Source organism: Nocardioides sp., assembly GCF_044226305.1.
Classification (GTDB): Bacteria; Actinomycetota; Actinomycetes; order Propionibacteriales; family Nocardioidaceae; genus Nocardioides.
Window position 1 is genome coordinate 1 of the sequence record NZ_JBGAHF010000017.1, and the last position, 55,852, is coordinate 55,852.

Genomic DNA, 55,852 nt, shown 5'->3' on the forward strand with positions numbered 1-55,852 from the left:
CGGTGGGTACCGCGGGGGCGGGTGGGTCGGCAGCTCCGACATCAGTCGGCCAGCAACCGCTCGACCCGCTCGACCTTCGCGGTGAGCTGGCCGTCGTACCCCGGCCGGATGTCGGCCTTGAGCACCAGCCCGACCCGCGGCGACACCGCGGCGACGACCTCGACCGCGCGCTTGACCACGGCCATCACCTCGTCCCAGTCGCCCTCGACGTTGGTGAACATCGAGTTCAGCTCGTAGGGCAGTCCCGACTCCTTCACGACCCCGACGGCGGCCGCGACCGCCTCGGAGACGCTGCCGGTGTCGTCGGCCGCGGTCGGGGAGATGCTGAAGGCAACGATCATGCCCTGACGGTATCCAGCGGCTCGACCCGCAGCCGGGCCAGGGCGTCGCGCGCCTGCGACTTCACGGTGCCGACCGAGATCCCGAGGACGCGCGCCGTCTCGACCTCGGTGAGGTCCTCGTAGTAGCGCAGCACGATCACGGCCCGCTGCCGCGGCGCGAGGCGGGCCAGCGCGTCGCGCAGCGCCAGCCGGTCGGCGCCCGGGTCGTCGACCGGCGTCTCGGGGACGGCGTCGGTGTGCACCTCCCGCCACCGCCGGCGCCGCCAGCGGCTGACGCTCTCGTGGACCAGCACCTTCCGGACGTAGGGCTCCGGGTCGTCGGCGATCCGGGTCCACCGCGGGACCACCTTCACCAGCGCGACCTGCACCAGGTCCTCGGCGTCCTCGTGGTGGCCGGTCAGCAGGAAGGCCGTCCGCAGCAGCGCGCCCGCCGCGCGGCGACGTACTCCTCGAAGGAGTCGCGGTCGCCCTCACGGCCGGACACGACGCCTCCAGAGGACGAGTGCGACGCCGCCCAGCACCACGGCTGCCGCACCGGTCCCGACCAGGGTCGCCCTGGTCCTCGGGCTCATCGGGTCCGGAGGCGCGGGTGCGGCGAACTGGGGCGCCTGCCAGACGTCCTGCGGCACGAGCACCCCCGGCGACCAGTTCTCGGGCGGCAGGTCCAGCAGCTGCTCGGAGTCGCCCGTCCGGACGTCGACGGACAGGTAGGCGCCGTCGGCCTGGCGGTAGCGCTGGACGACGACGTGGTCCCGGTCGCGCCACCCCAGGACGACGTCGACGCGCCCGCCCGGGACGCGGACCGTCGAGAGACCGTCGGCGCCGGGCGTCGCGACCGCCAACGGCTCCGCCTGGTTGCTCGCCACCCCCGGGTCGTCGGTGTCCTCGAGGACGGCGACGCGACCTCCGTCCGGGCTGACGAACGCGCGGGACTCGACCCGCGTGTCGAACCGGGCACCCGGTGACCGCGGCTCCGCGATCGTGGACGTCGTCAGGCGTCGGTCGTCGACGGTCACCAGCGCGCCGCCCGAGCTGGTGCCGTCGTACACCTGGGGCATGCTGCGCGGGGTGAAGGCGCGTCTCGTCCCGTCCGCCAGGTCCCACGCGAGACCGTTCTCGTCGTCGAGCGGTGCCTCGGCGTGGCCGCTGCTTCCCGCGTTCGCGAAGGGCAGCCAGTCCGACCACAGCGTGGTGCCGCCCCACACGAGCTCGCCGGGCATCAGGCCGTGCGCCGACGGCACCTCGTGGCGCAGGACGTCGCCGGTGACGGAGTCGTAGACCGCCACCCCCACCACCGGAGCGGCCCCGGTGGAGGTGTTCGGACCGTCCGAGACCTCGCCCGTGGACCAGTACGCCACCCACCGGCCGTCCGGCGACACGGCGACCTCGCCCTCGGCCTCGGCCTCGTCGGCGCGATCGGGCAGGTCCAGGAACGTGTAGGCACCGGAGCGGGAGACCCCGGCGATCCCGGTGCCGTCCGAGCCGCGCGGCCCGGGGACCAGGGCGACGACCGGGCCGATCGGGCCGGTCTCGTCCGTCCCGGGCAACCAGGGGCTGGGGAGGTAGAGCCGGTCCGGCAGCCCCGCCCGGGCGTTGGCGTCGGGCCGGGCGGGTGCGACGTCGTGCGGCGTCCGCAGCCAGCCCGCCCCGGCCACCCCCGCCAGCAGCAGCACCACGACCCCGACGACGACCACCGTGCCGACCCTCCGCCGTCGGGCGTAGCGCCGGCCGCGGTCCCAGAGGTCCGGCACCGGTGTGCCCGGCGGGGCGTCGGCGGCCAGGTCGGCCAGCCGGTCGTGCAGCGTGGTCATGGGGTCCTCCCGAGGATGCTCACACCACTACCCACGCCGCCAGCGCGCGAAAAGGAGGGGTGGCGGCCGACTCCGGGGGCAATCCCGGGACTTCGGGGGCAATGCATTGCCCCCGGAGTCCAGGTTTCCCCGGTTCACCGGGGAAACCGGCAATCCCGAAACAGCCGAGTCGTGCCGCCGTTGCGGTAGTAGTTCGCCTCGCCCGGGGTGTCGATGCGGACGACCGCGTCGAACTCCACGTCGCCCGCCGTGACCTTGACGGTCTTGGGCGTGCGGCCCTCGTTGAGCTCGGTGATGCCGGTGATGGAGAACTCCTCCTCGCCGGTCAGGCCGAGGGACTCGGCGCTCTCACCCTCGGGGAACTGCAGCGGGATGACGCCCATGCCGATCAGGTTCGACCGGTGGATCCGCTCGTAGGACTCGGCGATCGCGGCCTTCACGCCCAGCAGCGAGGTGCCCTTGGCCGCCCAGTCGCGCGACGAGCCGGAGCCGTACTCCTTGCCCGCCAGGACGACCAGCGGGGTGCCGGCGGCCAGGTAGTTCTCGGACGCCTCGAACACCGTCGTGACCTCACCGCCGTTGGTGAAGTCGCGGGTGAAGCCGCCCTCGGTGCCCGGTGCCAGCTGGTTGCGCAGCCGGATGTTCGCGAACGTGCCGCGGATCATCACCTCGTGGTTGCCGCGGCGCGAGCCGTAGGAGTTGAAGTCCCGCTGCTCGACGCCGTGCTCGGCGAGGTACTTGCCCGCGGGCGAGTCCTTCTTGATCGCACCGGCCGGGCTGATGTGGTCGGTGGTCACCGAGTCGCCCAGCTTGAGCAGCACGCGCGCGCCCTCGATGTCGGTCACCGGCTCCGGCTCGTCGGGCATGCCGTCGAAGTAGGGAGGCTTCCGGACGTAGGTCGAGTCCTCGTCCCACGCGAAGGTCTTGCCCTCCGGCGTCGGCAGCGACTGCCACTGCGCGTCGCCGGCGAAGACGTCCTGGTAGCTCTCGTCGAACATGTCGGAGTTGATCGCGGCGGCGATCACCTCCTCGATCTCCGAGGGCGTCGGCCAGATGTCCTTCATGAACACGTCGTTGCCGTCGGTGTCCTTGCCGAGCGGGTCGTTGAAGAGGTCCACGTCCATCGAGCCGGCGAGCGCGTAGGCGACGACCAGCGGCGGCGAGGCGAGGTAGTTCATCTTGATGTCCGGGTTGATCCGGCCCTCGAAGTTGCGGTTGCCCGACAGCACCGACACGACCGCGAGGTCGTTGTCGTTGACGGCCTGGCTGACCTCGGGGATCAGCGGGCCGGAGTTGCCGATGCAGGTCGTGCAGCCGTAGCCGACGAGGTTGAACCCGAGCTTGTCGAGGTACGGCGTGAGGCCGGACTTGTCGTAGTAGTCCGAGACCACCTTCGAGCCCGGTGCCAGCGTCGTCTTGACCCAGGGCTTGCGCTGCAGGCCCTTCTCGACCGCCTTCTTGGCGAGCAGGGCCGCCCCGATCATCACCGACGGGTTCGACGTGTTGGTGCACGACGTGATCGCGGCGATGGTGACCGCGCCGTGGTCGATGGTGAAGGTGGTGCCGTCGGCCAGGGTCACCTCGGCCGGGTTGCTCGGACGGCCGGACGGACCGGCGCCGGCGGCGACGTGCGCGGCCGGCGGGGCCTCGCCGTGCCCGTTGCTCGGGGCGTCCGAGGCGGGGAAGGACTCGGCGACGGCCTCGTCGTACCCGTTCTCGTTGCCCTCGTCGTCGACGTAGTCGGCCAGGGCCGTGCGGAAGGACTCCTTGGCCTCGGACAGCGAGACCCGGTCCTGCGGGCGCTTCGGGCCGGCCAGCGACGGGACGACGGTCGCCAGGTCGAGCTCGAGCTTCTCGGAGAACCGCGGCTCGGCGTCGGGGTCGTGCCAGAGGCCCTGCTCCTTGGCGTAGGCCTCGACCAGGGCGAGCTGCTCGGCCGGGCGGCCGGTGAGCTCGAGGTACTTCACGGTCTCCGCGTCGATCGGGAAGACGGCGATCGTGGAGCCGAACTCCGGGCTCATGTTGCCGATCGTGGCCCGGTTGGCAAGCGGCAGCACCGAGACGCCGGGGCCGTAGAACTCGACGAACTTGCCGACCACGCCGTGCTGGCGCAGCATCTCGGTGATCGTCAGCACCAGGTCCGTCGCGGTCGCGCCCTCGGGCAGGTCGCCGGAGAGCTTGAAGCCGACCACGCGCGGGATCAGCATCGACACCGGCTGGCCGAGCATCGCGGCCTCGGCCTCGATGCCGCCGACGCCCCAGCCGACCACGCCGATGCCGTTGACCATCGTGGTGTGGGAGTCGGTGCCGACGCAGGTGTCCGGGTAGGCCTGCACCACCCCGTCGACCTCGCGGGTGAAGACGGTGCGGGCGAGGTGCTCGATGTTGACCTGGTGGACGATGCCGGTGCCCGGCGGGACGACCTTGAAGTCGTCGAAGGCGCCCTGGCCCCAGCGCAGGAACTGGTAGCGCTCACGGTTGCGCTCGTACTCGATCTCGACGTTGCGCTCGAACGCCTCCGGGGTGCCGAAGACGTCGGCGATCACCGAGTGGTCGATGACCATCTCGGCAGGCGCGAGCGGGTTGATCCGCGCCGGGTCGCCGCCGAGGTCGGCCATCGCCTCGCGCATCGTGGCGAGGTCGACGACGCACGGGACCCCGGTGAAGTCCTGCATGATCACGCGCGCCGGCGTGAACTGGATCTCCTTGCTGGGGTCGGCGTCCGCGTCCCAGCCGGCGATCGCCTTGATGTCGTCGGCGGTGATGTCGGCGCCGTCCTCGGTGCGGAGCAGGTTCTCCAGCAGCACCTTGAGGCTGTACGGCAGCGAGGCGACGTCGAGCCCCTCGCCCTGCACCGCGTCGAGGCGGAAGATCTCGTAGGACGTCCCGTCCACGTCCAAGGTGCTCTTCGCACCGAAGCTGTCCTGACTGGCCACAGCAGTCATCTCCTGACTCGTCGTCCCGGTCTTGATCGCGTCCCCATCCTGCCGTCGCGCCGGAGCCCGGGGAAAGGAAGGCTCACCTAAGCGCGTACCCGGTGCGGACCCGCGATATCTCTTGACGTCAAGATACATGACGCCGAGAAGGATCCGGAAGTCGGCCGCGCAACCCGATTGTGGTGGCGCCGGGAGACGCGTAGGTTCTCGTCCTCGTGCGCACCTACCTCCGGCTCTTCGTCGCGGGGTTCCGGCGTCAGTCGACCTACCGGCTGGCCGCGCTCGGCGGGCTGGTCGCCAACGCGACCTTCGGACTGCTCAAGGTCGCCCTCCTCTTCGCCGCGGTGCGCACCTCCGGCGGCGAGCTGGCGGGGTACGACGTCGCGACGATGAGCTCCTACATCTGGATCTCCCAGGGGCTGCTGGGCTCGGTCAACCTGATGGGCCGGACCGAGATGGCCGAGCGGATCAGGTCCGGGGACGTGGCGGTCGACTTCCTGCGGCCGGTGGACGTCCACCTGGCCAGCGTGACGACCGAGGTCGGGCGCGCGACCTTCGCGCTCATCCCGCGCGGCATCCCCTCGGTCGCCATCGGCGCGCTGGTGGTCGGCATGGCCGTGCCGGACCGCCCCTCGGCGTACGTCGTCGGCGCCGTCAGCCTCGCGCTCGGCATCGTGGTGTCCGCGACCACCGTCTACCTGGTGGCGGCGACCGGCTTCTGGCTGGTCGAGACCCGCGGCGTGGCGATCCTCTACATGGTCGTGTCGGGCTTCCTCGCCGGGCTGTTCGTGCCGATCGCGATGTTCCCCACCTGGCTGCACGCCGTGGCGACGGCGACGCCGTTCCCGTCGATGATGATGTACCCCGTCGACGTGCTCTCGGGCCGCGTCGAGGGCCTCGCCGCGCTCGGACTGGTCGGCCTCCAGCTGCTGTGGCTGGCGCTCACCCTGACCGCCGGCCAGGTCGCGACCCGCGCCGGCCGGCGCCGGCTGGAGGTGCAGGGTGGTTGACCTGGCGACCAGGACGGCACCGTACCGGGCGGTGCTCTCCTCCCGGATGCGCTCGCAGCGCAGCTACCGGGCGAACTTCGCGCTCGACCTGGCCAGCTCGCTGCTGGTCGGGCTCGTCGAGCTCGCCGAGGTCTGGGTGGTGTTCCACTCCGTCGGCACCCTCGGGGGCCTCGACCTCGCCGCGGTCGTGCTGGTCTTCGGCCTGGCGGACATCTCCTTCTCGCTCGCCGACCTCGCCTTCGGCCACTGCGACACGCTCCCCACCTACCTGCGCGCCGGCACGCTCGACGTCTTCTACCTCCGGCCGCAGCCGCTGCTCCTCCAGCTGGTCACCAGCGACATCTCGCTGCGCCGGCTGGCGCGCGCCGCGGTCGGCGTCGCGGCCCTGGTCGTCGGCCTGGTGGCGAACGACGTCCCGTGGGGTGCAGGTGCCGCCGTCCTGCTGACCCTCGCGCTGGTGAGCGGGGTCGCGACGTTCGCCGCCATGTTCGTCTGGGCGGCCGGCGCGCAGTTCTACCTCGTCGACGGCGCCGAGGCGACCAACGCGTTCGTGTACGGCGGCCGGTACGCCGCCACGCAGCCGGCGTCGGTCTGGAGCCGCCCGCTCGTCCTCGTCTTCGGCTTCTTCTTCCCGATGGCGTTCACCGCCTACCTGCCGGTGGTCACCCTGCTGGGCCTGCCCGGACCGGAGTGGATGCCGGAGTGGCTCGGCTGGTGCGCCCCGCTGGCCGCCCTCTGGGCCTGGGCGCTCGCCCTGACGACCTGGCGCGCCGGCGTGCGCCACTACCAAGGAGGCGGCGGATGACCACCCCGGCGACAGACGGACCGATCGTCGAGACCCAGGGGCTCGGACGCGACTTCAAGGTGCGCGACGGGGTGCGGCGCCGCACCGTCGTCGCCGTCAGCGACCTGAGCCTGCGCATCGAGCCCGGCGAGGCGGTCGGCTACATCGGCGCGAACGGCGCCGGGAAGTCGACCACGATCAAGATGCTCACCGGGATCCTGGTGCCGACCCGCGGGTCGGTCACGACGTGCGGGCTGCGACCGGTACCGGACCGACGTCGGCTCGCCCGCGAGGTCGGGGTCGTCTTCGGTCAGCGCACCCAGCTGTGGTGGGACCTGCCGGTGTCCGAGTCCCTGCGCATCCTCGCCGCGATCCACTCCCTCGACCGGGCCGCCGAGCAGGAGCGCACCGAGGAGCTGGTCGAGCGCCTCGAGCTGACCGAGTTCCTCGGCACACCGGTGCGCCAGCTCTCGCTCGGGCAGCGGATGCGCGCCGAGGTGGCGGCCGCCCTGCTGCACTCGCCCCGGCTGGTGATCCTCGACGAGCCGACGATCGGCCTCGACGTGCTGTCCAAGCAGCGGCTGCGCGAGTTCCTGGTCGCGGAGCGGCGCCTGCACGGCACCACGCTGCTGCTCACCACCCACGACATGGGCGACGTGGAACGGCTCTGCGACCGGATCCTCCTCGTCGACCGCGGCTCCCTGGTGTTCGACGGGACGCTCGCCGGGCTGACCCGCACCGTCGGCGCCGAGCGGGTGCTCGTGGTCGACCTCGCCGAGCCGACGGCCGACCTGGCCGACGTGCCCGACACCCGGCACCTCGGCAGCGAGGGCTCCGGGATGCGGCAGCGGCTGGCCTTCGACCCCGACGTCACCACCGCGGCCCGGGTCCTCGGTGCCCTGGCCGGACGGGCGGAGGTCGTCGACCTCGCCGTCGAGGAGCCGGACGTCGAGGAGGTCGTCCGCCGGGTCTACGCCTCGCGACGGTGACCGCCCCCGAGGGCGGTACGCACCCGTGAGGCGAGGTTCGGTGGATCAGGTCGTGCGCTGCAGCGTGGTCAGGTGACCGCCCTGGTCCATCGAGAGTGATCCGTCGGGGTCGAGCCGCACCCGCAGGTCGAGGGTCTCGGTGGAGAGCGTGGTCGCGTCGTCGAGCCGCAGCGGGACCGCGGCCTGACCGGAGACCGTCAGCGCGATCTCGCCGTCGTCCTCGGCCAGCTCGACCCGGAGGCCGCCTTCGGTGGCGTAGGTGCCGGCGCGCGACCCGATGCCCGCCGGTCGGTCCCGCGCTGCGCGACCGTCGAGGGGCGAGTCGGTCCACCGGCGGGTCCGTGCGATCGACTGCAGCAGCGTCTTGGCGGCGGGCGCGCCGTCGTCACTGTTCAGCATCACCACCGCGCCGTGGTCGCCCGAGGTGCTCGCCACGGAGGCACAGACGAAGCCGACGTTCGAGCCCGTGTGCCCGAACCAGGCGGGCGCGCCCTCGTGGGCGGCGACGAAGAACCCCAGGCCGATGTGGCTCATGCCCGTCATGTCCCGCCCCGAGGGCAGCTCGGCCACCGGCGACAGCAGGGCCCGAGCCGACGACGACGTGACGACCCTGTCGGGTTCGCCGGCATGGGCACGCTGGACGCCGACCATGAAGCGCAGGTAGTCCGCCGGCGTGGTCCACAGCCCGGCGGCACACACCTCGGGCTGCACCCGCCAGCCGCCCGGCACCGTCCGGCCACCCGACAGGTGCCCCTGAGCGCGCTCGGGATCGTCGACCTCCTGGACGAAGCTGCTCGCCCGCATGCCGAGCGGCTCGAGGACGAGCTCGGTCACGGCGTCGGCTGCGGTCATGCCGGTCAGCTCCTCCAGGAGGAGCTGGATGAGGGTCGTGCCTGCGCCCGAGTAGCGGAACTGGACACCCGGCACCAGGTCGACGCGAGCACCCGGGGCGTTCGCGGGATGGGTGCCCGACAGCACCTCGACCAGCGAGGGCACGGCCTCTCCCCGCCGGTAGCCCGGGTAGCCGGCATGAGCCGTCAGTCCCGCGGTGTGGCTCGCCAGCTGCCGGAGCGTGATCCGGGGCCGCCAGTCCCCGTTGGCGGGCAGCGTCCACCGGGTCAGGTGGTCCGAGACGTCGGCATCGAGGTCGAGCAGACCCTGCTCGGCCAGGCGCAGTGCCGCGACGACCGCCACCGGCTTGCTCATCGAGCACGCCGCCATCCGCGTGCTGCGGGTCACGCGTGCACCCGAGACGACGCGACCGACGCCGAATCCTCGGTGGAACACGATCTCGCCGGCTTCGAGGACCGCCAACGAACACCCGGGCACACCCGTCCGCGCGAGCATCTCCTCGACGTCGACGTCGAGGAAGTCCGCGCTCGGCAGGTCGACGGGCAGGTCCATGTCTCTCCTCACCGGTCCGCGGTCACAGCACCGCGGCCGTCGTCGTGTCTGCGGGAACGAAGGTCTCGAGGTGAAGACCGTCGACGGTGAGATCGGTGGCCATCTCCAACCGCGCCGAGACGCTGAAGAACCGCAGCGGGCGTCCGTCCAGCTCGATCTCCATGGTGACGACGGGTCCGCGGGCTTCGACGCCGGAACGGGGCGGGAGGTGTTCCTCGACCTCGGCGAGGAGCGACCCCAGGCGCGGGTCGCGCGTCATCTCGGCACGGTGCCGGAGCTGGCCCACCAGATGGCCTCCCCACTCCGCGAGGTTGCGGATGCGCGGCGCGAGACCCTGCGGGTGGACGGTCACCCGGATCGCGTTCACCGGCGGCTCCAGCAGGTCGGGAGCGCAGCCGTCGAGCAGCGCGTCCACGGCGGCGTTGCTGTCGACGATGTCCCAGCGGTCGTCGAGGAGCAGCGCCGGCCACGGCAGGTGGGCGTCCAGGAGCCGGCGCAGGCCGTCCATCACCGGTGCCAGGTCCTCGTCAGCCAGCGACCTCCGGTCGTAGGGAGGGGCGTAGCCGGCGGCCAGGAACACCTCGTTCCGCGCGCCCAGCGGGACGTCGAGGTGGTCGACCAGCGTCGCGACCATGGCGCGCGTCGGCGTGGATCGTCCGTTCTCCAGGTAGCTCAGGTGCCGCGTGCTCACCGAGGCGCGGTTCGACAGCTCCTGCTGGCTCATCCGCCGCCGGCCCCGCCAGTCCCGCAGCAGCGATCCGACGGTCTGCTCCCGTGGCCCCGAGTCGCGCATGCCCGCACGATAACCGCGCCCGTGCCCGCGGCCATGACCTCACAGGTCATGGCCGACCCCACCTCGGTCGAGCACATTGGTGGTCCAGCACCCGATCCCAGAGGAGAGACATGACCACCGAGACGACCACCACGACCACGGCGATCGCGCAGGACGCCGCGCGGGCCTACCTCGAGACCTGGAACGCGACCGACGAGGCGCACCGGGACCAGCTGCTCGCGTCGTACTGGTCTCCCGACGTCGCGTACGTCGACCCGCTCGTCGCCGTCCGGGGACGTGACGGCGTCGGTGCCGTCGTCGCCGGCGTGCACGGCCAGTTCCCCGGCGCGGTGTTCTCGTTGATCGGCGAGGTCGACTGGCACCACGACCAGCTGCGCTTCCGGTGGGGCCTCGGTCCCGCCGGTGCCGACCCCGTCGTCATCGGCTTCGACGTCGTGGTCCTCGACCGGCAGGGCCGGATCGAGGACGTGCGAGGGTTCCTCGACCTCGTCCCCCAGTGAGCCACCGAGGGCGGTAACAGCGTCACCGCAGGTCGGAGCCCGTCCTCGTGATCAGCGCGACGCACTCCACGTGGTGCGTCATCGGGAACATGTCGAAAGCGCGCAGCGACCGGAGCCGGTAGCCGAACTTCTGGAACGTGGCGACGTCGCGCGCGAGGGCCGCCGGGTCGCAGGCGACGTAGGCGACCGCGCGCGGGCTGCGCTCGACGACCTGCTCGACGACCAGCTCGCGCGCGCCCTCGCGCGGCGGGTCGAGGACGACGAGGTCGGCGTGCTCGAACGCCGCCGGGAGCTGCGAGGCGAGGACCCGGTCGACCGCACCGCACTGGACCACCACGCCGGGCAGCCCGGCGAGGTTGGTCTGCGCGTGCTTGGACGCGGTCCGGTCGGCCTCGACCGACAGCACGTGGCCGGAGGGGCCCACCGCGTCGGCGAGGAACCGCGCGAACAGCCCCACCCCGGAGTAGAGGTCGAGGACGACCTCCCCACGGCGGGGCTCCAGCAGGTCCATGACCGCCTCGACCAGGGCCCGTGGGGCACCGGGGTGGACCTGCCAGAACCCGTCGGCCTCGACCGCGAACAGGTGTTCGCCGTACCGGGCCGTCTCCACCCGCTCCCCCACGACGGTGGACAGCGCGGAGTGGTGCCGGTCGAGGGTGGTGCCGGCCCGGGTCACCGACCGGGCGTCGGTGCGGGTGATCAGGCAGTCGTCGACGGGGACGACCTCGCGCGAGCGGTGCTTGCGCAGCCCGCGCCGGCCCCGGGAGCCGACCGCCCACTGGATCCGGGTCCGCCAGCGCAGCCCGCCCTCGTCACCGGGCACCGGCTGGACCTCGACGTGGAGGTCGGTGCTGGCGAGCCGCGCCAGCTGCTCGCGCACCACCGCGGCCTTGAGCTCGCGCTGCCGCGGCAGCGCGACGTGCTGCCAGTCGCAGCCGCCGCAGCGGCCGGGGCCGGCGTACGGGCAGGGCGGCTCGACGCGGTCCCGGGACGCCTCGAGCACCTCGACCGCGTCGCCGCGCCAGAACCGGTCCCCCTCGGTGCCCTCGGTGATCTCGACGACCACCCGCTCCCCCGGGATCGCGTGCCGCACGAAGACCACCCGCGGCCGCTCCGCCGGGCCGACGGCGGTGCCCTCGAGGCGCACGATGCAGTGGCCGCCGTGGGCGACCGGACCGACCTCGGCCTCGAACCGCTCGCCGACCCGCGACCCGCCCCGCGCCTTGCGCTGCCGCGGCCGACGGTTCATCGGGGCGTCTGCCGGTCGGTGCCGTCCCGCTCCGGCACGTTGCCCAGCCGGTACTCCGTGGGGCGGGTCCACGACCCGAGCCGCTCCTCGCGCTCGCGGACGAGCTGGGAGGACCGCAGCTGGTAGGGCACCGACGTCACCATCACGCCCGGCGCGAACAGCAGCCGGCCCTTGAGCCGCAGCGCCGTCTGGTTGTGGAGCAGCTGCTCCCACCAGCGGCCGACGACGTACTCGGGGATGTAGACCGCGACGACGCCACGCGGGTTGGCCTTCTTGATCTCCATCGCGTAGTCGACGATCGGCCGGACCAGCTCGCGGTACGGCGAGTGCAGCACCTTGAGCGGGACGCCGAGGTTGCGGTCGTCCCACTCCTGCATCAGGCGCTGGGTGGCCTCGGGGTCGGTCGAGACGTAGACGCCCTCGAGCACGTTCGGCCGCGTGGCCTTGGCGAACGCCAGGGCGCGCAGCGTGGGCTTGTGCAGCCGGGAGACGAGCACCACGGCGTGCACCCGGGTCGGGAGGACCTTGTCCTCCTCGTCGGCGGCCAGCTCGAGGTTGACGTTGTCGTAGTGGCGGTGGATGCCGCGCATGATGATGAAGAACACGATCATCGCGAGGATGGTGATCCAGGCGCCGGCCATGAACTTGGTCAGCAGCACGATCACCAGCACCACCGCGGTGAAGGTCAGGCCGATCGTGTTGATGATCCGCGACCGGAACATCCGGCGGCGCTCGGCCGGGTCGGTCTCGGTGCGCAGGTGTCTCGTCCAGTGCCGGATCATGCCGAGCTGGCTGAGGTTGAAGGAGACGAAGACGCCCACGATGTAGAGCTGGATCAGCCGGGTCGTCTCGGCGTTGAACGCCTGGATCAGGATGATCGCCATGACGGCGAGGAACACGATGCCGTTGCTGTACGCGAGGCGGTCGCCGCGGGAACCGAGCGCCCGCGGCGCGTAGCCGTCGCGGGCCAGGATCGAGCCGAGCACCGGGAAGCCGTTGAAGGCCGTGTTCGCCGCCAGGACCAGGATGATGCCGGTGACGGTCACCACGAAGTAGAAGCCGACCGGGAAGTCGTGGAAGATCGCCCGCGCCATCTGGGCGATGACGGCGTGCTGGTCGTAGTCGGCCGGCACCGGCTTCCCGTCGATCGTCAGCCGGTCGAGGTCGTTGGGGTCGACGTACTTCAGCCCCATCTGGTCGGCGAGGTTGATGATGCTCAGCATCATCGTGATCGCGATCGCACCGAGCAGCAGCAGCGTCGTCGCCGCGTTGGTGCTCTTGGGCTTGCGGAACGCCGGCACGCCGTTCGAGATGGCCTCGACGCCGGTGAGGGCCGCACAGCCGGAGGAGAAGGCGCGCGCGAGCAGGAACATCAGCGCGACCGTGGTCATCGCGTCGCCGTAGCCCGGCGCCGCCTCGATGTCGTAGGCGGCGCTCTCGACCTGGGGCAGCGTGCCGGCGGCGAGCTCGGAGAGCCCGATCGCGCACATGCCGAGGATCGCCACCATGAAGGCGTAGGTCGGGATCGCGAAGAGCGTGCCGGACTCCCGGATGCCACGCAGGTTGATGGCCATCAGCAGGAGCACCATCAGGGTCGCGAAGTTCGCCTCGTGGCCGCTCAGCGGCGCGATCGCCGACGCGGCGTACTGGGCACCCGAGGAGATCGACACGGCGACCGTGAGGACGTAGTCGACGAGCAGGGCGCTGGCGACCGTCTGGCCGGCGGTCGCACCGAGGTTGACGGTCGCCACCTCGTAGTCGCCGCCGCCGCTCGGGTAGGCGTGCACGGTCTGCCGGTAGGACGCCACCACCGCGGCCATGACCAGCGCGACGGCGATGCCGATCTTCCAGGACCACACGTACGCCGACGCGCCCGCGAGCGAGAGCATGATGAAGACCTCGTCCGGGGCGTAGGCCACCGAGGAGAGGGCGTCGCTGGCGAAGACCGGCAGCGCGATCCGCTTGGGCAGCAAGGTCTCGCCCAGCTGGGAGCTCCGCAGCTTGCGTCCCAGCAGGATCCGCTTCGATACGTCGCCGACGCCCACGACGGGCAAGGCTATCCCTCGGCCAGCCAGGGCGGAGCATCCGTGCCTGAAGCCGGTCCGCGCTGCTGTAGCGTTCGAGCGTGCACGTCGTGATCATGGGCTGCGGTCGAGTCGGCTCGACCCTCGCGCGGAGCCTCGAGGACCGCAACCACACGGTGTCGATCATCGACGCCGACCCCGACGCGTTCCGCCGTCTGGGCCCGGGATTCAACGGCGACAAGGTGACCGGCCAGGGCTTCGACCAGGAGGTCCTGGAGAAGGCCGGGATCCGCCGCGCCGACGCGTTCGCCGCCGTGTCCAGCGGCGACAACTCCAACATCATCGCGGCCCGGGTCGCGCGGGAGACCTTCGGCATCCAGCAGGTCGTGGCCCGCATCTACGACCCCGGCCGCGCCGAGGTCTACCAGCGCCTGGGGATCACGACGGTCGCCACGGTCAAGTGGACGGCCGACCAGGTGCTGCGGCGGCTGCTGCCGGCCGGCGCCGAGCCGGACTTCCGCGACCCGTCCGGGACCATCCGGGTCGACCACCTCGCCGCCCCGACCGCCTGGATCGGCCACCGCACCATCAGCTTCCAGGAGCAGGCGAGCTGCCGGATCGCGTGGATCGACCGGCTCGGCGAGGGCACCCTGCCCACCCGCGAGAGCGTGATCCAGGAGGGCGACGTGCTGCACGTCGTGATGCGCGAGGAGAACGCAGCGCACGCCTACGAGGTCATCGACAGCGGACCGGACGAGAGCTGAGGCTGCCATGCGAGTCGCGATCGCCGGTGCCGGCGCAGTGGGCCGCTCCATCGCCCGGGAGCTGATCCAGAACGGGCACGACGTGCTCCTCATCGACCGGGCACCCACCGCCATCAAGCCCGAGCGGGTGCCGGACGCGGAGTGGCTGCTGGCCGACTCCTGCGAGCTCTCCTCCCTCGAGGAGGCCCGGCTCGACCACTGCGACGTCGTCATCGCCGCCACCGGTGACGACAAGGTCAACCTGGTCACCTCGCTGCTGGCGAAGACCGAGTTCGGCGTCCCCCGCACCGTCGGTCGGGTCAACCACCCCAACAACGAGTGGCTGTTCACCGAGGCGTGGGGGGTGGACGTCAACGTGTCGACCCCGCGGATCATGTCCGCCCTGGTCGAGGAGGCGGTCGCCGTCGGCGACCTGGTGCGGCTGTTCACGTTCCGCCAGGGCCACGCCAACCTCGTGGAGATGACCCTGCCCGGGGACTCGCCGTACGTCGGCACCCCCACCGGCCTGATCCCGTTCCCGGAGAACTGCGCCCTGGTGACGATCCTGCGCGACGGCCAGGTCTACGTGCCCGACCCGGAGCAGCCGGTCGAGGCGGGCGACGAGCTGCTGTTCGTCGTGCCTGCCGACGTCGAGGAGGACCTCGAGCGCCTGCTCGCCCCGTCGTCGCACGGGGGCTAGCGGAGACGCGTCAGCGGATCCGCTGACGTTGGTCGGGCACTCCTCGCGTGGCGGGAGAGGTGCGCGATCCCGTGCAATTGCTCGGTCCGGCCCTGTCTACCCGCAGGTAACCGGGTCCTGTCCGAGCAATTGAACGATCCGGCGCCGTGACCCGCCGACACGTCCCGGACCGTGGCCGATCCGAGCGCGACACGATCCACATCGACCACACTTCGCCTCATCCACGCGCAAGGCGGGAAGCGACGTCGACAGAAGACTGCCGGGCCCGCCTCGCGGCCTGTCGGTCGCAAGCCGGGACGACGGCGACCCGGCGGCACCGGCCGCCGCTGCAGGCGAGGCGACCGTCAGGCGGGCCGGACGGGGGTCCGGTTGCGGGTCAGCACCCAGGCCATCGCGGCGAGCGCGGCGAGCTGGAGCGGCCAGCCCATCGCGATCTTGAGGATGCCGAGGAGCGCCACGGCGCGGTCGGCGTCCATCGCCCCGCTGTGGCCGGCGATCCAGATCGGCGCCTGGGCGAGCACCCGCAGCAGGCAGGGGACGGCGAGCAGCCAGGTGAGCAGCGAGCAGAGCCGCACGATCTGGCGGTCGCGGTGCCAGGCGGTCGGGTCGCCGGTGACGCTGCCGACCATGAACCCCACCAGCGGCCAGCCGACCAGGCAGGTCAGCGCGAGGACCACGGTGTAGCCGGCGTTGTAGAGGATCCCGGGCAGGAAGTAGGCCAGCGCCTGGTCGTCGGCACTGCCGCCCTGGCGCGCGGAGATCGTGACGAAGAGCCAGCCGATGCCGATGCCGAACAGCGCGTTCAGGCAGAACTGCACGGTGGACCGCTGCACCAGGCGGGCCACCAGCAGGACCACCGCGACCGAGACGCTCGCCCCGAGCGCGTAGCGCAGCTCCTTGGTGGTCAGCCACACGATGGTGAAGATCAGCGTCGGCACGGCCGCCTCGACCATGCCGCGCCGCCCGCCGAGCGCGCGCGAGATCTGCGCCCGCACGACCTCCTCGACGGTGTCGACGGTGGGCGTGGCGTGCTCCTCGGTCACGGTCTCGTCCCCTGCGTCCGTCACGGCGCCATCACGGCATCAGCTCGTAGCGGGGGTTGTAGAGGATCCGCTGGCCCTCGTGCCGCCCGATCCGGCCCTGGACCTCGATGGAGCGGCCCGGGGTGACCCCGCCGATGGTGCGGCGGCCGAGCCAGATCAGCGTCAGCGAGCCGGTGCCGTCGTACAGCTCGGCCTCGAGGGCCGGGACGCCGCCGCGCGGGCGCAGCGTGACCGTGCGCAGGGTGCCGCGCAGCCGCACCTGCTGGCGGTCGGGCGCCTCCCCGATCCGATCGTGCGCCTCGTCGGGCGCGTAGGCGCGCTGCATGTCGAGGGCGTGCTGGTCGTGGGTGCTCGCCCACCGGCTGATGCTGCGCCGCAGCCGGCTCTTCTCGCCCATGACCCGAGCCTAGGTCGTCGGGCGTTCGATGAGCTGTCCCTCGCGCGGGACCGTCACCGGCAGCTCGGCCCCGGGGGGCATCGGGTTGCTGCCGCGGCGCACCACGACCTTCTCCACGAGGTCCTCCCAGCCCTCCGCGTCGTCGACCTCGACCGCGGGCCGGCCCAGCAGCGTCGCGCGCAGCATCCAGCGCGGCCCGTTGACCCCGATGATCCGCGACGGCTGGGTGCCGGTGCGGCCGTCGGGCATCCGCACGGTGAGCTGGCAGACGAGCTCGGTGCCGAAGCGGCCCTCGCGCTCGTCCGCCGTGCCGCCGCGCTGGGCGAAGTCGGCGGCGATCTTGGGCCGGACCTCGCCCCAGAGGTCGCTGCCGCGGGCCGCGGCGAAGGCCCGGAGCTCGAGGGCGCCGTCCTCGCCGGCGATGAGGACCGACTGGACCTGCTCGGTCTGCTCGTCGACCTGCAGCCGCACCTCGGTGCCGGCGGCCGGCGCGATGAGGAGCGAGCCCAGGTCCATCCGCTGCGTCGGGTCGTCCTCGTCGACGTCGTCGACGTCGTAGGGCCCGCCCACGCGGGGCTGGACCTCCGGGGTCTCCTCGACGCTCTCCTCGGCCTCGGGACCCTCGGTCTCGGGGGCCGGGTCGACCTCGGCGGACTTGCGGCGGAACTTCACGACTGCTGCTCCTCGATCGGGACGGACGGGCGGCCGAAGCCCCCGGTAGAACCGTAGCCCCCGGCCCCGCGGACCGAACCAGGCAGTTCCCCGACCTCGGTGAAACGGGCCCGCTCGACGCGCTGGACCACCAGCTGGGCGATCCGGTCGCCGCGGCGCAGCTCGATCGCCTCGCGCGGGTCGTGGTTGATGAGCATCACCTTGATCTCGCCCCGGTAGCCGGCGTCCACGGTGCCCGGGGTGTTGACGATCGACAGCCCGTGCCGGGCGGCCAGGCCCGAGCGCGGGTGGACCAGCGCGACGAAGCCCTCGGGCAGCGCGACCGCGATGCCGGTCGGCACCAGGGCCCGCTCACCGGGCGCCAGGGTGACGTCGACCGTCGTCAGCAGGTCCGCGCCGGCGTCGCCGGGATGGGCGTACGCCGGCAGCGGCAGGTCGCGGTCGAGGCGGGTGACGAGCACCTCAAGGTCGGCCCCCGGGTCGGGCGTGGGGTCGCCGCCGGGCTCGGCGGGGGCGGGCGTGGCGTCGGGCACGTGGCCGGACCCTACCGGCAGGCCCGGCACCGGCCAACGCGACGACGAGTGACAAGATTCCGCGCGTGACCCTCACCCCGTCCTACACCGAGCGGCTCGGCGTGCCGCTGCGCTGGTGGGTGCAGTGCGTGATGCTGGTCGCCGTGCTCTGGTTGGCGGTCGCGGTCGCCCTGCCGGCGGTCGCCGCCTGGGTGGTGACCCTGGTCGCGCTGGCCCTCACGACGTTCCTGCTCGTCCTGATCGGCTCGCCGCGGGTCGTCGTCGCCGACGGCGGTTTCCGGGCCGGCCGGGCGCACATCGGGGCCGAGCACCTCGGACCGGCGGTCGCGCTGGACGCCGAGCAGACCCGCCGGACCGCGGGGGTCGACGCCGACGCCCGGGCGTACCTGCTGCTCCGGCCCTACCTCAAGCGGGCGGTGAAGGTCGAGATCACCGACCCGGCCGACCCGGCGCCGTACTGGCTGGTCTCCACCCGCCGACCCGAGGAGCTGGCCCGCGCGCTGACGGCGCTCACCCATGCCCGCTGAGCGGCTGGGTACTGTTCGGCCATGGCCAAGGACTCCTCGAAGATCTGGACGGTCTTCTCGCTCGTCTCCGCACTCGGAGCAGCCGCGCTGGCGAAGCAGGCGCTCGACCGGATGTGGACCGTCGCGACCGGCAAGCAGCCCCCCGAGAACCCCGCCGACCCCGACGTCGAGATCTGGGAGGCCGTCACCTGGGCCGTCGCCAGCGGCGTGGCGGTCGGCATCGCGCGGATGCTCGCCCAGCGCAAGGCGGCGTCCTACTACACCCGCTCGACCGGCCACCTGCCGCCGGACCTGCAGCGGGACGACCAGAAGGCCTGACCAGGCGCCCAGGACAGCAGAAGGCCGCAGCCCCGGGGCTGCGGCCTTCTCGCGCGTCCTGCTGCCGGTCAGGCAGCACAGTCCTTGCAGATCATCTTCTTCGCGTCCGCCAGCTGGCTGCGGTGGTGGACCAGGAAACAGCTCATGCAGGTGAACTCGTCCTCCTGCGTGGGCTTCACCTCGACCGCGAGCTCCTCGTGCGACAGGTCTGCGCCCGGCAGCTCGAACGACTCGGCGGCTTCCGCCTCGTCCTCGTCGACCTTGCCGGAGTTCTTGTCGTGGCGGCGCGCCTTGAGCTCCTCGATGCTCTCCTCGGACTGCTCGTCCTCGTTCTTGCGCGGTGCGTCGTAGTCAGTCGCCATCCGTCACTCCACTCCCGTACGTCCTCGTGCGCCTGCGTCGGCGCCAGATTGTGCACCACGTGCACCGGATTCGCACACCCGTTCCGCGTGGCGGATCGGGAACATCCGGCGCGTGGGTCCTATTCCCCTCGCGGTGACACGTAACCCGCCCGCCTGAGCAGGTCGGTCAGGTCGTCGAACCCGTGTGTCGGAGCACACACCACCAGGTCGGTGCCGCCCACTCCGTCGAGCATCTCCATCCGGGCCCCGGCGACCCGGGCCACCAGGCCGCCGGCCGCATGGTCCCACAGGTTGACGCCTTCCTCGAAGTAGCCGTCGACGGAGCCCTCCGCGACGTGGCACAGGTCCAGTGCGCACGAGCCAAGGCGACGGACGTCGCGGACCTCGGTGATCAGGTCGCCGAGGGCGCGGGCCTGCAGCGCCCGGATGCCCGCGTCGTAGTTGAAGCCGGTGGACAGCAGCCGCAGGTGCAGCGGGGTCGGCCCGCGGACGGCCACCGGCTCGCCGTCGCGGGTGGCGACCGCCGGGGCGTCGTCGTCGGCGAGGTGGGCGACGTACTCGGTGCCCCGCGCGACGTTGAGGACGACCCCGGCGACGACGACCCCGTCCCGCTCCGCGGCGATCGAGACGGCGTACTGCGGCAGCCCGTAGAGGAAGTTGACGGTGCCGTCGATCGGGTCGACGACCCAGCGGACCCCGGAGCGGCTGGGGACGTCGTCGCCCTCCTCGCCGAGCACGCCGTCGTCGGGCCGCTCGGCCAGGAGCCGGTCCCGGATCAGCTCCTCGCTGGCCCGGTCGGCCTCGGTGACGATGTCGACCTCGCTGGACTTCGTGTCCGCGACGGTGACGTCGCGGGTGCGACGGTCGCGGACCAGCGCCGCCGCCTCGCGTGCGACCCGGAGCGCCAGGTCCGCGAGCGCGCCGTTGGTCGGCGTCACGAGTCGGAGCCCGCGAGCGCCGGCCGGTCGGCGCGCGGGTTGGGGCAGCAGCCGGCCGGGCAGACGTCCCAGCAGGCCGGGAACGAGCCCACCGACGCGCGGACGACCTCCTCGCCACGCTCGACGGCCGCGCGCTCGAGCAGCAGGTCGCGCACGGCGGCCACGAACCGCGGGTCGACCCCGGCGGTGGCGGCGCGGGCGGCGGGCAGGCCGAGCTTCTCGGCGGTCGCCAGGGCCTCGGTGTCGAGGTCGTAGACGACCTCCATGTGGTCGGAGACGAAGCCGATCGGCACCATCACGACGGCCGGCGCCCCGTCGGACTGCACCTGCTCGAGGTGGTCGTTGATGTCGGGCTCGAGCCAGGGGATGTGCGGGGCGCCCGAGCGCGAGCAGTAGACCAGGGCGTGGGAGTGGCGTCGGCCGGTCTCCTGGCGCACCCGCTCGACGACCTCGGTGGCGACGCTGCGGTGCTGCTCGACGTACGCGCCGCCGTCCGGCCCGCTGCCGTCGTTCATGCTCAGGGGGATCGAGTGGGTGACGAACGCCAGGTGCGCCGCCTCCCGGACCTCCTCGGGCAGGTCGGCGAGGGCGGCGAGGGTCGCGTCCACGACCGGCTCGACGAACCCGGGGTGGTTGAAGTAGTGGCGCAGCTTGTCCAGCCGGGGCGCGGCCTGGCCCGGCGGCACGGCCTCGACGGCGTCGAAGAGGTTCTCCCGGTACTGCCGGCAGCTGGAGTACGACGAGTAGGCGCTGGTCACGAAGCAGGCGGCCCGGGCGATCCCGTCGGCCGCCATCTGCTGGAGCGTGTCGGTCAGGTAGGGGTCCCAGTTGCGGTTGCCCCAGTAGACCGGCAGGTCGATGCCCGCGCCGGCGAGGTCCTCGCGCAGCGCGGCCAGGAACTCGCGGTTGAGGTCGTTGATCGGCGAGCGACCGCCGAAGAGGTGGTAGTGCTCGCCGACCTGCTCGAGCCGCTCGCGGGGGATGCCCCGCCCCCGGGTGACGTTCTCGAGGAACGGCACCACGTCCTCGGGCTTCTCCGGGCCGCCGAACGACACCAGGAGGACGGCGTCGTACGGGGAGGGGTCGGGGCTCATGCAGCCATCGTAGGGAGCGGGCGATATCGATTCGTCGCCGGTCAGCCGGCACCCCTACGCTCGGCCCGATGCTCACGTCCTACCGGCGGGTGCTCGCCCGGCCGGGCGCGCTCCGCTTCTCCCTGACCGGCCTCGTCGCCCGGCTGCCGATCTCCATGGTCGGCCTGGGGATCGTGCTGCTCGTCTCCGGGGCCACCGGACGGTACGGCGTGGCCGGGGCGGTCTCCGCGGCGTTCATGATCGCGAACGCCGGCCTGGCGATCCTCCAGGGCCGGCTGCTCGACCGCTTCGGGCAGGGCCGGGTCCTCGCCGTCGCCAGCCTCGGGTTCGGGACCGCCGTCTCGCTGCTGGTGGTCTCCGTGCAGGCGGACTGGCCGATCGGGTCGACGTACGTCCTGGCGGCCTGCGCCGGTGCCTGCCTCCCCCAGGTCGGCTCGGCGGTGCGGGCCCGGTGGTCGCACGTGCTCGACCGGCCGGCGGAGGTGCAGACGGCGTACGCGCTCGAGGCGGTGCTCGACGAGGCGGTCTTCATCCTCGGCCCGATCCTGGTCACGGTGCTCGCGACCGCGGTGCACCCGGTGGCCGGCATCGCGGTCGCCGTGGTCGCCTGTGTGGGGGGCACCCTCGCCTTCTGCGCGCAGCGCGCGACCGAGCCGCCCGCGCACCCGCGGACCGGGTCCACGGGCCCCCGCCCGGTGATGCCGTGGCCGACGGTCGTGCCGCTCGCGGTCGTCTGCGCCGCGCTGGGGCTGCTCTTCGGGGCCGCCGAGGTCACGACCGTCGCCTTCGCCGACGAGCAGGGCCACAAGGCGCTCTCCGGTGCGCTGCTCGCGCTCTGGGCGCTCGGCAGCCTGACCGCCGGCGTGGTCACGGGGGCGATCCGCTGGCGCCGCGGGCCGTCGATCCGGGTCCGGTGGGGCGCCCTGGCCATGGCGTGCGCGATGTCCCCCCTCTACTTCGTCGGCTCCCTGCCGCTGATGGGCGTGACCCTGTTCGTGGCCGGGTTCGCCATCGCCCCTACGATGATCGCGACCATGTCGCTGGTCGAGCAGGTCGTGCCGTCCGGACGGCTCACCGAGGGGATGGCGATCATGCAGACCGGCCTGGTCGCCGGGGTCGCCCCGGGCGCCACGCTCAGCGGCCTGGTCGTCGACCACTCCGGCGCCTCGGCTGCCTACCTGGTGTCCTTCGCGGCCGGGGTGGTCGCCGCCGTCGCCGGCCTCGCCCTGCCCCGGCAACGCGCCCCGGAGGACGCCAGTACGCTCCTCACGTGACGGAGACGTGGCGCAACTGGTCGGGCCTCGAGACGGCCAGCCCGGCGCGGGTGGAGAGCCCCGCGGACACGGCGGCGGTCGTGGCGGCGGTCGAGCGCGCGCGGCAGGAGGGGTCGACCGTGAAGATGGTCGGCACCGGCCACAGCTTCACCGCGATCTCCGCTCCCGAGGGCACCATGCTCCGGCCGACGAACCTGGGCGGGATCCTCGCGGTCGACCGGGACGCGATGACCGTGACCGCGCTGGCCGGCACCCAGCTCAAGGTGCTCAACGCCCAGCTCGAGGCGCTCGGGCTGAGCCTGCACAACATGGGGGACATCGCCGAGCAGACGCTCGCGGGCGCGACGTCGACCGGCACCCACGGCACCGGTGGGGTCGTCGCCTCGCTCTCCGCCCAGATCTGCGGGCTGGAGATCGTCACCGGCACCGGTGAGGTGGTGACCGCGACCGAGACGGAGAACCCCGAGCTGCTCGAGCACGGCCGCGTCGGCCTCGGCGCGCTCGGCGTCCTCACCCGGCTGACCTTCCGGGTCGAGCCGCTGTTCGCCCTCGAGGCGAACGAGACGCCGATGTCCTGGGACGAGGCCCTCGGCGGGTTCGACGAGCGCGCCGCGGCGCACCACCACGTCGACACCTACTGGTTCCCGCACACCGACCGGCTGATGGTGAAGACCAACGACCGGCTCGACGACCTCGACGTGGAGCCGCTGTCGCGGTGGCGGGCCTGGTGGGACGACGAGTTCCTCTCGAACGCGGCCTTCGGCGCCCTCAACCACCTCACCAACGCCGCCCCGTCGATCATCCCGCGGTTCAACCAGCTCTCCAGCCGGCTGCTGTCGGCGCGCTCCTACAGCGACGTCGCGCACCGGGTGTTCACCTCGCCGCGGGACGTCGTCTTCCGCGAGATGGAGTACGCCGTCCCCCGCGAGGCCGGCCTCGCCGCGCTCCGCGAGGCGCGGGCCGCGATCGACGCCTCCGACCTGAAGGTCACCTTCCCGGTGGAGATCCGCACCACCCCCGCCGACGACATCCCGATGTCGACCTCGGGCGGCCGGGACTCCTTCTACCTGGCCTTCCACACCCACCGCGACGCCGACCACCGGGAGTACTTCGCGCTCCTGGAGCCGATCATGCGCGCCCACGACGGCCGGCCGCACTGGGGCAAGGTGCACACCCGCACCGCGGCCGACCTGGCGCCGGCGTACCCGCGCTTCGACGAGTTCCTCGCGCTCCGCGACAAGCTCGACCCGGACCGGGTCTTCGCCAACGACTACCTGCGCCGGGTCCTCGGCGACTGACCCGTCCCCCGCACCCGCGGGTCGGCGTCAGACGCTGGCCGGGCCGGTGGGGATCGGCGCCTGCCAGTGCCGCCAGATCGCCAGCAGCCGCCACACCGTGCACAGCCCGCCGCCGACGAGCGCGACGACCAGGGTCGGCAGGTCGGTCTGCGCACCGGCGACGACGACCACCGCGCCGGCCAGCGCCGGGGTGCCGTAGAGCTCGCCCCGGAAGACCGCCGGCACCCGGGAGGCGAGCACGTCGCGCAGCATGCCGCCGCCGATGCCGGTGACCATCCCCATCAGCGCCGCCGCGAGCAGGCCGAGGTCGTAGTCGAGCGCCTTGAGCGCCCCGGTCACGCAGAAGAGGCCGAGCCCGAAGGCGTCGAGGACGGTCACCGAGCGCTCCATCCGGCCCAGGGCCGGGTGGTAGCGGAAGGCCAGCAGGCCGGCCACGACCGGGGCGACCAGGTAGCGCCAGTCGGTCAGGGCGGCGGGCGGCGAGGCGCCGATGAGGACGTCGCGCAGCACGCCGCCCCCCAGGCCGGTGGCGCCGGCGAGCACGACGACGCCGAAGACGTCGAGGCCCTTGCGGATCGCGACCAGCGCACCGGAGATCGCGAAGACGAAGACGCCGACGAGGTCGAAGACGACCAGGACGGTGGCGGGTTCGGAGGTCGACACGAAGGGAGGCTAGACGCTCCGCGTGGCGCGCGGCGACGCTCCCCGTCCCGGCGCGCGCGCTGGCGTAGGCTCGGCGCACCGAGGACGACGATGGGACAGGAGCACGACCCACGATGGCGCACCTGACGCTCGCCGGAGTGAGCGAGGACGGGAAGCGCCTGCTCCTGGTCGAGAAGGACGGAACCGAGCACAGCGTCGAGATCGACGCCCGCCTGCGGTCCGCCCTGCGCGGTGAGCCCGCCCGCCGATTGGAGAAGACGATGGACAGCGCCCTCCGCCCCCGCGACATCCAGGCCCGGATCCGCGCCGGCGAGACACCCGAGGCAGTGGCGCAGGCGGCCCAGACGTCGGTCGACAAGATCATGGCGTTCGCCGCCCCGGTCCTCGCCGAGCGCCAGCACGTCGCGGAGCGCGCCCAGCGCTCGTCGGTACGCCGGGGCGAGGGTGCCCCGGCCACGCACGGCGCCCGCACGCTCGGCGACGCGGTCGCCGGGCACCTCCGCTCCCTCAACATCGACCCCGAGACGGTCGAGTGGGACGCCTGGCGGCGCGAGGACGGGCGCTGGTCGCTGACCGGCAGCTTCGCCCTGACCGAGCGCTCCGGCACCGCCGAGCTCACCTTCGACGCCCCCGGCAACTACGTCGTCCTCGACAACGAGGACGCCCGCTGGCTGGTCGGCGAGGCCGTGGCCGCCCCGCCCGCCTCCCGCGACGACCTGCGGCAGGTCCGGCAGCGCCGGCTGAACGCGGTCCAGGACGACGAGCTCCCGCTCGGGGACGACGCCATCGAGCTGGTCTCGGACCAGCCGGTCGAGGCGTTCCTCGACGACGAGCCGCCGACCGAGCCCGAGGTCGAGGAGCAGGCGGCCTCGCTGCGCGAGGAGGCTGCCGACGCCGCCGCGGACGACACCGGGTCCGAGGACTCCGGGTCCGAGGACACCGGGGAGACCGGCGCCGACGACCCGTCCGGCGCCGAGCCCGCGGCCCACGAGCACGAGCCGCCCGCGCGGCGCCCGGTGAAGAAGACGCGCGGTCGCGCGTCGGTGCCGAGCTGGGACGAGATCATGTTCGGCCCCGGGGACGGCCCCACGGGCTCGAACCGCGCCTGAGGGGCGGCGCCGCGCCCGACCGCGATGAGATCCGGTCGGTCGAGCCTGTCTAGCCACCCCCCGTCGCGGGTAGCGTGCGGCCATGTCGTACTTCGTCACCGGCGCGACCGGGTTCATCGGGCGCCACCTGGTCCGCGAGCTGCTCGACCACCGCGAGGGCGAGGTGTTCGTGCTCGTCCGCGCGTCGTCGATGCGGCGCATGGAGACGCTGATCGCCCAGTGGGACACCGACCGGGTCGTCCCGGTCGTCGGTGACCTGGGCGTCGAGGCGCTCGGCATCGACCCGGAGTGGGTCGAGGAGCACCGGGGCGAGGTCGACCACTTCTTCCACCTCGCCGCGATCTACGACATGACCGCCGACGACGAGACCAACGAGGTCATGAACGTCGGCGGCACCCGGCACGCGCTCGAGCTCGCCGAGGCGCTCCAGGTCGGCTGCTTCCACCAGGTCTCGTCGGTCGCGGCCGCCGGCGAGCACCCCGGCCGGTTCGACGAGACCATGTTCGACGAGGGGCAGCACCTGCCCTCGCCGTACCACCGCACCAAGTTCGAGTCCGAGCGGATCGTCCGCACCGAGGCCACGGTCCCGTGGCGGGTCTACCGGCCGGCGATCGTCGTCGGCGCCTCGGACACCGGCGAGATGGACAAGGTCGACGGGCCCTACTACTTCTTCGGCGTCATCAAGGCGCTCCGCGACATGCTCCCGTCCTGGCTGCCGCTGGTCGGCGTCGACCTCGGCGACACCAACGTCGTCCCGGTCGACTACGTCGCCGCGGCCATGGACCACATCGCGCACCTGCCCGACCGCGACGGCGAGGCGTTCCACCTGGTCAACCCCGAGCCGCAGCCGGTGGTCGACATGCTCAACGCGTTCTGCGCGGCCGCCGGTGCGCCGCGCTTCGTGACGCCGGTCGACCGGCGTCGCCTGCGGTTCGTCCCCCGGCCGCTCACCCCGGCAGGCGCGCTGCACCTGGTCACCAGCCAGCCGGCCGTGCAGGCGGTCCTCGACACCGTCACCAGCCGGGTCGGGATCCCGGCCGAGGTGCTGGCGCACGCCTCGTTCCCCTCCGTGTTCGACTCCCGCCGCACCGAGCAGGCGCTGGCCGGCTCGGGGATCGGCGTCCCGGACCTCGACCACTACGCGCGCACCCTGTGGACCTACTGGGAGGAGTACCTCGACGAGTCCACCGGCCGCGACCCCCGGATCCGCGAGAAGCTCACCGGCAAGTACGTCGTCATCACCGGCGCCTCGTCGGGCATCGGCAAGGTCACCGCGCTCAAGGTCGCCCAGGCCGGCGGCACGCCGGTGCTGGTCGCCCGCGGCAAGGAGAAGCTCGACGATCTACGCGCCGTGATCGAGCAGCGCGGCGGCACCGCGATCGTGCAGCCGTGCGACCTCTCCGACCTCGAGGCCATCGACGCCCTGTGCGAGACGCTCACCGCCGAGCTGCCCTCGGTCGACGTCATCGTCAACAACGCCGGCCGGTCGATCCGCCGCTCGCTGCGCCTCTCCCACGACCGGTTCCACGACTTCGAGCGCACCATGCAGCTCAACTACTTCGGCGCGATCCGGCTGATCATGGGCCTGGTCCCCGCGATGCGCACGAACCACCGCGGGCACGTCGTCAACGTCTCCTCGATCGGGGTCCAGACCAACCCGCCGCGGTTCTCGGCGTACGTCGCGTCGAAGGCGGCGCTGGACTCGTGGAGCAACGTGGTGTCCTCGGAGCTGGTCGGCGACGGGATCACCTTCACCAACATCCACATGCCGCTGGTGCGGACGCCGATGATCGCCCCGACCAAGCTCTACGACAAGTTCCCCACGATCTCACCGGCGCAGGCGGCGGACCTGGTGATCGAGGCGATGGTCGAGCGCCCGCACGAGATCAACACGCTGCTCGGCAACACCGGCGCCGTCGTCCACACGGTCGCCCCCAAGCTGGCGTTCCGGGTGCTGAACATGGCCTACCAGGTGTTCCCGGACTCGGCCGCCGCCAAGGGCGAGCAGCCGGCGGGCGGCACCCGCGAGTCCGAGCAGATCATGCTGGCGAAGCTGTTCAAGGGGATCCACTGGTAGGACCGGCCACCGGCCGGTCCGGGTCGGTGATCCAGCCCGACCAGCTGCCCGGGTAGAGCGCCGCCCGGATCCCGGCCAGCTCGAGCGCGATGACGTCGTGCACGGCGGTGACGCCGGAGCCGCAATAGACCGCGACGGGCTCGTCGCCGGTGACGCCGGCGGCGGCGTACAGCGCCCGCAGTTCCGCCGGCGACCGGAACCGCCCGTCCACGCGCAGGTTGGTGGTCGTGGGGACGTTGACCGCGCCCGGGACGTGGCCGGCGACCGGGTCGATCGGCTCGGTCTCGCCGCGGTAGCGCTCGGGCGCGCGGGCGTCGACCACCACGGGTACGCCGAGCACCTCGTCGGCCTCGACGACCGGCATCTGCCCCGGGCGGGCCGTGAAGTCCCCCGGCGCCGGCGGCGCGGACGGCCCGGTCGCCACCTCTCCCCCGGCCTCGACCCAGGCCGGCCAGGCGCCGTCGAGGACCCGGACGTCGCGGTGGCCGTGGTGCCGCAGCAGCCACCAGGCCCGCCCGGCCGCGAGCCCCGACCAGTCGTCGTACACGACCACCGGGCGGTCGTCGCGGACCCCCGCGCGCCGCATCGCGGCCTCGAAGGCCTCGGCGTCGGGCAGCGGGTGCCGGCCGCCCGCGCCCGGCGGCGCCGCGAGCTCGGTGTCGAGGTCGACGTAGACCGCGCCCGGGACGTGGCCCTGCTCGTGCGCGTCGCGCCCGGCGGGGGCGTCGGTCCGGTAGCGGACGTCGAGCACGGTCACGTCGTCGAGCCGCTCCTGCAGCTCCTGGGCCGAGATGAGGGGTGTCGCCATGCGTCCATCCTGCCGGACCGTGACAGGATCCTGCCCCGTGGCTGAACTGCACTTCTTCACCGGCACCATGGACTCGGGCAAGAGCACGCTGGCGCTCCAGACCAACCACAACCACGCGGCCCGGGGCCGGGTGGGGCGGCTGTTCACGACCCACGACCGCGCCGGCACGGCGACGCTGTCGAGCCGCCTGGGGCTGACCCACGAGGCGATCGAGGTCGCCGCCGACTTCGACTTCTGGCGCTACGTGGTCGACTCGCTGACCCAGGGCGGCCGCATCGACTACCTCGTGTGCGACGAGGCGCAGTTCTACACCCGCGACCAGGTCGACCAGCTGGCCAAGATCGTCGACGAGCTCCAGATCGACGTCTTCTCGTTCGGGATCCTCACCGACTTCCGCACCCACCTCTTCGAGGGCAGCGCCCGGCTGGTCGAGCTCGCCGACCGGGTCAACGTCCTCCAGGTCGAGGCGCTGTGCTGGTGCGGCAAGCGCGCGACCCACAACGCCCGCACCGAGAACGGAGCGATGGTCGTCGAGGGCGAGGTCATCGTCGTCGGCGACGTCGAGGCCGTGGACGAGCCACCGGCGGACGTCGCCTACGAGGTGCTCTGCCGCCAGCACCACCGGCGCCGGCTCACCGCCGCCCGTGCCAAGGCGGTCTCCCTCGCTCCCGAGCCTCTTCCCTTCGGCTGACTCGGGGCCCTAGTGTCCGGCGGGTGCTGAGCTCTCGGATCACCACGGCCCTCGCCGCCGCCGCCGTCACCCTCACGACCGCCCTCAGCGCGGTCCTCGCCGCCCCGACCGCCGCCCACGCGGACGGTCCGGGCTCCGGCTCGCCGTACGTCATCACCCTCGGCGACTCCTACATCTCCGGCGAGGCCGGCCGCTGGGCCGGCAGCAGCAACGCCTCGTCGAGCCGCGCCGACGCGCTCGGCCCGACGGCGTACTACGACAACGCCGCCGGCACCGCCGAGCAGATCCCGCGCTGCCACCGCAGCCGGTCGGCCGAGGCGTACGTCGGCGGCGGGCTCACCGGGGTGAACCTGGCCTGCTCCGGGGCCACGACGGCGACCACCACCGGCACCTACTTCAAGCCCGGGCTCGACTTCTACGACGACGGTGCCGGCCACCGCGGCCAGGCGGCGATGCTGCAGACGTTCGCGGGCACGCACAACGTCCGGATGGTCGTCGTGAGCATCGGCGGCAACGACTTCCGCTTCGCCGACATCGTGCAGTCCTGCGTCGTCGACTTCCTCAGCTCCCCGACCTGGTGGAAGGACTACTGCCGCGACGACAGCTCGGTCACCAAGAACTTCACGACCGCGAACGTCGCGGCCGTCCGCGCCCGCATCGCCGGCGCGTTCCGCAACGTCCAGACCGCGATGCGCGGCGCCGGCTACGCCGACGGCCAGTGGACGCTGCTCGTGCAGACCTACCCCAGCCCGATCCCGCGCGGCTCCGGGTTCCGCTACTCCGAGAGCGGCTACACCCGGCAGAGCACGGGTGGCTGCGGCTTCTGGAACGGCGACGCCGACTGGGCGAACGACACCGCGCTGCCCACGATCAACGGCGCCGTCACCGGCGCGGCGGCCGACTCCGGCCTCCCGAACGTCAAGGTGCTCGACCTGTCCAGCGCCTTCAACGGCCGGCGCCTCTGCGAGAACACCGTCGGCCTCTACGAGGAGAGGGGCATCCCCGGCTGGACCTCGCCTGGCGCCGTCGACCAGACCGAGTGGGTCAACCAGATCCGCACCGTGTCGACCTGCTGCTCGAGCAGCCCCTACTACATCCAGGAGTCCCTGCACCCGAACTACTGGGCGCAGCTGGCCACCCGCTCCTGCGTGCGCCAGGCGTGGAACGGCGGCACCCCGCGCGGCGGCCGCTGCACGATCGCCGGCACCGGCCTGGTGAACGGGGAACCGCGGATGTCGCTCGGCTGACCTGACCCGGGGCCGGGCCGGTCAGCTCACCAGCAGCGGGATCAGCATCTCGTCGGGCGTGAGCGAGCCGTGCAGGCCGACCAGGGTGGCCTCGTAGGGGAAGTCGGCGGTCGAGAGGACCGCGGTGTCACCGTGGCAGGCGACGACGACGTCACCGAGCCGGGGCCGCACCCCGGACGACACCGGGCCGAACCAGCCCCGGCCGATCGCGTCCGCCCGGGTCAGCACGTCGGCCCGGGACCCGAGCACCGAGGACCAGGTGGCGACCACGTCGTCGACCGCCCCGCCCTGGCAGTAGAGGTGACGGAACCGGGCCTCCCCGCCGAGCAGCGCCACCCCGTCGCGCAGCTCGAGCTGCTCGTCGACGTCGACCCGGCTCGACGGCGGGGAGTCGACCATCCCGTGGTCGGCGACCACGAGCAGCCGCACCGACGGCGGCAGCGCCTCGCGCAGCTGCTCGGCCTCGGCGTCGACCATCGCCAGCTGCTGGAGCCAGGGCTGCGACGCCACGCCGTAGCGGTGGCCCGTCCAGTCGAGGTCACCGTCGTAGAGGTAGGTGAGGGACGCCCGCTCGAGCGACGCCGACACCGCGGCGGCGATCCGCTCGCCGACCTTGTCGGCGCCGACGTAGTCCGCGCCGCGGTGGGCCGCGACGGTCAGGCCGGAGCCGGCGAACTCGCGCTTGTTGACCACGGTGACCGTCGCGCCCAGCCCGCGCAGCCCGGTGAACGCGGTCGGGTGCGGCTGCCACTCGAGCGGGTCGACGGACTTGTCCCACAGCAGGGCGTTGAGGAGCTTGCCGGTGCCGGGCACCCGCGAGGTGAACCCGACCAGGCCGTGCGCCCCGGGGGTGAGCCCGGTGCCGAACGACGTCAGGCTGGTGGCCGTCGTCGACGGCACCCCGGCCGTCCCGGGCTCCTGCCCGGCGAGCTGCGAGGCGAGGAACGGCGCGGCGTGGGCGTAGCGCTCCAGCAGCCGCGCCCCCAGCCCGTCGACCAGCAGGACCACGTACGACGGGGCGTCGGGCAGTCCGAGCACGGCCTGCTCGCCCGGCAGGCGGAGGCCGAGGGCCGCGCCGACGGCGGGCACGACGTCACCGAGGGACCGCCGGCCGTAGGCCGGCTCCACGAACTCCGACACCCGCGTGCCCCGCGGCCTAGGCGGTGCGCGCCGAGAGCGACTCGGCGAACGCCAGCAGCCGGTCGACGGCGTCCGCACCGTCGGCGGCGGCCGAGACGCGCAGCGAGAAGTCGTCGGAGGCGACGACGCCGGTGTAGCCGTGGTCCGCCTCGCACTCGGGGTCGTTGCAGCCCGCCGGCTCGAGGTCGACCCGGCTCACGCCGCCCCAGCCGATCGTCACGACCGCCTCGGCGGCGCGGCTCGGGCCGGCGGCCGGGTTGGCGATCATCCGGGTGACGACCACCGACTTCACCGAGGAGAGCCGCACCGCCTCGGTGGAGGTGGAGGTGTACGGCTCGGGCAGCAGGTCGTCGCCCTCGTGCTCGTCGGTGTGGGTGATGATCAGCCGGGTGGGGGTCAGCACGACGACCGAGAGGTGGCGACGCACCTCGTCGCGGTCGAAGGTCGGCTCGTGGTGGACGAAGAAGGACACCACCTGCTCCCCCGCGACCGCCGAGTCCACGCCCTCGGCCACGACCTCCGGGTAGTAGCCGGTCCGGTCGATGGCGTCCCTGAGCTCCGGGGTCCTGCTGCTCCGCATGGCGGTCAGTCTGTCACGCGGTCCCGACGGGGACGGCGCCACGTCAGAAGGAGTAGTTGAAGGCCGCGATGTCCTTGGCGAAGATCTCCTCGATCCGCCGGCGCATCGGGTCGGTGTAGACCTCGCGGTAGTCGGGGCGGCTCTTGTCGACGTTCACGCTCTCCAGCGGCTCCCACGGCAGCTCGAGCCGGGCGAAGACGGCGCGCAGGTCGGCCTCGAGGGTCTCCTGGCGGCCGATGAAGTCGGCCCGGCGGGTCTTGCTGGTGAGGTAGCGGACCTGGGGGGTGCGCAGCCGCGTCCACTGGTCGGGGCCCTTCATCACGAAGGTCTCGAAGTCGGGGCAGGCGTCCGCCACGCCCTTGATGAAGTGGTTCTTCTTGAGGAACGCGTCCGCCCCGCGGCGGCCCCGGTCGGCGCGCTCCTTGAACCGCTCGACCATGCGGAACCACGACAGCATCCGAGCCCAGGGGTTCCGCACGTAGCCGACGGTCCAGTACGCCGCCAGCCCCGGCTCGGCGGCCAGGATCTGCCCGAGCGTGGCGTGCCGGTCGATGCCGGGCACCTGCCGGGTGTCGGAGAGCACCGCGTCCAGGCGGTTGTCGATGGTCGAGCCGCCGGTCTTCTGGACGTGCACGAAGAGCAGGCGGTGGGCGTCACTGATGACCATGGCGGCGATCCTATGCGTCCGGCGACCGGCTCAGCTCGGCAGCGTGTCACCAGCCGGCGTCGGCATCCGCCGCACGTACCAGTCCGAGCGCGGGTCGGAGACCGGGTCGACCCGGGCGGAGGCGGTCAGCACGGTCGCGCCGTCGGCGCCGGCCAGCACCAGCGACAGGTCCAGCGAGCTGACCTGCGGCAGGTCGTTCTGCAGCTGGGCGACGCGCTGGATCAGCCGCTCCACCTCGGCGACGTCGACGACCTCGCTGCCGCGGTAGCCGAAGAGCATCGGCGCGGACTTGATCTCGCGCACCATCGAGGCCGCGTCGCGCTCCCCCAGCGGCGGGATCCGGAAGGACTTGTCGGCCAGCAGCTCGGTCAGCGGCCCGGCGATGCCGAAGGACACGACCGGCCCGAAGAGCGGGTCCTCGATGCTGCGGATCGCGACCGGCACGCCCGGCCTCGCGTTCTTCTGCACGACGAACCCCGCCCGCTCGGGCTCGCTGATGAGGGAGGTCAGCGACTCCCAGGCCACCCCCATCTCGCGCGTGGTGTCGATGTTGCGCCAGACGTGGGCCAGGTCGGGCCGCTCGCGCAGGTGCTCGGCGGTGGCCTTGAGGACCACGTCCCAGCCCAGCGCCTTGCCGGCCGCGACCGCCTGCGCCCGCGTGGAGACCGGCCGGGTCTGCCACAGCTCGATCCCGTAGGCCGCCAGCAGCTGGGTGAGCACCTCGTCGTCGAGGTCGGTGCCCTCGGGGTTCTGCGACAACAGCTCGTTGACCAGCCGCTTCGCGGCGGCCGCGTCGACCTCGGCCGGGTCGGCAGGCGCCCCGTCGGGGGTGCGCAACCACACGGCGTACTCGACGACCCGCGCCAGCGCGCGCACGGCCGCCTCCACCCCGGGGTACGACGGCACCGACCCGCGCCCGGCCGTCGAGCCGGCCACGTCGGGGACCCGCAGCAGCTCGGGCACGCCCTCGGCGCCGAGGAAGGACGAGACCAGCGGCTTGTCGGATTGCTCGCCGACGGCGGCCAGCACGTTCGCGACGTCCTCGCCGGACACGTTGATCGGCGGGACGTAGACGGCGACGACCGAGTCCACCTCGGGATCGTCGATCGCCGCGTCGAGAGCGTCCTCGAAGTCCTCGGCGCTCGCCTCGGCCCCGAGGGCGGTCGACTTGTTGACCACCAGGCCGACCGCCGCGGCCGCGTCGGCGGCGAGCAGGCCGAGCGCGTCGGAGTTGCCGACGATCGCGACCCGGCGCCCGCGCGGGAGCGGCTGGTGCGCCACCAGCTGGGCGACGTCGAACATCTCCTCGAGCGTGTCGACCTGGATGACGCCGGCCTGGCGGAACATCGCGTCGACCGCGGCCGGGGGCGCCGCGATCTTGCGCACCGCGTGGCCCATCGGCACGCCCTGGGTGGTGCGGCCCGAGCGGACCGCGATGATCGGCTTGCGCAGCGAGACCCGGCGCGCGATCCGGGAGAACTTGCGCGGGTTGCCGATCGACTCCAGGTAGAGCAGCACGACCTCGGTCGAGTCGTCCTCCTCCCAGTACTGCAGGAGGTCGTTGCCCGAGACGTCGGCGCGGTTGCCGGCGCTGACGAACGTCGAGAGGCCCAGCCCGCGGTTGTAGACCTTCTCCAGGATGGCGGTGCCGAGCGCGCCGGACTGGCAGAAGAAGCCCGCCCGGCCGCGGGGCGGCATCAGGGGCGACAGGGACGCGTTCAGCGACACGTTCGCGTCGGTGTTGATGATGCCGAGCGCGTTGGGGCCGATCAGCCGCAGCCCGTAGGAGCGCGAGAGCCCGACTAGCTTGCGCTGGCGGACCCGCCCCTCCTCGCCGGTCTCGGCGAACCCGGAGGAGATCACGACCAGGCCGTGCACGCCCTTGGCGGCGCAGTCGAGGACGACGTCCTGCACGGCGTCGGCCGGCACCGCCACGATCGCCACGTCGACGTCGTCGGGGATGTCGCCGACCGTCTTGTACGTCGGCAGACCGCTGACCGCGCTCGCGGTCGGGTTGACGGCGTACACCCGGCCGCTGAAGTCGCCCGTCACCAGGTTGCGCACCAGCGCCTGGCCGATCGTCTCCTGGCGGCGGCTGGCCCCGATGACGGCGACCGAGCGGGGCTTGAAGAACTTCTCGATCGAGGCCGCCTCGGCCCGGTGCTCGCGGCCGATCATCACGCCGATCGCGGTGTCGGTGGGGTCGATGGGGAACTCGAGCTGGAGGACGCCCTCCTCGTACTCGCTCACCACCCGGTAGCCCGCGTCGCGGAAGGTCTGGATCATCCGGGTGTTGTCGGGCAGCACCTCCGCGATGAACCGGTCGATCCCGCGCTCGCGGCCGGCCTGGGCGAGGTGCTCGAGCAGCAGCTGCCCGATCCCCCGGCCCTGGTGGTGGTCCTCGACCAGGAACGCGACCTCCGCCTCGCCCGGCTTCACCAGGTCGTAGCGGCCCACGGCGATGATCTGCCCCGAGAGCGTGAGCACGAACGCCACCCGGTCGACGTGGTCGACGTGGGTGAACCGGTCGAGGTCGCGGTCGGACAGCCGGGGCATCGGCGAGAAGAACCGGTAGTACTTCGACTGGTCGGAGACCCGGCTGTAGAACTCGACGAACACGTCCCGGTCGTCGGGCCGGATCGGCCGGATGTGGGCGGTCCGGCCGTCGCGCAGCAGCACGTCGGCCTCCCAGTGCTGGGGGGGCGCCGCGACGTCCAGGGTCTCGGGAGCAGGCTCGGGCACAGTCGAAATCTAGCGTGACCCGGTGAACCCGGCGTGCCAGCGACGTTTCCGTCGGCGGGGGTTGGGAGAATCGGCCCCATGGCGAGCCGGACGACGAAGCAGGACCTCCCCGATGACTTCGAGGAGCACATCCTCGACACCGACATCAAGCAGGAGATGGAGTCCTCCTTCCTCGAGTACGCCTACTCCGTCATCTACTCCCGCGCGCTCCCCGACGCGCGCGACGGTCTCAAGCCGGTGCAGCGCCGGATCCTCTACACGATGAACGAGATGGGCCTGCGGCCCGACCGGGGCCACGTCAAGAGCGCCCGGGTCGTCGGCGAGGTGATGGGCCGGCTGCACCCGCACGGCGACGGCGCGATCTACGACGCCCTGGTCCGGATGGCCCAGCCGTGGTCGATGCGGCTGCCGATGGTCGACGGCCACGGCAACTTCGGCAGCCCCGACGACTCCCCGGCGGCGATGCGCTACACCGAGTGCCGGATGGCGCCCCCCGCGGTCGCGATGACGGCGTCGATCGACGAGGACACCGTCGACTTCAAGCCCAACTACGACAGCCGCGAGCTCGAGCCCGGCGTGCTGCCGGCGGCCATCCCGAACCTCGTCGTGAACGGCACGACCGGCATCGCGGTCGGCATGGCGACCAACTGCGCCCCCCACAACCTGGTCGAGGTCGTCCAGGCGCTGCGCCACCTGATCACCCACCCGGGCGCGAGCGTCGACGACCTGATGCGCTTCATCCCCGGCCCCGACCTGCCCACCGGCGGCAAGATCGTCGGCCTCGAGGGCATCCGGGACGCCTACGAGACCGGTCGGGGCAGCTTCCGGATGCGCGCGACCGCCCGGGTCGAGAACGTCACCAACCGCCGCAAGGGCATCGTCGTCACCGAGCTGCCCTACGGCGTCGGCACCGAGAAGGTCATCGAGCGGATCAAGACCCTGGTCCAGGGCAAGAAGCTCACCGGCATCTCCGACATCAAGGACCTCACCGACCGCGACCACGGGCTGCGGCTGGTGATCGAGGTCAAGAACGGCTTCGTCCCCGAGGCGCTGCTCGAGCAGCTCTACAAGCTGACCCCGATGGAGGACTCCTTCGGCATCAACGCGGTTGCCCTGGTCGAGGGCCAGCCGCGGACCCTGACCCTGAAGGAGATGCTGCGGGTCTTCCTCGACCACCGCTTCGAGGTGGTCCGCCGGCGGTCGGTCTTCCGTCGCGGCAAGGCCGCCGACCGGCTGCACCTGGTCGAGGGCCTGCTGATCGCGATCCTCGACATCGACGAGGTCATCCAGCTGATCCGCGCCTCCGACAACGCCGCGGCCGCCAAGGAGCGGCTGATCCAGGTCTTCGACCTCAGCGACACCCAGGCCGACTACATCCTCGACATGCCGCTGCGCCGGCTGACGAAGTTCTCGCGGATCGAGCTGGAGAAGGAGCAGGACGAGCTCCGGCGCACGATCGAGGAGCTCGACGCGATCATCGAGGACGAGAAGCTGCGCTGGAAGGTCGTCTCCGACGAGCTCACCGAGGTGGCGAAGACCTACGGCACCCCCCGGCGGACGGTGCTGCTCGAGTCCGCCGGCACGGCGGTCACGGCCGCCGCCGTACCCCTCGAGGTGGCCGACGACCCCTGCTTCGTCTACCTCTCCTCCACCGGCCTGCTCGCCCGCACCGCGGACGCCGACCCGCCCGGCCAGGGCGGCGGCCGGGCCAACCACGACGTCGTCGTGTCCGCGGTCCGGGCGACCGCCCGCGGCGAGGTCGGCGGGCTGACCAGCCACGGCCGGCTGGTCAAGATCGGCGTCCTCGAGCTGCCGCAGCTGCCCGGGACCGCCAACGACCCGCACCTCGCCGGTGGCCTGCCGGTCACCGAGATCCTCGCCCTCGAGCCCGGCGAGCGGCTGCTCGGGCTCTGCACCCTCGGCACCGACGGGCCCGGCCTCGCGCTCGGCACCCGCCAGGGCATCGTCAAGCGGGTCAACCCCGAGGTGCTCGGGCGGGACGACTGGGAGGTGGTCCGGCTCGCCGACGGCGACGAGGTCGTCGGTGCGGTCGAGCTCGCCACCGGACGCGAGACCCTGTGCTTCATCACCTCCGACGCCCAGCTGCTGCACTTCGGGGCCGACGCGGTCCGCCCGCAGGGCCGCTCCGGCGGCGGCATCGCCGGCGTCCGGCTGACCGCCGGCGAACGGGTCGCCTGGTTCGGGGCGATCGACCCCGACGCGCCCGAGGGCTCCGTCGTGGTGACCGCGGCCGGCTCCTCGACCGCGCTGCCCGGCACCGAGCCCGGGTCGCTCAAGGTGACGCCGTTCGCGGAGTACCCCGCCAAGGGCCGGGCCACCGGCGGCGTGCGCTGCCACCGCTTCCTCAAGGGCGAGGACGCGCTGGTGCTCGCGTGGGCCGGCACCGCGCCGCCGCGCGCGGCCGCCGCCAGCGGCGCGCCGGTCGACCTGCCCGCGGCCACCGGCCGCCGCGACGGGTCCGGCACCCCGGCCAGCCAGCCGATCGCCGCCGTCGCCGGTCCGGTCGCCGCCTGGGTGCGTGTGGAAGGCTGACCCCCGTGTCCCCCCGCAAGCGTGCCGCGTCCGCCCTGCTCGCCGGAGCCCTGACGGCGCTCTCCCTGACCGCCTGCGGCTCGGACGGCGGCTCCGGAGGCTCCCCCGACGAGGTCCTCGCCGCGGCGAAGAAGACCCTCGACGACACCTCCGGCGTGCACCTGACGCTCAACACCGACGACCTGCCCGACGGGGTCACCGGGGTGGAGGCCGCGGAGGGCACCGGCACCCACGCGCCCGCGTTCGACGGCTCGATCACCGTCACCCTCTCCGGGCAGGCATTCGACGTGCCCGTGGTGGCCGTCGACGACAAGGTCTACGTCCAGCTCCCGCTGACCCCGGGCTGGCAGGACGTCGACCCGGCCGAGTACGGCGCCCCGGACCCCGCCCACCTCTTCGACCCCGACAACGGCTTCTCGAGCCTGCTCGGCGAGACCACCGACCTCCAGGAGGGCGACACCGTGCGCGGTGGGCAGGACAACAAGGAGGTCCTCACCGAGTACACCGGCACGGTCGCCGGCGACGTGGTCCAGAACTTCATCCCGACCGCGTCCGGCGACTTCGACGCGACGTACAAGATCGCCGACGGCGACGAGCTCCGCGAGGCGGAGCTCACCGGCGTCTTCTACGAGAACGCCCCCGCGATGACCTACACCGTCACCTTCGACGACTACGGCACCGAGAAGGACATCACGGCACCATGACCCGCTCGCCGCGAGTGCTCCTCGCGCTCGCAGCGGTCGCCGTGGCCTTCGCCGCGGCCGACACCTACGTCGTGGTGCTCGCGCTGCCCGACATGATGGGCAGCGCCGGCATCCCCATCGACCAGCTCCAGCGCGGCGCCCCGATCGTCTCCGGCTTCCTGCTCGGGTACGTCGCCATGCTGCCGCTCATCGGCCGGATCGCCGACCTGCGGGGCCGGGTGCCGGTGCTCGTCGCCGCGCTCCTCGTCTTCGCGGTCGGCTCGCTGGTCACCTCGCTCGCCTACGACCTCCCGACGATGGTGACGGGCCGCTTCCTCCAGGGCGTCGGCGGCGGCGGGCTGGTGCCGGCGACGCTCGCCCTGGTGGCCGACCTCTACCCCGCCGAGCGCCGCGGCGTGCCGCTCGGGGTCGTCTCCGCCGTGCAGGAGGTCGGCAGCGTGCTCGGGCCGCTGGTCGGAGCCGTGGTGCTCGCGGTCGCCGACTGGCGGGCGATCTTCCTGCTCAACCTGGGCGTCGGGCTGGTCCTCGCGGCCGCGATCAGGTCGGTCGCGGTGGTCGAGGAGGGTGCGCAGCGACCGACCCGGGACCACGGCCTCGACTGGGTCGGCCTCGGGCTCGCCCTGCTCACCCTCGTCACCGGGGTGGTGGTCTTCCTCGAGCCCGACGTCCTGATGACCGACGTGACCTGGGGCCAGCTGTTCATCCCGGTGGCCGGCGACGGCCGGTGGCTGACCCCGCTCGGCCTGGTCGCGGTCGGCTCGCTCGTGCTCCTGGTCGTGCGCTGCTGCACCGCTCGGCACCCCCTGGTCGACCTGCGGGACTGGGCCCGCACGGTCCGGGAGGCCGACGTCCTCGGGGCGCTGCTGCTCGCGGTCGCCCTCGCCGGCATCATCCTGGCGTTCGCGACCGCGGACCCGAAGGTGCAGGTCTTCTCCGACCGGGGCGTCTGGTACCTCGTCGGCGCCGCGGTCGCCGCCGTCCTGTTCGTGGTCCACCTGCGCCGGGCGAGGTCGCCGCTGGTGCCGACCGGCGCGCTCCGGCGTACCCCTGCCTGGGGCGCGATGCTCGTCAGCTTCTTCGTGGGCGCGGCCCTGATCGCGGCGCTCATCGACATCCCGCTGTTCGCGCGCACCACGGTCTACCCCGACTCCCAGCTGATGGCGGCCCTGGTCCTGGTCCGGCTGCTGGTCGCCCTCCCCGTCGGGGCGGTCGTGGGCGGCTACCTCACCCACCGGTTCCCGGCCGGGGTGGTCACCGCCTGCGGCATGGCGTGCGCCACCGTGGCGTTCCTCTGGATGGCGACCTGGGACCTGACCAGCCTGGAGGACCCCGTCGCCACCGTGCCGCTGCTGCTCGGCGGGCTGGGCTTCGGCCTGGCCCTGGCGCCGGTCAACGCCGCGGTGCTCGCCAGCACCGCGGACGACGTGCACGGGCTCGCCAGCGCGTTCGTCGTCGTCGCCCGGATGGTCGGCATGCTCGTCGGCATCTCCGCGCTCACCACCCTCGGCCTGCGCCGCTACTACCACGAGCAGGCCGACCTGCCGACCGCGCGCGAGGTGTGTGGCGGGGCCAGCAGGTGCGACGAGTTCACCCACCTGCTGAAGGTCGCGGGGATCGCGCAGGAGCACACCGTCTTCACCGGCGCCGCGGTGTGCGCCACGGTCGCGGGGGTGCTCGCCCTCGTGGTGTTCCGCACCGCGGCCACCCGCGGAGTCTCGACCGGCGACCTGCTCCGAGCCGCCGGGTAGCCGTCGGCTAGCCTCCCGAGACGTGAGCTTCGACGACCTCATCGCTGCCAACCGCGAGTTCGCGGACCACTTCGACCTGGCCGGCTTCGACGGCGTGGCCCGCGCCGGCGTCGCGATCGTGACCTGCATGGACTCGCGGATCGCTCCGCTGCACATGGTCGGCCTCGAGCCCGGCGACGCCAAGATCTTCCGCAACCCCGGCGGCCGGGTCACCCCGCAGGCGCTGGAGGCGCTGGTGCTCGGCGTGCACCTGCTCGGCGTCGAGCGGATCCTGGTCGTCCCGCACACCCGGTGCGCCGTCGCGACCCACACCGAGGAGGAGCTGCACGAGCGGGTCACCGCCTCCGCCGGCGTGGACACCACCTGGCAGCAGTTCCACGTGGTCCGCGACCAGGTCGCCGCGCTCCGCGAGGACGTGCACAAGGTGACGTCGCACCCGCTGATCCCCGAGACCGTCGAGGTCGGCGGGTTCATCTACGACGTCGACACCGGGCTGCTCGACCAGAAGGCCTGAGCGGAGCGCCGGACTCAGGCGTCGAGCGACTCGACGTCGACCTCGTAGGCGCCCTGGACGATGAACTCCTTGCGCGGCGCCACGTCGGAGCCCATCAGCAGCTCGAAGACCCGCACCGCCGCGTCGGCGTCGTCGATGGTGATCCGGCGCAGGGTGCGGTGCCGTGGGTCCATCGTGGTCTCGGCCAGCTGGTCGGCGTCCATCTCGCCGAGGCCCTTGTAGCGCTGGACCGGGTCCTTCCAGCGCAGGTTCTTCTTCTTCAGCTCCGCGAGCTTCCGCTGCAGCTCGGCGTCGGAGTAGGTGTAGACGTACTTCTCCTGGCCCTTCCGCGGGTTGGAGATCTCGATCCGGTGCAGCGGCGGCACCGCGGAGTAGACGCGGCCCTCGGCGATCAGGTCGGGCATGTACTTGAAGAACAGCGTCGCGAGCAGGCAGCGGATGTGGGCGCCGTCGGAGTCCGCGTCGGCCATGAAGATGATCCGGCCGTAGCGGCGGGCGTCGAGGTCGAAGGTCCGACCCGACCCGGCGCCGACGACCTGGATGATCGAGGCGCACTCGGCGTTCTTGAGCATGTCGCCGACCGAGGCCTTCTGGACGTTGAGGATCTTGCCGCGGATCGGCAGCAGCGCCTGGAACTCCGAGTTGCGCGCCAGCTTGGCGGTGCCGAGCGCCGAGTCGCCCTCGACGATGAAGAGCTCGGTGCGCTCGTTGTCGGCGGCGCGGCAGTCGGCGAGCTTGGAGGGCAGCGCCGACGACTCCAAGGCGTTCTTCCGCCGCTGGGTCTCCTTGTGCTGCCGGGCGGCGATCCGGGTCTTGGCCGCCCCCGCCACCTTCTCCATGACCAGCTTGGCCTGCGCCTTCTCGTGGCGCTTGGACGAGGTGAGGAACTTCTTGAGCTCGGCCGAGACGACCCGGCGCACGACGGTCCGCACCGCGGGCGTCCCGAGGATCTCCTTGGTCTGGCCCTCGAACTGCGGCTCGGCGAGGCGGACGGTCACCACCGCGGTCATGCCCTCGAGCACGTCGTCCTTGGTGACGTCGTCGTCGTTGACCTTGAGCACCTTCGCCTGCTTCATCACGTCGTTGAAGGTGCGCGTGACCGCCTGCTCGAAGCCGCTGACGTGGGTGCCGCCCTTGGGGGTGGCGATCACGTTGACGAACGAGCGCAGCACGGTCTCGTAGCCGGTGCCCCACCGGACCGCGACGTCGACGTGCAGCTCGCGCTCGACCTCCTGCGGCGTCATGTGCCCCTTCTCGTCGAGCAGCGGCACGGTCTCGGTGAACGTGTCGGTGCCCTGGAGACGGAGGATGTCGGAGACCGGCTCGTCGGGGGCGAGGAAGTCGGCGAACTCCGCGATGCCACCGTCGTGGCGGAACTTCTCCTCCACCGGGTCGGGTCCGCGCAGGTCGCGGATGACCAGCTCGAGGCCGGGCACGATGAACGACGTCTGGCGGGCGCGCCCGATCAGCTCCTCGTAGACGAACGTCGCGTCCTTGGTGAAGATCCGGCGGTCCGGCCAGAAGGTGATCCGGGTGCCGGTCCGGCCCTTGGCGACGCGGCCGCCCTTGCGGGTCAGCCCCGAACGCGGCTCGAACGACGCGTCCGGGCCGTCGCCGGCGAACACCCCGGGCGTGCCGTGCCGGAAGGAGAGGCCCTGCCGCGACGGCGAGCGGTCGACGTCGATGTCCATGCGCGCCGAGAGGGCGTTCACGACCGACAGGCCGACGCCGTGCAGGCCGCCGGTCGCGACGTAGGAGCCGCCGCCGAACTTGCCGCCGGCGTGCAGCTTGGTCGCGACCACCTCGACGCCGGGCAGCCCGGTCTTGGGCTCCTTGTCGGTCGGGATGCCGCGCCCGTCGTCGTGCACCTCCGCCGAGCCGTCGGGGTGCAGGGTCACCTCGACCCGCTGCGCGGCGCCGGCCAGCGCCTCGTCCACGCCGTTGTCGATGATCTCCCACAGGCAGTGCATGAGGCCGCGGGTGTCGGTCGACCCGATGTACATCCCGGGACGCTTGCGCACCGCCTCCAGGCCCTCGAGGACGAGGAGATGGGCCGCGTTGTACGTGTTGTCGATCGTGGGGCTCCTGCTACTACCGATCCGATGAGGGTGCTGGCTCCGAATCTACCTGCGACACGCCGGAGGGCGGTGCAGGCTCGCCTGCCGGGGCCGGGGCTAGCGTGAGCGTCACTTCCCCGGCGTCACCCTCGGCAGCACCAGCAGCATCAGCACCACCCGAAGCGCAGCAGCAACCAGCACCTTGGGAGCGGGGTCACGATGTGGACACGATCGGCGGACGTTTGCCGGGAAGCGCCACCGCGTCGCCTCGCGCCGCGTCACACTCGTCAGGCATGTCGTCTGCTTCACACCACCGGTGACCACGCATGGAAACCACCGGCGGCGGGAAGAGGACACGTGATTGGATCAGGTGTCGGGCACCACGCACGGGCGGGAATCTTGGAACCCGCCAGTACGTTGACCAGACACCGAGGCAGGAGAGAAATGAGGCCGATGTGACCACTGCAGTTGCCCCCACCACCGCCGCGCTGAGCGCTGCGGACCGATGCGACCGTTGCGGAGCCCAGGCCTACCTCCGTGTGGAGCTCCAGTCGGGCGGTGAGCTGCTCTTCTGCGCCCACCACGCCCGCGAGCACGGAGAGAAGCTCAAGGAGATCGCCGCCAACGTCGTCGACGAGACCCACCGGCTGTCCGACACCCCGGCCGTCGCCCCCGACGCGGAGCGCTGAGCCAGGCCCGAATCCACCGACTTCACCCGAGGCCCCGGACCACGTGTCCGGGGCCTCGGTGCGTCCGGGGCCGGCCCTGGAGCGCGTGGGTAGGGTCTCCTGGTGACCGCCGCCGACCTGATCGCCGCGCTGGTGATCGCCGTGGGCCTGCTCGGGATCCTGGTGCCGATCCTGCCCGGGTCGATCCTGGTCGTGGCCGCGATCCTGGGCTGGGCCGTGGCCGAGGGCGGGGCGACCGCCTGGACGGTCTTCGCGGTCGCCACCGCGCTCGTCGTGGCCGGCACGGTCGTCAAGTACGTCGTCCCCGGTCGGCGCCTCGAGGTCGCCGGGATCCCCGCGACCACCCAGTGGGTCGGGGTCGGGGTCGGGGTCGTCGGGTTCTTCGTCGTGCCGGTCGTCGGCCTGTTCCTCGGCTTCGTCCTCGGCATCTACCTCGCCGAACTGGCCCGGGTCGGCTCGGCACAGGCGTGGCCGTCGACGGTGCACTCGCTGCGGGCGGTCGGGCTCAGCATCGTCATCGAGCTGGTCGCGGCACTGGCCGCGACCTGGGTGTGGGTCTACGGGGTGGTCGTCACGTGACCGTCCTCCTCTCGCTGCTGGCCGCGGCCTCCTACGGCCTCGGCGACTTCAACGGCGGGCTGTTCTCCCGGCGCGCCGGTGCCTGGGCGGTGGCCCTGGTCGCCCAGCTGGGCGGTACGGCGCTGGTGCTGGTCGTGGTCGCGCTGACGGGCGGCTCCCCCACCGCCGGCGACCTCGGCTGGGCCGTGCTCGCCGGCGTCGCGAACGGGTTCGGCACCGCGTTCCTCTACCGCGGGCTCGCGTCGGGGCGGATGGGCGTGGTCGCCCCCGTGTCCGGTGTCGGGGCGGTCGTGGTGCCGGTCCTGGCCGGCCTGGTGGCCGGGGAGCGGCCCGACGGGCTGGTCTGGCTGGGCGTGCTGCTCGCCCTCCCGGCGATCTGGCTGGTCTCCCGCGAGCCGGTGACGGGGCCGACGGTCGGGGTGGGCTCCGGGCTGGTGGACGGTGTGCTCGCCGGCCTCGGCTTCGGCACCCTGTTCGCGGCGCTCGCCCAGATCCCGGAGGAGGCCGGGTGGTTCCCGCTGGCGCTCAACCAGCTGGTCGCGGGCGCGGCGATCATCGCGATCGCGGTCGTGCTGCGGGCCGAGTGGGTGCCGAGCAACCGGTACGCGCTCGGCGGCCTGCTCAGCGGGGCGCTCGGCGCCCTCGCGACCGGGCTGTTCCAGGTGGCGACCCAGCACGGTTTGCTCGCCGTCGCCGCCGTCATCACCTCGCTCTACCCGGCGGTCACGGTGCTGCTCGCGGCCACCGTGCTGCGCGAGCACGTGCACCGGACCCAGGCGGTCGGCCTGGTCCTGTGCGCCGGGGCGATCGTGCTGGTGGCCGCGGGCTAGCCGGCCGCCAGCCGGGCCGTCCACGAGCCGGGCTCGCCGAGCCAGTCCGTGACCGGGTGCGAGCCGTCGTACAGGTCGGTCATCTTGACGCCGACCCGCGCGGACGCGGGCGAGCCCAGGCAGGTCCGGGCGGCCGAGAAGCGGACCACGTCGGTGGCGAACCCGAGGTGGACGCGGTGGTCGCAGCCCAGCGGACCGCCGACGGCGCGGCCGTCGCGCATCCGCACCAGCTGGTAGTCCGTGCCCTCGTAGAGCCCGGTGGTGAGCCGGAACTCCGGCCCGGCCGTCGACCGGCGGGTGTCGATCCGGATCGTCAGGCCGGCCGGCCCCTGTTCCGAGTGGCGGCGTAGGTCGGTGACCTTGACCCGCACGGACAGTGCGTCGTCGGTGTGGTCCACGGTCACCCGGCGGACGTCGTTGAGGGACGCGCCGCCGACGTCGGCGGGGTCGGGGTAGGACGCCCGCTCGGCCGCGGCGGGGGCGACGGCCAGGCCGAGGAGGGTGGCACCGGCGGTGAGCGGGAGGAGGACCCGAGACGTGAGGTTCATGCCCCTGAGACTCCTCCGGGGCGCCGTTGGTTGCAAGGCGGCCCCGCCGGCCCGGGACGCGGCGCCCGGTATGTTCTGCGCGTGGCCGGCCCCGAGATCTCCGCAGAGGTGCTGCGGACCGATCCGGACAACCGGGCCCGGCTCACCCCCGAGGCGAAGCAGGCGCTGCGCCAGCTCGCCCGGCCCGCCGCCCGGTCCGGCGAGCTGTCGCCGCGCAGCTACAACCTGACGATCAGCCACGCCCACCGCTTCGTGTGGTTCCGGGTCGCGAAGGTCGCCACCCGGACGCTGCTGGGCTACTTCGAGGACAACGGCGTCGTGCTCGACGTCGACCACGCCTACCGGATGCGCTACCCGACCGCGCTCCTGGCCGACTACTTCAAGTTCGGGTTCGTCCGGCACCCGCTCCCCCGGTTCGTGTCGACCTGGCAGGACAAGGTCGTCAACGCCAACTACTTCGGCTTCGACGACGACGTGCTCGTCCGGATGCGCGAGCACGTCGAGGAGTTCGCGGCCTGGGCGGCGGGGCACGACCTCGACGACCTCGCCGACGCCGACACCCACCTCGCGCTGCAGACCCGGCTCCTCGACCTGTCGCAGGTCGACTTCGTCGGCCGGCTGGAGACCTTCGACGCCGACTTCGCCGTCGTCTGCGACCGGCTCGGGCTGCCGACCGTCCCGGCCACCCCGCGGCACCGCACCGCGACCACCCGGACGGCCTCGCTCCTGGACTCCGCCGAGCTCCAGGCGGCGGTCGCGCAGATGTACCGCAAGGACTTCCAGGTCCTCGGCTACGACCCCGCCCGGCCGTAGGCGACCGGCGGCCTCAGGCGGCGACCGGGAGGACGAGCGGTCCCCGGATCAGCGTCGCGTTGCGGCGTCGTACGGCGCCGGCGCGGTGCAGCCCCGGCATCCGCTCGGCCAGCCGTTGGAGGGCGGCCGTGGCCTCGAGCTCGGCGAGCGGCCGCCCGACGCAGTGGTGGATGCCGCTGGAGAAGGCGAGGTGCTCGCCGGCGTCGGTGCGCGCGAGGTCGAAGGTCGCGGGGTCGGTGAACACGGCGGGGTCCCGGTTGGCACCGCCGAGGAGGACGTTGACCCAGCGCCCGCGGGCGATCGGGGTGCCGGCGACCTCGGTCTCGTCGAAGGAGACCCGGGCGGTGCGCTGGACCGGCGGGTCCCAGCGCAGCGTCTCCTGGACCGCCGCTCCGGCCAGCCCGGGGTCGGCCACCAGCGCCGCCCACTGGTCGGGGTGGTCGAGCAGCGCGTTGACCGCGTTGCCGACCAGGTTGACCGTCGTCTCGAACCCGGCGATCAGCAGCAGGGAGCACATCGGCGCCAGCTCCCCGGGACGGATGGTGCCGGCGGCCTCGGCCGCGACCAGCTCGCTGACCAGGTCGTCGACGGGCTCGCGGCGCCGCAGCTCGAAGAGGTCCGCGAACAGCCGGTCGATGGCGGCGTCCGCGGCCATCACCTCGCGGGCGTGCCCGAGCGAGCGGATCCCGGAGAGCGCGCTGCCGATGGCGGCGCCGTAGCGGCTGAACGCCGCGGTGTCCGCGTCGGGGATGCCGAGCAGGTCGCAGATGACCGCGATCGGCAGCGGCGCCGCGAGGGCGGAGACCAGGTCGAACCGGTCGGTGCGGGCGGCGTCGTCGAGCAGCGCGTCGACGGTCTTCTCGACGCCGGCTCGCAGGCCGGCGATCCGGCGCGGGCCGAAGGCCGGGGCCACCAGCCGGCGGAGCCGGGTGTGGTCGGGCGGGTTGCGGTCGAGGAAGGACAGGTCGAAGTCGGCCGGCGGGTCCTGGCCCTCCGGCTGCACGCCCCAGCGCCGGCTGCGGAGCAGCTCCTCGCAGACGGCGTGGTCGGCGGTCGCGAGGTTGCCCAGCGGGGTCGTGACGAACGGCCCGCGCGCCCGGATCTGCTCGTAGATCGGGTACGGGTCGTCGCGGCCGGGGGCGAACCGCAGCCGGGCGAACGGCGCCCGGCGTACGTAGGCGTGCCAGGCGCCCCGCGCCTGCTCGGCGTAGAGCCGGGACGCGAAACGGGCCGCACCGCGCACCTGCGCAGCACGGCCCGCCACGTCGGTGGACTCAGTCCAGCTGGTCGCGCACTACTCGCGCGTGAGCGCAGTAGTCACGAGCAGCGAACGCGGACAGGTTGGGAGCGGCGTGGCGCGCAGTGCCACCAACCGAGAGCAGACCTCGCAACGTCACCAATCTCCGCACGATGCAAAGCGTAATGCCGCTCCTGGCGAGGCCACCCCGGCGTTTGCGCAGCCACGCTGGTGCCGACGGCTGCGATGTCCTGAAGATCTGCACCCAGACCCGGGTCTGGTCGCTCGTATGCTTCTCGTGTCATTTGCGCCGAAGTTCGGACGGAGCGCGCTTCCAACTCTAACGTGCAAGTGTGCCTCGCCGCCGTGTCGCCATCGCCGTCCTCAGCTCCCTCATTGCCATTCTGAGTCTTCCCTCGGGCGCAGCACCCGCTTCGGCTCGAGCTCCAGATGTGCAGCCACCCGCGCTGGTGTCGTTCGACTACTCCCCTCATCGGATCAACCTCGAGAGCGGACCTCAGCAGGTAACGGTCACCGTTGGGGCTGCTGCACGAACTGGTGACAGGTTCGGTTAGGCCGCCTGGATGACGGCTGGGGCCATGATCAGTTCGTATTCGACCGGGGTCAACCGGCCAAGAGCGGCCTGTCGACGGCGGCGGTGGTAGGTCTTCTCGATCCAGGTCACGATCGCGATCCGCAGTTCCTCGCGGGTGTTCCAGACGCGTCGGTTGAGGACGTTCTTCTGCAGCAGTGAGAAGAAGCTCTCCATGGCGGCGTTGTCACCGGCCGCGCCGACCCGGCCCATGGAGCCGGCCATCCGATGCCGGTTGAGCTGGTGGACGAGCTTTCTGGATCTGAACTGCGACCCGCGGTCGGTGTGGAGCACGCAGCCGGCCACATCGGCGCCCTCGCCCGCGCGGCGGGCGACGGCGTTGTCGAGCGCAGAGACCGCGATCCGTGACTTCATCCGTGAGTCGATGGAGTAGCCCACGATCCGGTTGGAGTAGACGTCCTTGATCGCGCAGATGTAGAGCTTGCCCTCGCGGGTCCAGTGCTCGGTGATGTCGGCCAGCCACAGGTTGTTCGGCGCCGTGGCGGTGAAGTCCCGACGCACCAGGTCGTCGTGCACCGGTGGCCCAGGACGCTTGCCGTTGCGGCCGCGCTTCTTCCCGAACGCCGACCACCAGCCCTGGTCGGAACAGATCTTCCACGCGGTCCGCTCGGCCATCGACTCACCACCGTCGCGGGCTTCGTCGAGCAGGAACCGGTAGCCGAACTCCGGATCCTCGCGGTGGGCATCGAACAGGGCGTTCGCGCGGTAGGCCGCGGTGAGTTCAGCGTCGGTGACCGGTGATGCGAGCCAGCGGTAGTAGGGCTGGCGGGCGATGTTGAGGACCCGGCACGTCACCGTCACGGGGATCCCGTCACAGGCAAGCTCGCGGACGAGCGGGTACATCATTTTCCCGGCAGGTGCGCCTGCGACAGATACGCGGCCGCCCGGCGTAGGACCTCGTTCTCTTGCTCGAGCAGCTTGATCCGCTTGTTGGCCTCACGCAGCGCGTCGGACTCGTTGGCGGCCCGGCCAGCCGCTGAGGGCGACGCCGACCTCCGGTCATCGATCGTGAGCCATCGCTTCAGACACGACGCCGAGATGCCGAAGTCCTTCGCTACCTGAGCCATCGAGGCATCCGAATCGCGATAGACCCGAATCACGTCCTCGCGGAACTCCTTGGGGAATGGCTTGGGCACAGTGCACATCCTTCTAGCGTCGACGCATACCGACGCAGATCAGATGTCACCGATCCGTGCAGCAGACCCGTTCGAGTCACTGATGAGACCGGGCTCTCTGGTACGCCGACCATGCTTCTCGCCTCGCAGACCACCACGCAGACGCAAGGCTTCGGTTCGATGAGTCGACTCAGCGGAACGGCTCAAGACGGCACTTACCAGAGGACGGTGACCATGCCGGCCAACGTTGCACCAGGTGCCTGGGATGTGCTCATCTACCCCCTCGACGACACCATCGGTAATCACGGCAGCTTCACTGCCCACCCCGAGCCATTGATGGTTCGGTATGGCGACGCGGTGCCTAACGCACCAACAGGCGTAACTGCGACAGCTGGCGACGGAACAGCAGACGTTCATTGGACAGCACCGAGCAGCGATCAGCCCATCGACAGCTACACGGTGACCGCGACGCCAGGCGGCAGGCAGGTCACCGTGGGCGGTGCTGTCACCAGCGCGTTGTTCGATGGTCTGAACAACGGCACCCCGTACACATTCAGCGTCGTCGCGACGAGCTCAATCGGCACGTCACCAGCGTCCGTTCCGTCGAACAGCGTCACGCCAGCGACTGTCCCCTCCGCACCGAGCAATGTGACCGCCATTCCAGGAGACACGTCAGCTCGGGTGAGTTGGTCAGCGCCCAACAATGGAGGCGCGCCAGTCACGGGCTACTTCCTCACGGTGAGCCCCGGGGGCCAGACGATCCAGGTCGCGGGCTCAGTGACAACTCGTACCGTCACCGGCCTGACCAATGGCGCCGCGTACTCGTTCACCGTGGTGGCTGCGAACCGGGTCGGCCAGTCGCCGCCGAGTGAGCCGTCCAACCAGGTAACGCCAGCGGGCGTTCCAGCGAGAATCTCAAAGCCTGCAGCGGCGGTCAGCGGGCGATCCGTCACGCTCACATGGGTAGCTCCTGGCGCGAACGGGTCACCAGTCACGGGCTACGTCGTCAGGTGGGCCGGCAAGAGCAAACGAGTGCCTGCTCCGACGACTTCACTTATCCTCAACGCCCTCAAGCCCGGGAAGTACAAGTTCAGCGTCGCCGCCGTCAACGCAATCGGAACCGGTCCCGCAAGCCCCGCGCGGTCCGTCAAGATCAAGTGACGAGAAGAGGTTGCCGATTTCGCGTCGTAGATGCCGTCGCGCCCTTACGATCCCGGTCATGCGCACTACGCCGGCCGCCTCGCTCGTGACCGCCTTGCTGTTGGGCGCGATGTTGACTGTGACCTCGGCCATTCCCGGCAACGCCGCCGATGCTTCCCCACGGGCCGCGGGCAAGGAGTGCAACAAGCACGGCGACTCACTCGTGGTGAAGGGGATGGGCTGCAAGGAGGCCAAGGAGCTGCTTCCCGGGGCGTTGGATAAGGCGAACACATTCGCCGACCAAGGCATGTTCACGTTCAAGTACCAGGGATTCCGGTGCCGGCTCCCCTACCAAGACACCTACAACATGACTTGCGTCGACAAGAAGCCGAAGAAGCGGTCATTCGAGTACGCCGGAGACTGACCGTCCGCCTCGCGCGGGCGGCCTTCCAAGACGGATGGCGAAGCTCGTCAGGTCATGTGCCTGACGCGACGTAAGGCCGATTGACCCCGTTGCGAGGCGTGGGACCGCCGTTGTCGGCCGCGGTCAGGGTCGGCAGAAACGTTGTCGAGGCGGTCTCCGTCAGTCCAGGTAGTCGCGCACTAGGGACGCCTGAGCGCTGTGGTTTGGAGAGATACAGACGGCGCGATGAGAAGCGGCATACGGTGCAATATCACCGATTGACAGCGCGCCCATGACGAAACGATAGCGGCTCGATCGTTAGCCTGGGCCGGTGCGGGACCCTCAATCTGGCGCGGCCGCGTTCACCGCAGCACTCGGAGCCGAGATTGCCTACTGGCGCAAGCGCCGTGCGATGACCCGTTCCGAGCTCGCAACTGCGGCCTGCTTCTCTGCCTCCACGATGGGCCGGATCGAGCGCGAAGGGCCGAAGGACGTCGCCGACACCTGGCGCTTGGCACAAGCACTCGGCGTTCCCCTGAGCACGCTGGTCGAGCGCGCCGAGTAGGCCGCGCAGTTGGACTAGTCTTACGGCGGGTAGGGGGTACGCGCCAGGACCGCAATGAACCTGTTGTCCTTACTCAGAGCGATGCAACCTCCCACCATCGCGGCCGCTTGAGCCACAGACTTACAGGGTGACTGACGAACCAAAGCAGCCAGAGACCTCGATCGCTCTAGTGCTCGAGTACGTCGCTCCCGAACAGATCGGATTCGCATCCGGGACGACCGACGTCCCTGCACTCGTGCAGGACTGCGCGGAGCTACTAGTCAAGTCAGGTGTCGATCCTGATCGAACGCGGTTAGTCCTGACCGGCGACTTCGTACGTTCCGTGCAGGACCGGGGAGAGCCTGAATCCGCGTATCACCAGGACTACGACCTGCAACGCAACACGGGGATCGTGGCCGGGAAGACCATCCCGCGACCAGACTCAACGGTCGATGTTCTGCTGCACGCCGCAATGTTCGCTCCGGAACTCATTGAGGACGAAGCGGACGTCCGGTCGATCTTCCACACCCTCCTGCACGAGGCACAACACGTAGCGATCGAGCAACACGGAGAGGCCAGCGGCAACTTCGAGAATGAGCCCTGGGCACGACGGAACCTCCTCGTCGCCGCAGCCCAGACCATCGACGAGTACCGCGCAGAGGCGCCGGCGTCGACTATGGCGGGGCCCACGGGTTGGGCAGGGTCCGACATCCCCGCCTCGCTCAGGGCTTGGCTGGAGAAGCTGCAGGCCACTGTTGAGGACTACCAAGATCACTTGGACGTCCAAAAGCTTTCGTATGAGGTCATGCAGGAGACCCACAACGCCTGGAAGTTGCTCGCATACGTAGTCGCCGAAGAGGTTGGTGCTGGCCAGCAGCTCGCCCCGAGCGTTCTCGATTCTGACTTGTGGGTGCTGATGGTCGAGCCGCACTGGACCGAGTTCTCCCAGACGCTGCGCGAAGTACCGCTCGGCAACGAGAGGACTCCTCGACCAACCTTGGATCGTCACGCCGAGGCTCTTAGTGACATCTTCGACCGCTGGCTGAGAGCGATCGGCTTCAAGTTCGAGGACAACGCTCAGGGCTCGACGTTCCACATCGTCAACTGGCAATTGCTCTTGGCCAACCTCGATGAGTAGGGCACGAGCCGCCTCAATGCGCCAGCATGTGGCATGGACGCCAAGCGACTATTCGCGCATGCGGTAGAAGAACTCGCCGACCGCGCAGCCCATCCCGAGGACGAGTATCAGATGATCCGAGCGTCCGGCTTGCTCCGACTCTTACTGCTCGACGCCCCCAACCTCCTGTCGCAAGCACACCCCGGGGCCAAGGTGCGGTTCCAGGTCCTCGGCCCGCTGCTCTCCATCTATCCGGAGGTCGACTTCCCCGATCGAAAGGGGAACAACCAATTGATCAGCCTGAACTTCGTCCCCCGAGTTGAGGGTCTGACGATCGCCCGGTCGCTCCCACTGAACGCGTTCTTGGCGTTCCCCATCGCATACTCCGGCTCCGCCGGAAGACTCTCAGTGAGGCTCATTATTCGGGCCGGAGCGATCGCCTTCGGCGGCGTGCACTTCCAGACTCCTCGCGCCGAGGAGGAGCAGTACATCGAGGACGTCTTGCGCGACTGGGAGGACGATGACATCGCGTCACCCTTGGGTGGGCTGCTCGGACAGATCGCCGAAGTCACGGTCCGTGCCCTACTCCCCTTGGCTGCTGAGGATCCATCCCCCTCTGTCGGCGTGTAGAGAAATCCAAGACGTGGTCCGACATGAGGGAACTGATCTCTCGGGATGCAGCGTCCACTCCCCCGTCGTGTCAGGGGTTGATCGCGTCGAGCTCGTTCGCGGGGAACACAAGCTAATTTCGCTGGCGATCGACCCGTCCCCATCCGGACCTACTTTCAGCGCTCTAGTCTGCTGGCATGTTCACGCCCGCGCCCGCGTGGCTTCAGCTGATCTTCGGACTTGCACTCGCGGTCCTAGGCGTGCTGTGGATCATCACCAGGACCTTTGGATGGATCTGGGACTCGGTCGAAAACTGGTGGGCAACCCATGGCCCGGGTGCCAGGAAGGTTGAGCGCGAAGTCCGGGAGGCAAGCGCCAGACGGAGGGAAAGTACGGCGTGGCACCTGCAACTCGCGGCAGATCACCTCAACTACGAACACTCGAGTCCCGAATTCGGCCTACTCGCAGAGCGGATCCAGGCGAAGGCCTTCAACTACTTCCACGGGACTAGGCCGATGCCGGACGAACTGCCCCGCGACTTCGGCATTCAACAGGCCGAGGCCTACCACCGATCCTGGTCGGCGCTCAGCGAGGATTGGCGGCGCGAAGTCCTGGCGAACTACGTCAAACGGGCTGGCAGCCCCCGCCCCGGCGCAAATGGGTCTGACCGCTGACCCCCCCGGCCACCGTGTAGAAAAACATGTGACTGATCGGTCACACCGCCGACGCGCGGCGCCCAACCCGCCCCCATCGAGTCACCGGCTGCGCAGCGTTTCAATCCCACTGTCCCAGCGAAGCTGAAAGTGCTCGCCGACTGGGAATGGGTCTAGCGACCCCCCAGGAATGGGTTCCTCCCGCCAACACAGCGCTCGCGAACGATGTCGTCCCAGTCGCTTTCCGACAGCGTGCAATCCACGAGATCCCAGAACTCGCGGAGATGGAGGGCGCACTGATTCGCCATCAACTTGCCGAGACTATTGCCGATCTCGTCAGAACCGTGAGACACCCGCGTTACCAGGGTGACCACGCCGTCGATGGTCTTGGTGAACATCGTGTGGTGACTGTTGGCTGACGCCATGCCCTTGGTTACGAGCGCAGTTCGGACCGCACTCGACTTGCGCTGCACCGCCGCGCTCTTTACGCCGTGCGGACGTGCGCGCGAAGGAAGGTGAGCTGGCGGGATAGATCGTCGCTGAGAGCTGGGGCTGCTTCGAGCAGTTCAAGGTGCTCGACGAGCGCAGCTCGCAAGTCATTCAGTGCTGCGGACGGAGAGCTGCCTACGCCATGGATACCCGTCGAGGGCTCGCGCGCGATCAAGGCACCGTCACCGGGAGCGCTGAGTTCGACGCGCACCGGCTGAAGGATGGCATCGCCGGATAGCCAATGTTGGCCGGCCACCGCAGCAATGACCCGAGCTCCCGCCGCCATGGGGGAAACATCGATGACAGCAAGCGAGGCTGGACGCTCGGGCACGATCCAATCCAAACCGGCAAGAAGATCAGCCGGGATGCGCGGTGCCGATGCAACACTCGGAGCCAACCGAACGCTCATAGCAGCCCCCCCTGCCCGCCCATCGAAGAATCCCAATTCTGCCGCGCTTGAAGGAGTAGTTCAATCAGCTCCTCGAGCCGGCCTCGAGTCAGTGCGTAACGACCTAGCGCCTTCACCGACACTGCGCCCACGGCCGCAAGCATCGCCTGGACCTCCTCGGGCGGTCCAAGTACAAGCGGCGGCGTCACGTTGCCGAGAATCAAGACGATTTGCTCCACGCCGGCAGATCCAGCGTCGAGCTGAGTGACGAACTGGTTCGCGGCGAGGACAGGAACATCCTCGACATCGGGCCAGATCACTCCGACTTGGAAGTTTGCCTCACCCGTCATGGGAACGGACTATGCCACGGGCATGTCTGCGCGCGGGCAACTCATCGGAAAGACGCCCTAGAGGGTGAAGAACTACATCCATGTGATGACGGGTGCGCTCGGGCACGCTTTCGCCGTAATGAGGCGGACCCGGCGCCGGGTAGACACTTTTTCAGGTCCGCCTAGTAGCCGGTCGGCGGGATCAACCCGGTGCCGGACACGACGGACAGCGCCGCGGGGCGACGGTTCGCCATGTACGCGACGTAGTTGTAGACCTGCAGACGGACCTGCAGGGTCCCCGAGAGCACCTCGGTCAGGACCCGGGTGCGGAGTGCGCCTTCCCACAGGTAGGTGTCGCGCAGCGCGCCGGCGATGACGCGCGACTCATTCGTCCCGCCGCCGAGGTTGGTCGGGATCCCCAGGTCGACCACGATCGGGACCTTGCCGATCGCGCCAACGACGCCCGAGACAGCGTCGGTGTCGTGGACAGTGATCGTATTCTGCCCGTTGCCGAGGTCGACGAGCGGCCGGTTGGTCGAGTCGAGCTGCGCGGTCATCCACCACCAGATCGACGGGTAGAGCACGATCGAGTCGGGCGTGCGCTTGCCGACCGTCGCGCACTTGGAGAGGGCCTGCGCAACCGGGACGAGGAGCTCCGGCAGGGTGGGTGTCGCGTCGGTGTAGGTGACAGCGTTGATGCCCGACGTCGGCAGGAT

At 71.5% G+C, this 55,852-nt stretch carries 57 protein-coding genes (1 of these 57 cut by a window edge); 28 read left to right on the forward strand and 29 right to left on the reverse strand.

What is annotated here, in order from left to right:
- Positions 1-41: 41 nt before the first annotated feature.
- The 4 genes from ACILQ5_RS16370 to ACILQ5_RS16385 form a co-directional block, all read right to left on the reverse strand.
- On the reverse strand, positions 42-341 hold the full coding sequence (locus ACILQ5_RS16370; RefSeq protein ID WP_395659092.1) for an MTH1187 family thiamine-binding protein: 300 nt from the start codon (positions 339-341) through the stop codon (positions 42-44).
- Positions 338-763 carry a SigE family RNA polymerase sigma factor gene (locus ACILQ5_RS16375; RefSeq protein ID WP_395659182.1) on the reverse strand — a complete coding sequence of 142 codons (426 nt, stop codon included), beginning with the start codon at positions 761-763 and terminating at the stop codon, positions 338-340. The genes ACILQ5_RS16370 and ACILQ5_RS16375 overlap by 4 nt, the downstream gene beginning before the upstream one ends.
- A gap of 48 nt (positions 764-811) precedes the next feature.
- Positions 812-2,152, reverse strand: coding sequence for a hypothetical protein (locus tag ACILQ5_RS16380; RefSeq protein WP_395659093.1), 1,341 nt, complete (start codon positions 2,150-2,152; stop codon positions 812-814).
- A 134-nt stretch (positions 2,153-2,286) separates the two neighbouring features.
- Positions 2,287-5,097 carry an aconitate hydratase gene (locus ACILQ5_RS16385; RefSeq protein ID WP_395659094.1) on the reverse strand — a complete coding sequence of 937 codons (2,811 nt, stop codon included), beginning with the start codon at positions 5,095-5,097 and terminating at the stop codon, positions 2,287-2,289.
- A 206-nt stretch (positions 5,098-5,303) separates the two neighbouring features.
- On the opposite strand from ACILQ5_RS16385, the gene ACILQ5_RS16390 reads away from it, so the two are divergent.
- The 3 genes from ACILQ5_RS16390 to ACILQ5_RS16400 are packed head-to-tail and all read left to right on the forward strand — an operon-like array spanning position 5,304 to position 7,871.
- Positions 5,304-6,098, forward strand: a complete 795-nt coding sequence (locus tag ACILQ5_RS16390) for an ABC transporter permease (protein WP_395659095.1) — start codon at positions 5,304-5,306, stop codon at positions 6,096-6,098.
- A gap of 31 nt (positions 6,099-6,129) precedes the next feature.
- Positions 6,130-6,903: an ABC transporter permease gene (locus ACILQ5_RS16395; protein WP_395659096.1), complete on the forward strand. Its 774-nt coding sequence runs from the start codon at positions 6,130-6,132 to the stop codon at positions 6,901-6,903.
- Positions 6,900-7,871 carry an ATP-binding cassette domain-containing protein gene (locus ACILQ5_RS16400; protein WP_395659097.1) on the forward strand — a complete coding sequence of 324 codons (972 nt, stop codon included), beginning with the start codon at positions 6,900-6,902 and terminating at the stop codon, positions 7,869-7,871. The genes ACILQ5_RS16395 and ACILQ5_RS16400 overlap by 4 nt, the downstream gene beginning before the upstream one ends.
- 45 nt (positions 7,872-7,916) lie before the next feature.
- On the opposite strand, the gene ACILQ5_RS16405 is transcribed toward ACILQ5_RS16400, so the two are convergent.
- Both ACILQ5_RS16405 and ACILQ5_RS16410 read right to left on the reverse strand, forming a co-directional pair.
- On the reverse strand, positions 7,917-9,275 hold the full coding sequence (locus ACILQ5_RS16405; RefSeq protein WP_395659098.1) for a serine hydrolase domain-containing protein: 1,359 nt from the start codon (positions 9,273-9,275) through the stop codon (positions 7,917-7,919).
- A gap of 22 nt (positions 9,276-9,297) precedes the next feature.
- Positions 9,298-10,068, reverse strand: a complete 771-nt coding sequence (locus ACILQ5_RS16410) for a helix-turn-helix domain-containing protein (protein WP_395659099.1) — start codon at positions 10,066-10,068, stop codon at positions 9,298-9,300.
- Positions 10,069-10,178: 110 nt separating this feature from the next.
- Between ACILQ5_RS16410 and ACILQ5_RS16415 the strand changes: the two genes are divergently transcribed.
- Positions 10,179-10,568 carry a nuclear transport factor 2 family protein gene (locus tag ACILQ5_RS16415; RefSeq protein WP_395659100.1) on the forward strand — a complete coding sequence of 130 codons (390 nt, stop codon included), beginning with the start codon at positions 10,179-10,181 and terminating at the stop codon, positions 10,566-10,568.
- Positions 10,569-10,590: 22 nt separating this feature from the next.
- Here ACILQ5_RS16415 and ACILQ5_RS16420 read toward each other — a convergent pair whose 3' ends face one another.
- Entirely contained in the window at positions 10,591-11,817 is a 1,227-nt protein-coding gene (locus ACILQ5_RS16420; RefSeq protein ID WP_395659101.1) for a class I SAM-dependent RNA methyltransferase, read from the reverse strand.
- A complete protein-coding gene (locus ACILQ5_RS16425; RefSeq protein ID WP_395659102.1) occupies positions 11,814-13,862 on the reverse strand; it encodes an APC family permease in 2,049 nt (682 codons plus the stop codon). Before ACILQ5_RS16425 ends, ACILQ5_RS16420 begins: the two co-directional genes overlap by 4 nt.
- Positions 13,863-13,957: 95 nt before the next feature.
- Between ACILQ5_RS16425 and ACILQ5_RS16430 the strand changes: the two genes are divergently transcribed.
- Together ACILQ5_RS16430 and ACILQ5_RS16435 are read left to right on the forward strand one after the other, a co-directional pair.
- Positions 13,958-14,605, forward strand: a complete 648-nt coding sequence (locus ACILQ5_RS16430) for a potassium channel family protein (protein WP_395659183.1) — start codon at positions 13,958-13,960, stop codon at positions 14,603-14,605.
- 7 nt (positions 14,606-14,612) lie between these two features.
- On the forward strand, positions 14,613-15,284 hold the full coding sequence (locus ACILQ5_RS16435; RefSeq protein ID WP_395659103.1) for a potassium channel family protein: 672 nt from the start codon (positions 14,613-14,615) through the stop codon (positions 15,282-15,284).
- 344 nt (positions 15,285-15,628) lie between these two features.
- Here ACILQ5_RS16435 and ACILQ5_RS16440 read toward each other — a convergent pair whose 3' ends face one another.
- Genes ACILQ5_RS16440 through dut form a run of 4 tightly spaced genes read right to left on the reverse strand, consistent with a single transcriptional unit; the run spans position 15,629 to position 17,857 of the window.
- Positions 15,629-16,351, reverse strand: a complete 723-nt coding sequence (locus ACILQ5_RS16440; RefSeq protein WP_395659104.1) for a DUF3159 domain-containing protein — start codon at positions 16,349-16,351, stop codon at positions 15,629-15,631.
- A gap of 7 nt (positions 16,352-16,358) precedes the next feature.
- Complete coding sequence (locus ACILQ5_RS16445; RefSeq protein WP_395659105.1) at positions 16,359-16,724, reverse strand: OB-fold nucleic acid binding domain-containing protein; 366 nt, start codon at positions 16,722-16,724, stop codon at positions 16,359-16,361.
- A 9-nt stretch (positions 16,725-16,733) separates the two neighbouring features.
- Entirely contained in the window at positions 16,734-17,396 is a 663-nt protein-coding gene (locus tag ACILQ5_RS16450) for a DUF3710 domain-containing protein (RefSeq protein WP_395659106.1), read from the reverse strand.
- Positions 17,393-17,857, reverse strand: coding sequence for a dUTP diphosphatase (gene dut, locus ACILQ5_RS16455; RefSeq protein WP_395659184.1), 465 nt, complete (start codon positions 17,855-17,857; stop codon positions 17,393-17,395). Before dut ends, ACILQ5_RS16450 begins: the two co-directional genes overlap by 4 nt.
- A gap of 137 nt (positions 17,858-17,994) precedes the next feature.
- Here dut and ACILQ5_RS16460 point away from each other — a divergent pair, with 137 nt between their 5' ends.
- Both ACILQ5_RS16460 and ACILQ5_RS16465 read left to right on the forward strand, forming a co-directional pair.
- Complete coding sequence (locus ACILQ5_RS16460; RefSeq protein ID WP_395659107.1) at positions 17,995-18,456, forward strand: DUF3093 domain-containing protein; 462 nt, start codon at positions 17,995-17,997, stop codon at positions 18,454-18,456.
- Positions 18,457-18,477: 21 nt separating this feature from the next.
- Entirely contained in the window at positions 18,478-18,774 is a 297-nt protein-coding gene (locus tag ACILQ5_RS16465; protein WP_395659108.1) for a DUF4235 domain-containing protein, read from the forward strand.
- A 68-nt stretch (positions 18,775-18,842) separates the two neighbouring features.
- Here the strand turns inward: ACILQ5_RS16465 and ACILQ5_RS16470 are convergent, their stop codons facing one another.
- The 3 genes from ACILQ5_RS16470 to ACILQ5_RS16480 all read right to left on the reverse strand — a co-directional run bounded on the left by ACILQ5_RS16470 (position 18,843) and on the right by ACILQ5_RS16480 (position 21,168).
- On the reverse strand, positions 18,843-19,136 hold the full coding sequence (locus ACILQ5_RS16470; protein WP_395659109.1) for a DUF4193 domain-containing protein: 294 nt from the start codon (positions 19,134-19,136) through the stop codon (positions 18,843-18,845).
- A 119-nt stretch (positions 19,137-19,255) separates the two neighbouring features.
- Positions 19,256-20,074 (reverse strand): inositol monophosphatase family protein, encoded by an 819-nt coding sequence (locus ACILQ5_RS16475; protein ID WP_395659110.1) that lies wholly within the window; start codon positions 20,072-20,074, stop codon positions 19,256-19,258.
- The gene (locus tag ACILQ5_RS16480; protein WP_395659111.1) at positions 20,071-21,168 is read right to left on the reverse strand and encodes a ferrochelatase; all 1,098 of its coding nucleotides are present in this window, start codon (positions 21,166-21,168) and stop codon (positions 20,071-20,073) included. Before ACILQ5_RS16480 ends, ACILQ5_RS16475 begins: the two co-directional genes overlap by 4 nt.
- Before the next feature lie 68 nt (positions 21,169-21,236).
- On the opposite strand from ACILQ5_RS16480, the gene ACILQ5_RS16485 reads away from it, so the two are divergent.
- Both ACILQ5_RS16485 and ACILQ5_RS16490 read left to right on the forward strand, forming a co-directional pair.
- On the forward strand, positions 21,237-22,442 hold the full coding sequence (locus tag ACILQ5_RS16485) for an MFS transporter (protein WP_395659112.1): 1,206 nt from the start codon (positions 21,237-21,239) through the stop codon (positions 22,440-22,442).
- The gene (locus ACILQ5_RS16490; RefSeq protein WP_395659113.1) at positions 22,439-23,740 is read left to right on the forward strand and encodes a D-arabinono-1,4-lactone oxidase; all 1,302 of its coding nucleotides are present in this window, start codon (positions 22,439-22,441) and stop codon (positions 23,738-23,740) included. Before ACILQ5_RS16485 ends, ACILQ5_RS16490 begins: the two co-directional genes overlap by 4 nt.
- Before the next feature lie 27 nt (positions 23,741-23,767).
- Here ACILQ5_RS16490 and ACILQ5_RS16495 read toward each other — a convergent pair whose 3' ends face one another.
- Positions 23,768-24,403, reverse strand: a complete 636-nt coding sequence (locus ACILQ5_RS16495) for a trimeric intracellular cation channel family protein (protein ID WP_395659114.1) — start codon at positions 24,401-24,403, stop codon at positions 23,768-23,770.
- Between the two features lie 113 nt (positions 24,404-24,516).
- On the opposite strand from ACILQ5_RS16495, the gene sepH reads away from it, so the two are divergent.
- Complete coding sequence (gene sepH, locus ACILQ5_RS16500; protein ID WP_395659115.1) at positions 24,517-25,512, forward strand: septation protein SepH; 996 nt, start codon at positions 24,517-24,519, stop codon at positions 25,510-25,512.
- An 82-nt stretch (positions 25,513-25,594) separates the two neighbouring features.
- Positions 25,595-27,589 (forward strand): SDR family oxidoreductase, encoded by a 1,995-nt coding sequence (locus tag ACILQ5_RS16505; protein ID WP_395659116.1) that lies wholly within the window; start codon positions 25,595-25,597, stop codon positions 27,587-27,589.
- On the opposite strand, the gene ACILQ5_RS16510 is transcribed toward ACILQ5_RS16505, so the two are convergent.
- On the reverse strand, positions 27,570-28,397 hold the full coding sequence (locus ACILQ5_RS16510) for a sulfurtransferase (RefSeq protein WP_395659117.1): 828 nt from the start codon (positions 28,395-28,397) through the stop codon (positions 27,570-27,572). The two genes, ACILQ5_RS16505 and ACILQ5_RS16510, sit on opposite strands and share 20 nt — an antisense overlap.
- Before the next feature lie 37 nt (positions 28,398-28,434).
- On the opposite strand from ACILQ5_RS16510, the gene ACILQ5_RS16515 reads away from it, so the two are divergent.
- Complete coding sequence (locus ACILQ5_RS16515; RefSeq protein ID WP_395659118.1) at positions 28,435-29,088, forward strand: thymidine kinase; 654 nt, start codon at positions 28,435-28,437, stop codon at positions 29,086-29,088.
- A gap of 23 nt (positions 29,089-29,111) precedes the next feature.
- Positions 29,112-30,335, forward strand: a complete 1,224-nt coding sequence (locus tag ACILQ5_RS16520) for a hypothetical protein (protein WP_395659119.1) — start codon at positions 29,112-29,114, stop codon at positions 30,333-30,335.
- A gap of 21 nt (positions 30,336-30,356) precedes the next feature.
- Here ACILQ5_RS16520 and ACILQ5_RS16525 read toward each other — a convergent pair whose 3' ends face one another.
- The 4 genes from ACILQ5_RS16525 to ACILQ5_RS16540 are packed head-to-tail and all read right to left on the reverse strand — an operon-like array spanning position 30,357 to position 35,464.
- Positions 30,357-31,475, reverse strand: a complete 1,119-nt coding sequence (locus ACILQ5_RS16525; protein ID WP_395659120.1) for an alkaline phosphatase family protein — start codon at positions 31,473-31,475, stop codon at positions 30,357-30,359.
- Positions 31,476-31,491: 16 nt separating this feature from the next.
- A complete protein-coding gene (locus ACILQ5_RS16530) occupies positions 31,492-32,055 on the reverse strand; it encodes a DUF5998 family protein (protein ID WP_395659121.1) in 564 nt (187 codons plus the stop codon).
- 43 nt (positions 32,056-32,098) lie between these two features.
- Positions 32,099-32,722 (reverse strand): sulfotransferase family 2 domain-containing protein, encoded by a 624-nt coding sequence (locus tag ACILQ5_RS16535; protein WP_395659122.1) that lies wholly within the window; start codon positions 32,720-32,722, stop codon positions 32,099-32,101.
- A 30-nt stretch (positions 32,723-32,752) separates the two neighbouring features.
- Complete coding sequence (locus tag ACILQ5_RS16540; RefSeq protein WP_395659123.1) at positions 32,753-35,464, reverse strand: GNAT family N-acetyltransferase; 2,712 nt, start codon at positions 35,462-35,464, stop codon at positions 32,753-32,755.
- A 78-nt stretch (positions 35,465-35,542) separates the two neighbouring features.
- On the opposite strand from ACILQ5_RS16540, the gene ACILQ5_RS16545 reads away from it, so the two are divergent.
- The 4 genes from ACILQ5_RS16545 to ACILQ5_RS16560 are packed head-to-tail and all read left to right on the forward strand — an operon-like array spanning position 35,543 to position 40,983.
- Positions 35,543-38,017, forward strand: a complete 2,475-nt coding sequence (locus tag ACILQ5_RS16545; RefSeq protein WP_395659124.1) for a DNA topoisomerase (ATP-hydrolyzing) subunit A — start codon at positions 35,543-35,545, stop codon at positions 38,015-38,017.
- Positions 38,018-38,022: 5 nt separating this feature from the next.
- Positions 38,023-38,721 (forward strand): LppX_LprAFG lipoprotein, encoded by a 699-nt coding sequence (locus tag ACILQ5_RS16550; RefSeq protein WP_395659125.1) that lies wholly within the window; start codon positions 38,023-38,025, stop codon positions 38,719-38,721.
- Positions 38,718-40,469, forward strand: coding sequence for an MFS transporter (locus ACILQ5_RS16555; protein ID WP_395659126.1), 1,752 nt, complete (start codon positions 38,718-38,720; stop codon positions 40,467-40,469). The genes ACILQ5_RS16550 and ACILQ5_RS16555 overlap by 4 nt, the downstream gene beginning before the upstream one ends.
- A gap of 22 nt (positions 40,470-40,491) precedes the next feature.
- Positions 40,492-40,983, forward strand: a complete 492-nt coding sequence (locus tag ACILQ5_RS16560) for a beta-class carbonic anhydrase (RefSeq protein ID WP_395659127.1) — start codon at positions 40,492-40,494, stop codon at positions 40,981-40,983.
- Positions 40,984-40,997: 14 nt separating this feature from the next.
- Here ACILQ5_RS16560 and ACILQ5_RS16565 read toward each other — a convergent pair whose 3' ends face one another.
- Complete coding sequence (locus ACILQ5_RS16565; RefSeq protein WP_395659185.1) at positions 40,998-43,082, reverse strand: type IIA DNA topoisomerase subunit B; 2,085 nt, start codon at positions 43,080-43,082, stop codon at positions 40,998-41,000.
- 413 nt (positions 43,083-43,495) lie between these two features.
- Here ACILQ5_RS16565 and ACILQ5_RS16570 point away from each other — a divergent pair, with 413 nt between their 5' ends.
- The 3 genes from ACILQ5_RS16570 (at position 43,496) to ACILQ5_RS16580 (ending at position 45,138) form a co-directional block, all read left to right on the forward strand.
- Positions 43,496-43,729 (forward strand): hypothetical protein, encoded by a 234-nt coding sequence (locus tag ACILQ5_RS16570; RefSeq protein WP_395659128.1) that lies wholly within the window; start codon positions 43,496-43,498, stop codon positions 43,727-43,729.
- 102 nt (positions 43,730-43,831) lie between these two features.
- Positions 43,832-44,308, forward strand: coding sequence for a DUF456 domain-containing protein (locus tag ACILQ5_RS16575; protein ID WP_395659129.1), 477 nt, complete (start codon positions 43,832-43,834; stop codon positions 44,306-44,308).
- Entirely contained in the window at positions 44,305-45,138 is an 834-nt protein-coding gene (locus tag ACILQ5_RS16580) for an EamA family transporter (protein WP_395659130.1), read from the forward strand. Before ACILQ5_RS16575 ends, ACILQ5_RS16580 begins: the two co-directional genes overlap by 4 nt.
- Here the strand turns inward: ACILQ5_RS16580 and ACILQ5_RS16585 are convergent.
- Complete coding sequence (locus ACILQ5_RS16585; RefSeq protein WP_395659131.1) at positions 45,135-45,686, reverse strand: hypothetical protein; 552 nt, start codon at positions 45,684-45,686, stop codon at positions 45,135-45,137. The two genes, ACILQ5_RS16580 and ACILQ5_RS16585, sit on opposite strands and share 4 nt — an antisense overlap.
- A gap of 81 nt (positions 45,687-45,767) precedes the next feature.
- Here ACILQ5_RS16585 and ACILQ5_RS16590 point away from each other — a divergent pair, with 81 nt between their 5' ends.
- A complete protein-coding gene (locus tag ACILQ5_RS16590) occupies positions 45,768-46,499 on the forward strand; it encodes a sulfotransferase family 2 domain-containing protein (RefSeq protein ID WP_395659132.1) in 732 nt (243 codons plus the stop codon).
- Between the two features lie 13 nt (positions 46,500-46,512).
- Here the strand turns inward: ACILQ5_RS16590 and ACILQ5_RS16595 are convergent, their stop codons facing one another.
- Positions 46,513-47,763, reverse strand: coding sequence for a cytochrome P450 (locus tag ACILQ5_RS16595; RefSeq protein ID WP_395659133.1), 1,251 nt, complete (start codon positions 47,761-47,763; stop codon positions 46,513-46,515).
- 544 nt (positions 47,764-48,307) lie between these two features.
- Positions 48,308-49,485 (reverse strand): IS3 family transposase gene (locus tag ACILQ5_RS16600; RefSeq protein ID WP_395659134.1). Its coding sequence is split into 2 segments (ribosomal slippage): positions 48,308-49,198 and positions 49,201-49,485, totalling 1,176 coding nucleotides; the frame shifts between segments, so codons are not numbered across the junction.
- 213 nt (positions 49,486-49,698) lie between these two features.
- On the opposite strand from ACILQ5_RS16600, the gene ACILQ5_RS16605 reads away from it, so the two are divergent.
- The 6 genes from ACILQ5_RS16605 to ACILQ5_RS16630 all read left to right on the forward strand — a co-directional run bounded on the left by ACILQ5_RS16605 (position 49,699) and on the right by ACILQ5_RS16630 (position 53,951).
- The gene (locus ACILQ5_RS16605) at positions 49,699-50,625 is read left to right on the forward strand and encodes a fibronectin type III domain-containing protein (RefSeq protein ID WP_395659186.1); all 927 of its coding nucleotides are present in this window, start codon (positions 49,699-49,701) and stop codon (positions 50,623-50,625) included.
- Between the two features lie 58 nt (positions 50,626-50,683).
- Positions 50,684-51,028 carry a hypothetical protein gene (locus tag ACILQ5_RS16610; RefSeq protein WP_395659135.1) on the forward strand — a complete coding sequence of 115 codons (345 nt, stop codon included), beginning with the start codon at positions 50,684-50,686 and terminating at the stop codon, positions 51,026-51,028.
- Between the two features lie 310 nt (positions 51,029-51,338).
- A complete protein-coding gene (locus tag ACILQ5_RS16615; protein WP_395659136.1) occupies positions 51,339-51,572 on the forward strand; it encodes a helix-turn-helix domain-containing protein in 234 nt (77 codons plus the stop codon).
- A 127-nt stretch (positions 51,573-51,699) separates the two neighbouring features.
- A complete protein-coding gene (locus tag ACILQ5_RS16620; protein WP_395659137.1) occupies positions 51,700-52,689 on the forward strand; it encodes a hypothetical protein in 990 nt (329 codons plus the stop codon).
- 33 nt (positions 52,690-52,722) lie between these two features.
- Positions 52,723-53,298: a hypothetical protein gene (locus ACILQ5_RS16625; protein WP_395659138.1), complete on the forward strand. Its 576-nt coding sequence runs from the start codon at positions 52,723-52,725 to the stop codon at positions 53,296-53,298.
- A 176-nt stretch (positions 53,299-53,474) separates the two neighbouring features.
- On the forward strand, positions 53,475-53,951 hold the full coding sequence (locus ACILQ5_RS16630; RefSeq protein WP_395659139.1) for a hypothetical protein: 477 nt from the start codon (positions 53,475-53,477) through the stop codon (positions 53,949-53,951).
- 152 nt (positions 53,952-54,103) lie between these two features.
- Here the strand turns inward: ACILQ5_RS16630 and ACILQ5_RS16635 are convergent, their stop codons facing one another.
- The 4 genes from ACILQ5_RS16635 to ACILQ5_RS16650 all read right to left on the reverse strand — a co-directional run.
- The gene (locus tag ACILQ5_RS16635) at positions 54,104-54,328 is read right to left on the reverse strand and encodes a hypothetical protein (RefSeq protein ID WP_395659140.1); all 225 of its coding nucleotides are present in this window, start codon (positions 54,326-54,328) and stop codon (positions 54,104-54,106) included.
- Between the two features lie 86 nt (positions 54,329-54,414).
- Positions 54,415-54,828, reverse strand: coding sequence for a hypothetical protein (locus tag ACILQ5_RS16640; protein ID WP_395659141.1), 414 nt, complete (start codon positions 54,826-54,828; stop codon positions 54,415-54,417).
- Positions 54,825-55,157: a hypothetical protein gene (locus ACILQ5_RS16645; RefSeq protein WP_395659142.1), complete on the reverse strand. Its 333-nt coding sequence runs from the start codon at positions 55,155-55,157 to the stop codon at positions 54,825-54,827. Before ACILQ5_RS16645 ends, ACILQ5_RS16640 begins: the two co-directional genes overlap by 4 nt.
- A gap of 161 nt (positions 55,158-55,318) precedes the next feature.
- Positions 55,319-55,852: the 3' portion of a hypothetical protein gene (locus tag ACILQ5_RS16650; protein WP_395659143.1), read on the reverse strand. The gene runs 9 nt beyond the window's last position; only the last 534 of its 543 coding nucleotides appear in the window; its start codon lies beyond the right edge, outside the window — the gene reads right to left on this strand; its stop codon occupies positions 55,319-55,321.

Coding starts and splice junctions, on each gene's coding strand:
- ACILQ5_RS16530 (WP_395659121.1), bottom strand. CDS start 32,055: ATGCGGAGCAGCAGGACCCCGGAGCTCAGGGACGCCATCGACCGGACC.
- ACILQ5_RS16535 (WP_395659122.1), bottom strand. CDS start 32,722: ATGGTCATCAGTGACGCCCACCGCCTGCTCTTCGTGCACGTCCAGAAG.
- ACILQ5_RS16420 (WP_395659101.1), bottom strand. CDS start 11,817: ATGAACCGTCGGCCGCGGCAGCGCAAGGCGCGGGGCGGGTCGCGGGTC.
- ACILQ5_RS16405 (WP_395659098.1), bottom strand. CDS start 9,275: ATGGACCTGCCCGTCGACCTGCCGAGCGCGGACTTCCTCGACGTCGAC.
- ACILQ5_RS16645 (WP_395659142.1), bottom strand. CDS start 55,157: ATGACGGGTGAGGCAAACTTCCAAGTCGGAGTGATCTGGCCCGATGTC.
- ACILQ5_RS16430 (WP_395659183.1), top strand. CDS start 13,958: ATGGGCTGCGGTCGAGTCGGCTCGACCCTCGCGCGGAGCCTCGAGGAC.
- ACILQ5_RS16605 (WP_395659186.1), top strand. CDS start 49,699: ATGCCGGCCAACGTTGCACCAGGTGCCTGGGATGTGCTCATCTACCCC.
- ACILQ5_RS16470 (WP_395659109.1), bottom strand. CDS start 19,136: ATGGCGACTGACTACGACGCACCGCGCAAGAACGAGGACGAGCAGTCC.
- ACILQ5_RS16640 (WP_395659141.1), bottom strand. CDS start 54,828: ATGAGCGTTCGGTTGGCTCCGAGTGTTGCATCGGCACCGCGCATCCCG.
- ACILQ5_RS16585 (WP_395659131.1), bottom strand. CDS start 45,686: ATGAACCTCACGTCTCGGGTCCTCCTCCCGCTCACCGCCGGTGCCACC.
- ACILQ5_RS16510 (WP_395659117.1), bottom strand. CDS start 28,397: ATGGCGACACCCCTCATCTCGGCCCAGGAGCTGCAGGAGCGGCTCGAC.
- ACILQ5_RS16545 (WP_395659124.1), top strand. CDS start 35,543: ATGGCGAGCCGGACGACGAAGCAGGACCTCCCCGATGACTTCGAGGAG.
- ACILQ5_RS16385 (WP_395659094.1), bottom strand. CDS start 5,097: ATGACTGCTGTGGCCAGTCAGGACAGCTTCGGTGCGAAGAGCACCTTG.
- ACILQ5_RS16630 (WP_395659139.1), top strand. CDS start 53,475: ATGTTCACGCCCGCGCCCGCGTGGCTTCAGCTGATCTTCGGACTTGCA.
- ACILQ5_RS16445 (WP_395659105.1), bottom strand. CDS start 16,724: ATGGGCGAGAAGAGCCGGCTGCGGCGCAGCATCAGCCGGTGGGCGAGC.
- ACILQ5_RS16625 (WP_395659138.1), top strand. CDS start 52,723: ATGGACGCCAAGCGACTATTCGCGCATGCGGTAGAAGAACTCGCCGAC.
- sepH (WP_395659115.1), top strand. CDS start 24,517: ATGGCGCACCTGACGCTCGCCGGAGTGAGCGAGGACGGGAAGCGCCTG.
- ACILQ5_RS16410 (WP_395659099.1), bottom strand. CDS start 10,068: ATGCGCGACTCGGGGCCACGGGAGCAGACCGTCGGATCGCTGCTGCGG.
- ACILQ5_RS16610 (WP_395659135.1), top strand. CDS start 50,684: ATGCGCACTACGCCGGCCGCCTCGCTCGTGACCGCCTTGCTGTTGGGC.
- ACILQ5_RS16465 (WP_395659108.1), top strand. CDS start 18,478: ATGGCCAAGGACTCCTCGAAGATCTGGACGGTCTTCTCGCTCGTCTCC.
- ACILQ5_RS16555 (WP_395659126.1), top strand. CDS start 38,718: ATGACCCGCTCGCCGCGAGTGCTCCTCGCGCTCGCAGCGGTCGCCGTG.
- ACILQ5_RS16370 (WP_395659092.1), bottom strand. CDS start 341: ATGATCGTTGCCTTCAGCATCTCCCCGACCGCGGCCGACGACACCGGC.
- ACILQ5_RS16435 (WP_395659103.1), top strand. CDS start 14,613: ATGCGAGTCGCGATCGCCGGTGCCGGCGCAGTGGGCCGCTCCATCGCC.
- ACILQ5_RS16400 (WP_395659097.1), top strand. CDS start 6,900: ATGACCACCCCGGCGACAGACGGACCGATCGTCGAGACCCAGGGGCTC.
- ACILQ5_RS16480 (WP_395659111.1), bottom strand. CDS start 21,168: ATGAGCCCCGACCCCTCCCCGTACGACGCCGTCCTCCTGGTGTCGTTC.
- ACILQ5_RS16485 (WP_395659112.1), top strand. CDS start 21,237: ATGCTCACGTCCTACCGGCGGGTGCTCGCCCGGCCGGGCGCGCTCCGC.
- ACILQ5_RS16635 (WP_395659140.1), bottom strand. CDS start 54,328: ATGTTCACCAAGACCATCGACGGCGTGGTCACCCTGGTAACGCGGGTG.
- ACILQ5_RS16415 (WP_395659100.1), top strand. CDS start 10,179: ATGACCACCGAGACGACCACCACGACCACGGCGATCGCGCAGGACGCC.
- ACILQ5_RS16505 (WP_395659116.1), top strand. CDS start 25,595: ATGTCGTACTTCGTCACCGGCGCGACCGGGTTCATCGGGCGCCACCTG.
- ACILQ5_RS16380 (WP_395659093.1), bottom strand. CDS start 2,152: ATGACCACGCTGCACGACCGGCTGGCCGACCTGGCCGCCGACGCCCCG.